The 57671-nt window shown below is 51.4% G+C and carries 50 protein-coding genes and 1 CRISPR repeat array (2 of these 51 only partly in view); of the genes, 31 read left to right on the plus strand and 19 right to left on the minus strand.

Annotated elements, in window-relative coordinates; genetic code table 11:
* The 14 genes from ACR02O_RS23590 to ACR02O_RS23655 all read left to right on the plus strand — a co-directional run.
* Positions 1-463: the 3' portion of a TraK domain-containing protein gene (locus ACR02O_RS23590; protein ID WP_319960994.1), read on the plus strand. The gene continues 422 nt to the left of window position 1, outside the view; only the last 463 of its 885 coding nucleotides appear in the window; its start codon lies off the left edge, out of view; its stop codon occupies positions 461-463.
* 9 nt (positions 464-472) lie between these two features.
* The gene (locus ACR02O_RS23595) at positions 473-1801 is read left to right on the plus strand and encodes a TraB/VirB10 family protein (RefSeq protein ID WP_444512396.1); all 1329 of its coding nucleotides are present in this window, start codon (positions 473-475) and stop codon (positions 1799-1801) included.
* Between the two features lie 18 nt (positions 1802-1819).
* The gene (locus tag ACR02O_RS23600; protein ID WP_444512397.1) at positions 1820-2584 is read left to right on the plus strand and encodes a DsbC family protein; all 765 of its coding nucleotides are present in this window, start codon (positions 1820-1822) and stop codon (positions 2582-2584) included.
* 10 nt (positions 2585-2594) lie between these two features.
* The gene (locus ACR02O_RS23605) at positions 2595-3149 is read left to right on the plus strand and encodes a TraV family lipoprotein (RefSeq protein ID WP_444512398.1); all 555 of its coding nucleotides are present in this window, start codon (positions 2595-2597) and stop codon (positions 3147-3149) included.
* A 113-nt stretch (positions 3150-3262) separates the two neighbouring features.
* Positions 3263-3574, plus strand: coding sequence for a TraA family conjugative transfer protein (traA, locus tag ACR02O_RS23610; RefSeq protein WP_444512399.1), 312 nt, complete (start codon positions 3263-3265; stop codon positions 3572-3574).
* A 126-nt stretch (positions 3575-3700) separates the two neighbouring features.
* Positions 3701-3889 carry an RRXRR domain-containing protein gene (locus ACR02O_RS23615; RefSeq protein ID WP_444512400.1) on the plus strand — a complete coding sequence of 63 codons (189 nt, stop codon included), beginning with the start codon at positions 3701-3703 and terminating at the stop codon, positions 3887-3889.
* Positions 3882-6281 (plus strand): type IV secretion system protein TraC, encoded by a 2400-nt coding sequence (gene traC / locus ACR02O_RS23620; protein WP_444512401.1) that lies wholly within the window; start codon positions 3882-3884, stop codon positions 6279-6281. Before ACR02O_RS23615 ends, traC begins: the two co-directional genes overlap by 8 nt.
* Complete coding sequence (locus ACR02O_RS23625) at positions 6271-6576, plus strand: hypothetical protein (protein WP_444512402.1); 306 nt, start codon at positions 6271-6273, stop codon at positions 6574-6576. Before traC ends, ACR02O_RS23625 begins: the two co-directional genes overlap by 11 nt.
* Positions 6563-7090, plus strand: a complete 528-nt coding sequence (locus ACR02O_RS23630) for a S26 family signal peptidase (protein WP_444512403.1) — start codon at positions 6563-6565, stop codon at positions 7088-7090. The genes ACR02O_RS23625 and ACR02O_RS23630 overlap by 14 nt, the downstream gene beginning before the upstream one ends.
* Positions 7074-8240 (plus strand): TrbC family F-type conjugative pilus assembly protein, encoded by a 1167-nt coding sequence (locus tag ACR02O_RS23635; protein WP_444512404.1) that lies wholly within the window; start codon positions 7074-7076, stop codon positions 8238-8240. Before ACR02O_RS23630 ends, ACR02O_RS23635 begins: the two co-directional genes overlap by 17 nt.
* Positions 8233-9297, plus strand: coding sequence for a TraU family protein (locus ACR02O_RS23640; RefSeq protein ID WP_064023749.1), 1065 nt, complete (start codon positions 8233-8235; stop codon positions 9295-9297). The genes ACR02O_RS23635 and ACR02O_RS23640 overlap by 8 nt, the downstream gene beginning before the upstream one ends.
* 1 nt (position 9298) lies before the next feature.
* On the plus strand, positions 9299-12097 hold the full coding sequence (traN, locus tag ACR02O_RS23645) for a conjugal transfer mating pair stabilization protein TraN (RefSeq protein ID WP_444512406.1): 2799 nt from the start codon (positions 9299-9301) through the stop codon (positions 12095-12097).
* A gap of 11 nt (positions 12098-12108) precedes the next feature.
* Positions 12109-13128: a hypothetical protein gene (locus tag ACR02O_RS23650; RefSeq protein WP_444512407.1), complete on the plus strand. Its 1020-nt coding sequence runs from the start codon at positions 12109-12111 to the stop codon at positions 13126-13128.
* Between the two features lie 5 nt (positions 13129-13133).
* Positions 13134-14084 (plus strand): S49 family peptidase, encoded by a 951-nt coding sequence (locus ACR02O_RS23655; RefSeq protein WP_256612726.1) that lies wholly within the window; start codon positions 13134-13136, stop codon positions 14082-14084.
* Positions 14085-14217: 133 nt separating this feature from the next.
* Here ACR02O_RS23655 and ACR02O_RS23660 read toward each other — a convergent pair whose 3' ends face one another.
* Positions 14218-14745 carry a hypothetical protein gene (locus tag ACR02O_RS23660; protein WP_256612727.1) on the minus strand — a complete coding sequence of 176 codons (528 nt, stop codon included), beginning with the start codon at positions 14743-14745 and terminating at the stop codon, positions 14218-14220.
* Between the two features lie 129 nt (positions 14746-14874).
* Here ACR02O_RS23660 and traF point away from each other — a divergent pair, with 129 nt between their 5' ends.
* Genes traF through ACR02O_RS23675 form a run of 3 tightly spaced genes read left to right on the plus strand, consistent with a single transcriptional unit; the run spans position 14875 to position 20927 of the window.
* Complete coding sequence (traF, locus tag ACR02O_RS23665; RefSeq protein ID WP_494523517.1) at positions 14875-15801, plus strand: conjugal transfer protein TraF; 927 nt, start codon at positions 14875-14877, stop codon at positions 15799-15801.
* A gap of 33 nt (positions 15802-15834) precedes the next feature.
* A complete protein-coding gene (locus ACR02O_RS23670; protein WP_444512409.1) occupies positions 15835-17283 on the plus strand; it encodes a conjugal transfer protein TraH in 1449 nt (482 codons plus the stop codon).
* Positions 17280-20927 carry a conjugal transfer protein TraG N-terminal domain-containing protein gene (locus tag ACR02O_RS23675; protein WP_444512410.1) on the plus strand — a complete coding sequence of 1216 codons (3648 nt, stop codon included), beginning with the start codon at positions 17280-17282 and terminating at the stop codon, positions 20925-20927. The genes ACR02O_RS23670 and ACR02O_RS23675 overlap by 4 nt, the downstream gene beginning before the upstream one ends.
* 553 nt (positions 20928-21480) lie before the next feature.
* A CRISPR array of direct repeats spans positions 21481-23129; the repeat unit is 28 nt; unit sequence TTTCTAAGCCGCCTGTGCGGCGGCGGAC.
* A gap of 131 nt (positions 23130-23260) precedes the next feature.
* Here the strand turns inward: ACR02O_RS23675 and cas6f are convergent.
* From cas6f to csy1, 4 genes are read right to left on the minus strand one after another with little or no spacing between them, the layout of a single operon-like run.
* Positions 23261-23899 (minus strand): type I-F CRISPR-associated endoribonuclease Cas6/Csy4, encoded by a 639-nt coding sequence (gene cas6f, locus ACR02O_RS23680; protein ID WP_444512411.1) that lies wholly within the window; start codon positions 23897-23899, stop codon positions 23261-23263.
* Positions 23900-23902: 3 nt separating this feature from the next.
* A complete protein-coding gene (gene csy3 / locus ACR02O_RS23685; protein WP_444512412.1) occupies positions 23903-24940 on the minus strand; it encodes a type I-F CRISPR-associated protein Csy3 in 1038 nt (345 codons plus the stop codon).
* Positions 24941-24957: 17 nt separating this feature from the next.
* Positions 24958-25836 carry a type I-F CRISPR-associated protein Csy2 gene (gene csy2, locus ACR02O_RS23690; protein ID WP_444512413.1) on the minus strand — a complete coding sequence of 293 codons (879 nt, stop codon included), beginning with the start codon at positions 25834-25836 and terminating at the stop codon, positions 24958-24960.
* Complete coding sequence (csy1, locus tag ACR02O_RS23695; protein ID WP_444512414.1) at positions 25833-27038, minus strand: type I-F CRISPR-associated protein Csy1; 1206 nt, start codon at positions 27036-27038, stop codon at positions 25833-25835. Before csy1 ends, csy2 begins: the two co-directional genes overlap by 4 nt.
* Before the next feature lie 121 nt (positions 27039-27159).
* Between csy1 and ACR02O_RS23700 the strand changes: the two genes are divergently transcribed.
* Together ACR02O_RS23700 and ACR02O_RS23705 are read left to right on the plus strand one after the other, a co-directional pair.
* The gene (locus ACR02O_RS23700) at positions 27160-27447 is read left to right on the plus strand and encodes a type II toxin-antitoxin system TacA family antitoxin (RefSeq protein ID WP_054759603.1); all 288 of its coding nucleotides are present in this window, start codon (positions 27160-27162) and stop codon (positions 27445-27447) included.
* Complete coding sequence (locus ACR02O_RS23705) at positions 27437-27922, plus strand: GNAT family N-acetyltransferase (RefSeq protein WP_054759605.1); 486 nt, start codon at positions 27437-27439, stop codon at positions 27920-27922. Before ACR02O_RS23700 ends, ACR02O_RS23705 begins: the two co-directional genes overlap by 11 nt.
* Here ACR02O_RS23705 and cas3f read toward each other — a convergent pair.
* From cas3f to ACR02O_RS23740, 7 genes are all read right to left on the minus strand, one after another.
* Entirely contained in the window at positions 27919-31203 is a 3285-nt protein-coding gene (gene cas3f / locus ACR02O_RS23710) for a type I-F CRISPR-associated helicase Cas3f (protein ID WP_444512415.1), read from the minus strand. The genes ACR02O_RS23705 and cas3f overlap by 4 nt on opposite strands.
* Entirely contained in the window at positions 31200-32216 is a 1017-nt protein-coding gene (gene cas1f, locus ACR02O_RS23715; protein WP_444512416.1) for a type I-F CRISPR-associated endonuclease Cas1f, read from the minus strand. The genes cas3f and cas1f overlap by 4 nt, the downstream gene beginning before the upstream one ends.
* A gap of 519 nt (positions 32217-32735) precedes the next feature.
* Entirely contained in the window at positions 32736-33239 is a 504-nt protein-coding gene (locus ACR02O_RS23720; RefSeq protein ID WP_082409681.1) for a FlhC family transcriptional regulator, read from the minus strand.
* Positions 33240-33245: 6 nt separating this feature from the next.
* A complete protein-coding gene (locus ACR02O_RS23725) occupies positions 33246-33524 on the minus strand; it encodes a flagellar transcriptional regulator FlhD (RefSeq protein ID WP_444512417.1) in 279 nt (92 codons plus the stop codon).
* A gap of 2 nt (positions 33525-33526) precedes the next feature.
* The gene (locus ACR02O_RS23730; RefSeq protein ID WP_444512418.1) at positions 33527-34078 is read right to left on the minus strand and encodes a transglycosylase SLT domain-containing protein; all 552 of its coding nucleotides are present in this window, start codon (positions 34076-34078) and stop codon (positions 33527-33529) included.
* 58 nt (positions 34079-34136) lie between these two features.
* A complete protein-coding gene (locus tag ACR02O_RS23735) occupies positions 34137-34370 on the minus strand; it encodes a hypothetical protein (RefSeq protein WP_494523518.1) in 234 nt (77 codons plus the stop codon).
* Positions 34371-34372: 2 nt separating this feature from the next.
* Positions 34373-35341, minus strand: a complete 969-nt coding sequence (locus tag ACR02O_RS23740) for a ParM/StbA family protein (RefSeq protein ID WP_054759623.1) — start codon at positions 35339-35341, stop codon at positions 34373-34375.
* Positions 35342-35488: 147 nt separating this feature from the next.
* On the opposite strand from ACR02O_RS23740, the gene mobI reads away from it, so the two are divergent.
* The 6 genes from mobI (at position 35489) to ACR02O_RS23770 (ending at position 43294) form a co-directional block, all read left to right on the plus strand.
* Entirely contained in the window at positions 35489-36496 is a 1008-nt protein-coding gene (gene mobI, locus ACR02O_RS23745; protein WP_494523519.1) for a conjugative transfer protein MobI(A/C), read from the plus strand.
* A 280-nt stretch (positions 36497-36776) separates the two neighbouring features.
* Complete coding sequence (locus ACR02O_RS23750) at positions 36777-38588, plus strand: tetratricopeptide repeat protein (RefSeq protein WP_444512420.1); 1812 nt, start codon at positions 36777-36779, stop codon at positions 38586-38588.
* Entirely contained in the window at positions 38585-40954 is a 2370-nt protein-coding gene (locus ACR02O_RS23755) for a tetratricopeptide repeat protein (protein ID WP_494523520.1), read from the plus strand. The genes ACR02O_RS23750 and ACR02O_RS23755 overlap by 4 nt, the downstream gene beginning before the upstream one ends.
* A gap of 92 nt (positions 40955-41046) precedes the next feature.
* Complete coding sequence (locus tag ACR02O_RS23760; protein ID WP_444512287.1) at positions 41047-42201, plus strand: DUF4240 domain-containing protein; 1155 nt, start codon at positions 41047-41049, stop codon at positions 42199-42201.
* A 47-nt stretch (positions 42202-42248) separates the two neighbouring features.
* Positions 42249-42812: a YfbM family protein gene (locus ACR02O_RS23765; RefSeq protein ID WP_444512288.1), complete on the plus strand. Its 564-nt coding sequence runs from the start codon at positions 42249-42251 to the stop codon at positions 42810-42812.
* Positions 42813-42829: 17 nt separating this feature from the next.
* The gene (locus tag ACR02O_RS23770; protein WP_444512289.1) at positions 42830-43294 is read left to right on the plus strand and encodes a hypothetical protein; all 465 of its coding nucleotides are present in this window, start codon (positions 42830-42832) and stop codon (positions 43292-43294) included.
* An 825-nt stretch (positions 43295-44119) separates the two neighbouring features.
* Here ACR02O_RS23770 and ACR02O_RS23775 read toward each other — a convergent pair.
* The 5 genes from ACR02O_RS23775 to ACR02O_RS23795 all read right to left on the minus strand — a co-directional run bounded on the left by ACR02O_RS23775 (position 44120) and on the right by ACR02O_RS23795 (position 47374).
* A complete protein-coding gene (locus ACR02O_RS23775; protein ID WP_444512290.1) occupies positions 44120-44737 on the minus strand; it encodes a class I SAM-dependent methyltransferase in 618 nt (205 codons plus the stop codon).
* 74 nt (positions 44738-44811) lie between these two features.
* The gene (locus tag ACR02O_RS23780) at positions 44812-45165 is read right to left on the minus strand and encodes a hypothetical protein (RefSeq protein WP_444512291.1); all 354 of its coding nucleotides are present in this window, start codon (positions 45163-45165) and stop codon (positions 44812-44814) included.
* A gap of 129 nt (positions 45166-45294) precedes the next feature.
* Positions 45295-45576 carry a hypothetical protein gene (locus ACR02O_RS23785; RefSeq protein ID WP_444512292.1) on the minus strand — a complete coding sequence of 94 codons (282 nt, stop codon included), beginning with the start codon at positions 45574-45576 and terminating at the stop codon, positions 45295-45297.
* Between the two features lie 671 nt (positions 45577-46247).
* The gene (locus ACR02O_RS23790) at positions 46248-46718 is read right to left on the minus strand and encodes a hypothetical protein (protein ID WP_444512294.1); all 471 of its coding nucleotides are present in this window, start codon (positions 46716-46718) and stop codon (positions 46248-46250) included.
* Positions 46719-46813: 95 nt separating this feature from the next.
* The gene (locus ACR02O_RS23795) at positions 46814-47374 is read right to left on the minus strand and encodes a hypothetical protein (protein WP_482804843.1); all 561 of its coding nucleotides are present in this window, start codon (positions 47372-47374) and stop codon (positions 46814-46816) included.
* A gap of 695 nt (positions 47375-48069) precedes the next feature.
* On the opposite strand from ACR02O_RS23795, the gene ACR02O_RS23800 reads away from it, so the two are divergent.
* Together ACR02O_RS23800 and ACR02O_RS23805 are read left to right on the plus strand one after the other, a co-directional pair.
* Positions 48070-48207, plus strand: a complete 138-nt coding sequence (locus tag ACR02O_RS23800) for a hypothetical protein (protein WP_494523497.1) — start codon at positions 48070-48072, stop codon at positions 48205-48207.
* A gap of 304 nt (positions 48208-48511) precedes the next feature.
* The gene (locus ACR02O_RS23805) at positions 48512-49459 is read left to right on the plus strand and encodes an integron integrase (RefSeq protein WP_494523498.1); all 948 of its coding nucleotides are present in this window, start codon (positions 48512-48514) and stop codon (positions 49457-49459) included.
* Between the two features lie 161 nt (positions 49460-49620).
* Here ACR02O_RS23805 and ACR02O_RS23810 read toward each other — a convergent pair whose 3' ends face one another.
* Together ACR02O_RS23810 and ACR02O_RS23815 are read right to left on the minus strand one after the other, a co-directional pair.
* Positions 49621-50022, minus strand: coding sequence for an HNH endonuclease (locus ACR02O_RS23810; RefSeq protein WP_444512298.1), 402 nt, complete (start codon positions 50020-50022; stop codon positions 49621-49623).
* Between the two features lie 93 nt (positions 50023-50115).
* Positions 50116-50859 (minus strand): TraB/GumN family protein, encoded by a 744-nt coding sequence (locus ACR02O_RS23815; RefSeq protein ID WP_444512299.1) that lies wholly within the window; start codon positions 50857-50859, stop codon positions 50116-50118.
* Between the two features lie 852 nt (positions 50860-51711).
* Between ACR02O_RS23815 and ACR02O_RS23820 the strand changes: the two genes are divergently transcribed.
* The 4 genes from ACR02O_RS23820 to traD form a co-directional block, all read left to right on the plus strand.
* Positions 51712-52413 (plus strand): hypothetical protein, encoded by a 702-nt coding sequence (locus ACR02O_RS23820; protein WP_444512300.1) that lies wholly within the window; start codon positions 51712-51714, stop codon positions 52411-52413.
* Positions 52414-53612: 1199 nt separating this feature from the next.
* The gene (locus ACR02O_RS23825; RefSeq protein ID WP_444512301.1) at positions 53613-54062 is read left to right on the plus strand and encodes a hypothetical protein; all 450 of its coding nucleotides are present in this window, start codon (positions 53613-53615) and stop codon (positions 54060-54062) included.
* 15 nt (positions 54063-54077) lie between these two features.
* Positions 54078-56162: a MobH family relaxase gene (gene mobH, locus ACR02O_RS23830; RefSeq protein WP_444512302.1), complete on the plus strand. Its 2085-nt coding sequence runs from the start codon at positions 54078-54080 to the stop codon at positions 56160-56162.
* Positions 56162-57671 carry the 5' portion of a conjugative transfer system coupling protein TraD gene (traD, locus tag ACR02O_RS23835; protein WP_444512303.1) on the plus strand. Its footprint extends 335 nt past the window's final position, so the window shows 1510 of its 1845 coding nt (coding positions 1-1510); it begins with the start codon at positions 56162-56164; its stop codon lies beyond the right edge, outside the window. The genes mobH and traD overlap by 1 nt, the downstream gene beginning before the upstream one ends.

Below are 57671 nucleotides of genomic sequence, written 5' to 3' on the forward strand. Positions count from 1 at the left end.
TGAACTCGCCGGCGTCGAATATTCTCGCCTGACTCAGACGCAACCGGCAGCCAAAAAAAGCGGTAACGTCGACGATACGGTTCAACAAGAGCATGTCGCGCAACTGAAAGCCACCCTGAGAGAACTGGCGTTAATGCAAAGCCCCAATGGATTCAGTGGCCGCCCGGTATCGGCGAACGAAACCGTGTATTGCGACCAGCAGGGCATTCAAACTACCGTCGGCCAAGCCTTTGATGGACGCAATACGACGATCTTAATTGCAAAAACGGTCAATACCACCCCTCAGCGCATCGAACTCGACGAGCGTTCTTGTATTGGTCAGGGAACCGGGCTTAGCGACATTGTGGCGGTGGCGGCCTGGCCGGATGTGTGGCTGGAACCCGGACAATCGACCGAGTTGTTTGTGGTAGTGAAGCAACGAGGTCTAGCCGAAGAACAGATCAGACCGTCGGTCTTGCGATAAGGGCGGATTATGAAGAACACGCTACTTGAAAAATGGGACGCGCTCAATCCTACGTATCAACGAGTAATTGTCGTCACTACGATTGTTGCGACGCTGATGGTGGCAATCAGTTTGATGTTGGGCGATGCCCCGCCGCCGGTACAAAATGCCTCCAAAAAGGACGTTGCCCGGCATATCTTCACCGATGCAGATCCCAGGTCTTTAGGAATCGACGGTCTTGGGGCGCAAATTCGCAAACTCCAGGAGGATCAACATGCAATACGCTCTCTGCTGGACGGCGTAGTCGCCCAAAATAATCAATATCAAGCGTCCGATCAGCAACGGATCAAACAATTGGCCGATCAAACTGGTCAAACCGCTCAAACGCAAATCGAAGCGCTGAAAGCGGAAATTGATCGCTTGAAAACCGAAAACAAAGCCGAACCCTCGGGGGCTCAGACAGTGTTGCCTCCCGATGCCGGCGCAAAGTCCCACTCAGCCAAGGAGCGCGTCACCAGCGCCGACAATTTGTTTAATCCGCGGGCCTATCAAGACCCGGCGGCGATGCCTGTTGATCCGATTGCATCGAACCCGGCGCGGGACTCGGAGCGAAATGCTCTGCAAATCAGAGTGATCAAGCAAACGACCAGTACCGATCCTGAAACCAAGAAAAAGGTCGAAGTCGCGGAGACCAAAAAAGCCGAACAAGAAAGCGTCCTCATCCCGGCAGGCAGTATTTTATCGGGCAACCTGTTGAACGGTATGGATGCCCCAACCTCCAGTAGCGCACAGAAAAACCCATTTCCGGTGTTAGTGCGCTTGAAAGCCGACGCGATTCTACCGAACCGGTATACGGCCGACGTCAAAGAGTGTTTCGTGGTTAGCTCCGGATTCGGCGACTTGAGTTCGGAACGTGCCTACATTCGGGCGGAATCCATTTCCTGTGTACGCCAGGATGGCGGTGTTATCGAAGTGCCCTTGGATGCGTATGCGGTAGGCGAAGACGGCAAGGTTGGTATTCGCGGCCGCTTCGTCAGCAAGCAAGGCGCTTTACTGCGCAATGCGCTGTTGGCCGGCTTTCTGCGCGGATTCTCGGATATGTTTGGTCGGACGCAAACCCAGGTGCTGGCGTTAGCCGGACCCGCTGGCGTGGCCACAACCCCGTTTCAACGCTCCTTTAGCCAGGATTCGATAGAGGGAGGGGCCTTACGGGGAACCGGGTACGCCATGGAGCGCTTGGCAAATTATTACATCGACTATGCGGAGAACCTGTTCCCGGTGATCGAGATCGATGTGACCCGCAAAATCAATTTAGTCGTGCAACGCGGCACCAAGTTGCGGTTGCTTGAAAAAAGTTAATCAATGAATGGAGACCCCATGAAATTACTCCCTGCAATTTTCCTCTTAGTGGTGTCCAGTCTGGCTGTCGCCGGTCAACCACCCGTGGCAATTCCTGAAGTCTCGACACCGACCGAGGCCGCATTGTTTGCGAAAGGGGCCATTAACGCGATGAAGGCCTTGCCGATCGATGGCTTCAATATGGTAGAGGCGGGCGGCGAGACCTACTTCATATCCCGCAACGGCCGATTTGCCTTCAAGGGCCAATTAATGGATACCTGGTCGAAAACACCGATTACCCGGATCGAACAAGTCGATTCCGTGATGAATCGGATACCGCTAGCCGACATGAAACTCAACATCGACGAGCTCGGCCCGGTGCTGGTGGGCAAGGGCAAAACCCCGGTTGTGGTATTCGTCGATCCGCAATGCCGCTACTGCAAAAAGTTGCAACAGCAGCTGCCGGCACTCGCCGATCGTTACACCTTCAAGATTATCCCGATCGCGGTATTGGGACCGGAGTCGACGATTCTGGTCAACAAAATCGAATGTCTGCTCCAAACCAAGGACAAGGAAAAGGCGACTACCGCACTACTCAATCAGGACTACGCCGGGTTGCCGGAACAGCTTCCAGGCAGCTGCGACAAGGAGCCCATGCAGAAAGCGGTGATTACTTCCGCCATCTTGGGATTGACCGCGGTGCCGTTTGTTATTGCCCAGGACGGTCGTACCCACAAAGGCGCCCCGGACGATTTAGCCGGTTGGCTGAATAGCACTCAAAGCGTCTCAACTGCAAAACAATAAGGGGAAACGCATGTTCAGATCGGTTTTGTTGATCGTGTTGGTACCGCTATTCGGTGCTTGTACGCTGATTCCGGATTCGTATGGTTGTAAAGGGATGCCGGATGATCCGATTTGTATGTCCACCGTACACGCCTATCAAGCGACCGATAATGCGTTGCCTTCCGGTGAGGGAACTGCACCCAGCGAAGCGACCAAGCCGCAACCGGTGACCCTGATCGGCAGTGGCCGGGAACAATCGCCAGTGCCGCATATCGAGGATCCCACCCCGATACGCACGCCATCCGAAGTCATGAGAATCTGGATCGCGCCCTGGGAGGACAAAGACGGCGACTTGAACGTATCCGGTTATGTGTTTACCGAGATAGAGCCGAGACGTTGGATGATCGGCAAGAAATCCGTAACGCAAAATCCGCAATTGCGCGCCCTGCAAGTGGAACAACGTGAACCGCCCAAAAGGGATAAATTCGATCTGGATGGACTGGGGGACGGTAAAAAAATGGGGGTAGGGGGCGGCAAAATGCCGGAAGGATTCGAGTCGCTGTTAAAAGCAAAATCGCCGTTTTAGCAATCGAATAAACCACCAGGCGGTGAGTTAGGCGTTAGGTCGCCAACCGGGCGTTGCCGCGCCCGAGATTTGGGTTTAACGCCTATTTACTCACTTTTCTGAAAGGTATAACCATGAAACAAATGAAAAATCTGGTAAAGATCAAATTGTTGGTCGCCCTTGTCGCCGTGGCGGGAATGTTTCTGTTTTCCTCCGAATCGTTTGCCGGTACCGGTAGTACCGAATTCAACGCCGTGTACACCTTGTTGACCAACTGGATGCAAGGATCGTTGGGCAAATTGATTGCGGCGGCGTTTATCGTCGTCGGGTTGATCGCTGGCGTACTACGCAACTCCTTGATGGGTTTTGCGGTCGGTGTCGCCGCCGGTCTGGGTTTGTTCACCGCCCCTGGCATCATCAACGCCGTCGTTACCGCGACGTTGTAATCCTATCGATTCCGTAATCGATAGACCGTGATCTGGGTTTGGAATTGCAATTCTTTAAGTGATTGTGATCACACCTTGGATAACGAGGTCCGGCGGGAAACCGCCATCTGACTTTCAGGATGGGTCATGAAAGTGAGTCCTCGGAATAACCAGAATGGCCGGTTAAAGGTCCAGGTTTTTAGCAGCGATGGTACCGAGCTGGTGCCGTGTAATGCGGCAAGAGCCAGAAGGCTTGTCAAAAACAAGAAAGCGAAGGTTCGTACCGTTAACCCTTTCTCGATAGAGTTAAACAGAAGCGTAAACCCCGATGCCTAAACAGAGTTACCACAGAATCGACAATTTATTCTCCGTGTTGGCGTTCGATCCCGATACCAATCTGTTCTTGGGAGAAGACGCCAGCTTGGGATTCGGTTTTTTGTGCGAGCCGCTTTTCGGAAACGATCCGTCGATCGCCGATCGCATCAACGTTTTGTTGAACCAGGAATGGCCGATCGACACCTTGCTTCAGGTTGGCCTATGGGCGTCTCCCGATATCGACACAGTGATGGCCACTTTGAAGACGCGCCGAATGGAGCAACAAAATCCGTTGTATCAAGCCTTGGTGGCGTCCAATGTGGACTATCTGCGTGGAGCCACTCAGCATCCGATCGATAAAGCCTTGCCGACACGAGTTAGGCGGTTTCATGTGCTGGTGACTGCGAAGATACCGTTGTCGGGGGCAAAACCTACTCAGAAAGAATTGAGACATGCGTCGGAATTGCGCTTGGCCGCGTTTCAAGCGTTAGCGACGAGTGGATTAAGGCCAAAGACATTGACGGCCGACGTGTATGTGCGTCTGTTGAACACGATGTTGAATTGGCACCCCGAAGCCAGCTGGCACGATCTAGTGGTGCCCGAGTGCGATCCGCGTAAATTGATCCGCGAACAATTATTCGATTTCGATAACGAACTGGCGGTCGATCAGACCGGCGTGACTCTTGGCAGCAAACGGGTAAAAACCTTATCGGTCAAACGGCTGCCGGATCAAGTGTATTTTGGCTCGGCCCTGAGCTATTTGGGGGATCTACTGAGCGGAGCCCGTGGTATTCGCGACAATGTGTTGATCTCCGTCACACTGCATTACCCGGATTCTGAAGCCACACGGATGAAATTGGAGACCAAACGTCAATTCACCGCCAATCAGGCGGTGGGACCGCTATTAAATATCGTCCCGCAGTTAGCGATCCGAAAACACAATTTCGACTTACTCTTCGACGCGCTGAACGATGGTGATCGCCCCATCCGCACTTATTTCGGCATGGTGTTGTTCTGCGATCCTCATGAAGAATCCCAAGCCGTGTCCAATGCGCGCACCTATTACCGGGAGCTGGGTTTTCAGCTGCTCGAAGACCGGTATTTTAGTTTGCCATATTTTCTGAATTGCCTGCCATTGGGCGCGGAACTCAGCCAAGTGCAAGTGAGTAACCGCTATATCACGATGGCAACCCGTCACGCGATTCCGCTGTTGCCGATGTTTGCCGATTGGTCTGGGACTGGTTCGCCGGTACTTAACTTTATTTCGCGCTCAGGACAACTGGTCAATGTCTCGTTATTTGATTCCGGATCGAATTTCAATTGTTGCATCGCCGCGCAATCGGGGTCCGGTAAATCTTTTCTGACCAATGAAATCATCGTCAATTATCTCACCGAAGGGGCGCAGATCTGGGTAATTGACGTCGGCCGCTCCTATCAGAATCTGGCTGACACACTGGACGGCGAATTCATGGAATTTACGGCGGACAAACAGATTTGCCTGAATCCATTCGAGTTGGTGCAAAACTGGGAAGACGAAGCCGATGTGGTGGCGGGATTGGTTACCGCGATGGCGGCGCCCACCGAAAAACTCAGCGACTTTCAGACCGCCGGATTAAAGCGGATCTTAAAAGGGCTATGGGATGAAATGGCGCAAAAGATGACCGTCGACGATATCGCTCAGCGGTTGCGGGCGGAATCCGACCAAAGACTGAAGGATGTCGGCGAACAGCTTTTTCCCTTCACGTCGACCGGCGAATATGGCCGGTTCTTCAACGGCGTCAACAATGTTCGGTTTCAGAATAGTTTTACCGTGTTGGAATTGGAGGAATTAAAGGGGCGAAAACACTTACAACAAGTCGTGTTGCTGCAATTGATCTATCAGATCCAACAGGAAATGTATCTCGGAGAGCGCGATCGGCGCAAGATCGTGATCATCGACGAATCCTGGGATTTATTGAGTATGGGGGACGCAGCAACCTTCATTGAACATGGTTATCGACGGTTCCGAAAATACGGCGGTGCCGCGGTGACGATTACCCAGTCGGTCAACGATTTGTATCGCTCGCCGACCGGCCGAGCCATCGTCGAGAACTCGGCCAATATGTATCTGTTAGGTCAAAAACCGGAAGCGATCGACACCATTAAAAACGAGAATCGTCTGCCGCTCTCCGATGGCGGAATCCAATTGCTCAAATCGGTTCACACTATCCCCGGCGTCTACTCGGAAATTTTCTTTATCACCGAATACGGTCAAGGCATCGCCAGGCTGGTGGTCGATCCCTACAAACGCTTGCTGTATTCGACCAAGGCCGAACACGTCAACGCGATCAAAAATCTGAAACGGCAAGGCTATTCGACCGATGCCGCCATCCGCCATTTATTGCTACAACAGGAAACACGCCATGTCGCTTAAATCATTGATTGCCGTTGTTTTGGCCACCATTGCCGTCAGTGTGTCGTCCAGCTATTGGCTGGTAAGGCATTCGCTATCGACCGAGTTGGAAAAACTGAACTTATTGACGCCGGTGTTCGTGATAGACCGGACCGGGTGGACCCGAAATCTGTCGAAAGACGCCAGTCAAGATACCATCACGCAGGCCATGAATGAATGGCAGGCAAAAATCTCGCATTTGGCGGATTCCGGTTTCGTGGTGGTCGATGCGAACATGGTGGTCGGTGCGCCGGAGGATGTCTATGTCGGTGAGTAACCCCCTCGATCAAAAGGTATTTTGGTTTAAAAAAGCCCTCCCGACGCTGATCGCGATTGTGATTTGCGGTGCTTATCTAGAAAATCGGTTTCGCATTGGTATCGACGATCAGAAAGATCGGTGTTTGCCCGGCAATCACCGCTGGTTCGTGGTCGACACCTACGCCAAAGACATTCGCCGAGACGATCTGGTGGCGTTTGCCGCGGATCAACGCATGGCCATGGCGCCCTGGTTTTCGTTTACCCACATTGTGATCAAGATCGCGACCGGTGTGGGTGGCGACACCGTAACGGTCGATACTCAAACCGCGCGAGTGAACGGTAGCGTGGTCTCCGAAGGGTTGGCGTTGGCGGGTAAATTAAAGCAACCGGCCGCCGCGTTTATTCGGACCGAGATTGTCACAGACGGCGAATTGTGGGTGACAGGCACAACCGAGAATAGCTTCGACTCCCGCTATTGGGGCGTGGTGCATCCCCATCAGATTATAGGCAAAGTCTATGCGTTGCCATTTTAAGCCCATAGCGGTGGCGGCGGTATTGATCGGTGGGTCGGTACCAATGGCCGGTGCCGATACCGATTGGTTAGAGCGTTCGAAGGCGTTGATGCAGCACGCTCAAAAAGGACCGCGTCCGGCCTGGTTGGATGCCAATCCGCACGCCGCGAATGCCAAGGCGCTGGCCTTGGAAACCTTAAAGCATGCGCCTTCACCGCAACCCTTCGCCAAGCCGAAGCGTGATCAACGCCGGCATTATGTCCTGTACGCTTCGACGTCCTTGGGTCGGACCGGCCTGCTCAATCTATTCGAAGCGGCCGCCGGCCGAGACGATGTGTTAGTGGTTTTCAGGGGCATACGCGACGGTCAGCGGGTGCAGGAATTTATTCGCGAAATTCATGGTTTGGCGCAAACGCTGGATGCTCAGAGGGTTCCGTCTATCGAACTGGATCCGACCCGTTTTCAGAATGCCCATATTCAGGTGGTGCCGAGTTTGACGGTGGAGGAGGGCGACCGTGTTCTGGCCAAGGTGGAAGGGGTTACCGATATCGCCTGGTTGGAGGCACAGTTAAAATCGCGTCAGGCGCCGGATGATCGAGTCGTGGATCTGGGCGTACACGGCGATACTCAGGCTATCGCCGAGCTGGATTTGATCGAGGTGATGAAGACGCGAATGGCCGGCATCGATTGGGCAGCTAAGAAACGCGAAGCACAGGCACATTTCTGGCAAAAAGCCGAACTATTATCGCTCGTGACGGCACGACAAGATCGCGAGCGGTTGATTGATATCACCGTGACGGCGCCAAGAGACGTCGTCACCCCGGCAGGACAGATCATCGTCCGACAAGGGCAGCGCATCAATCCGCTGAGTCAACTGCCTTTTACCCAGCGTCTGGTGGTCTTCGATGCCACGCAACCCGATCAAGTCGCGGCAGCTGAGCGCGAGGGAAAGGCGGTAACAGGCCGTCCGGTGACGTATTTGATTACCGGGTTGGAACGGGACCAAGGATGGCAGGCGTTCAATGCGCTCGAAGAACGGTTGGGACAATCGGTGTTCTTACTCACCGCCGACGTGCGGCAACGTTTTAATCTCGAAGCGGTTCCCAGCGTTGTCGAACAAGACGGCATGCACATCAAAGTTAGAGAAATCGCGGTGGCAGGCCATGACTAAACCAGCGACGTGGTTGCAACTTGTATTGCTGTGTGCGTGTTTGTGTTCTGGCCAGTCACGTGCTGCGGACGCCCTATGTCCGGACGCGGAACTCTGGTCAGGGAAATTGATTACCGATATCTGCTGGGGATGTTTGTTTCCGATTCGGCTGGCCGGCGGTGTGCTGGATTTTCGCGCGCCGCAATCAAAAGGTAGCGGCGATTCATCCGTGGGCGACGATTTGGTTCCGTCGTCCGCCGCCAGTAATGTCTACTGCGTTTGCGACGGCAAAGAGCTTATCCCGGAAGTGGGTATGACCATGGGCTATTGGGGTCCGGCCAGGGTCGTGGAGTTGGTGCCGAATCCTTGGTGCGCGCCGACGCTCGGCGGCACAAAAATCAATCAGTCGAATGTGCGATTGTGGGGTGGTTCGTCGCCTGTTGTATACGACACTGATGAAATAGTCTTCCTCAATTATCACTATTACGCATTCCCGATATACGTCATGCTCGATCTATTCTGGGAAGATCGGTGCTTTGCCGACGGATACAAAGATTTCGATTTGCTGTATGTCTCGGAACTGGATCCGACCTGGAACAATGATGAATTGGCATTCTTCACCAATCCTGAGGTCGTATTATTTGCCAATCCAGTGGCATTGGCGGCGTGTTCGTTCGATGCTATTGCGGCGTCCGCCGGCCGGCCGATTGACGAAATGTTCTGGTGCGCCGGGGCCTGGGGTGGCATCTATCCGTTGTCCGGTCACGCCCATCCCGGTGAAGGCATTGCGCCGCGTCAAAGCAGTTTGTTGATGACACGAGCTACGGCCGCACTGCATCGGCGCGGCCTGGCCCATAGAACCGTTGGCGATGATCACGTCTGCGGCGGGACGATTTCCCCGTTTATTCCGAAATCCCAATACGCTACCACCATGTTTTACCCAGTGGCCGATACCCAGAGCAAACATGCGATTGGCGAAAGTGATTTGCTATGGGGAGCAGGCCATTCTTATCCCGGTTCCGGCGAATACCACGTCTACATATTGTGGCGATGGACTGACTGTTGCATAGGATTTTAAGATGGCTATCGAATTTTCCGAGCGCACATCTACCCGAGCCATTTGCCATTTCTTGATGGTGTTGTTGATTTGGGTGCCGACCCATGCGGTGGTCGCTGACACTATGAGCGAATCAGCCAAAATTGGACAACAGACCGGTGAAAGCGCCGTCAGCGGGTTTGTAATGCCGACACTCAGCGCCGATCAAAAAAGCTTGGTCCTTTTTCCCAATACCGGTAAGGACGTATCGGTCCCGATCAGCGAATTGTATCCGGATTCAGAAACGGGTAACGCCACGACATTCACCCAGTTATACGGCAAAAACGCAGCGACCATCAAAGCCGGCAACGACATGCAAACGAGCATGGAAAGCCAAACTAGCCATACCGGCGAAGCGTACCGGACTCTAATCAAGTCGGCGAATCGGGCGCATCCCAATCTATTCGATGATCCCATCTGGGGAACGACGGATTATGTCATGCAGAACCATGATCTGTTCTCGCAATATTTCACCGACTGTAATAAGGAGGTCAAGGCGACACTCACCCCCGGTAAAGGCACGCAACCGGACTACAAAACCTGTCGGCGTAACCCTCCCATTACCAATACCTGCGTCGCCAGTCACGATGTGCTGCTAGAGCCGGTCATTCTACCGGCCCAAGGCGAAACCAAAATTGCATCCTGTGGGGACGGATGCGTGGATCTTTGGGTGGGCATCGTGGGTGACAACTACTGGTGCGACGGCGGCTGCGCCCATCCCACTGTGTCCAGCCAATACATCGTGAAGCATCCGGAAGCGATCATTTCCGCGACCATCCTGTATGCCCAATGGGATGACTATATGCGGGTTCATATCAATGACCAGCTGGTCTGGACGGGTTACAACGGCTGGGCACCGTCGCCCAAGTGCGAAATGTCGACCAGTTGGCAGGCCTATCCCAACATCAATGTGACAGAACCTTTTGTCAACGCCCGGAAGAATTCCATCCTGAAATTCAATGCGGAGGCGTTGGTCTCAGGATGCGGCGAAGCCTTTGCGCAAATCCGACTGAAATACGATCCGCTGAAAATTATTATTCGGGACGAATGGACCATGAACGACAAGTCCTGCCAGAACCTAATTAAGGCGGCGGACGACGGAATTTGCAAAAACGTGAAAACCACATGTGATATCAACGCCGGGATCAAGATCGGAGACAAATATTGCATGGCCATCACCACTTCGGTGGGGCAAATGTGGGTGTGCGAACCGAATTTCAAAGACGCACCTTTCAAAAATATTCCGGAAACCTGCACCAAAGCGACCATGACCGCGACGTGCAATTCCAACGATATTCCGTGTTGGACAAAGCCGGACGGAACTAAACAGTGCGTCAGCGATATTGAAGCTCAGGTGCCGGAGACCTGCGCAACCCTGGAAGCGCGCGGCTGCGCCTTCGTCCGATCCGAGTGCGTCGACGGGACGATTGGCGCTAGCGGAAAGTGCTGGCTGTATCAGGATACCTATGATTGCGGAAAGGAATTCGGCGTGATAAAGGCGACGGCGTCCGTGAAACCGGACTGCGGCGAAACGGTACGCTGTATGGGCGAAGATTGTGTTGATATTACCCGCACACAAAGCAAGGATTTTACCAATGCCTTGGCCGCGTTGAATTCGGCACAACAAGCGGCGATGGATAAAACCTGTAGCGATCCGAAAGATGTGACCACCTGCAAGGTCTTCGAGGGCAAGGGAGGGTCATGCAAAGTAGTCAATCTGACCAGTGAAATCGATTGCTGTAAATCGCCGACCTCCATCGGCATCGGCGAGTACATCGATCTGATGTACAAGGTCAGTAAAACCCACAACATTATCATGCGGTTGGATGATACCAACCCGATCCGCGGGGCATGGCAAAAATTAAGTGACCCTTTGATCGATGCCGGTGAGGCGGTTTATACCCCCATTAAAACGGCCTGGGACAACGTATTGGCCGAACTCGATTCCGTTGTCGACAACATTGGCTCCGAGTGCACGGCCAGCTTTACCAAAACCGCGTATTTGGATGTGGTCAGTTCATTGCGGAATATGGCTATGGAAAAAATGGTTTCCTGGACTGCTGATATTTTTGGTCCACAAGCAGCGAATGCGCTATTTAGTGTGGCAGGTAGTCAAGGGGCTTCCTCCGCAGTAGATGCGGCCGGTAATTTACAAGGTACCGGTGCTGAACTCCAGTTGGGGGGAGGGGCGGCTTATATCGGGACGATGCTCAACGTCATCATGATTGCCTACGCCATCTATCAAATTCTGAACATGGTCGTGCAAATGATCTACAAGTGCGAGCAGAAAGAATACGAATTGATGGCCAAAAACGCCGTGAAAGCCTGTAGTTTTGTCGGACAGTACTGCGGCTCCAAGATACTGGGGATGTGCGTTCAACAGAACTACGCCTATTGTTGTTTCAACTCGCCGTTGGCCAGAATACTGCAGGAACAAATCCGGCCGCAATTAGGCAAGGACTTCGGACCGCCTAAGTCGCCCCAGTGCGAAGGCATTGCAATCAGCGAACTGCAAAAAGTCGATTGGAGCAAGGTTCATCTGGACGAATGGATTGGTATTCTCACCAGTACCGGGCGCTTACCGACGGCGCAAACCCCGGAAAAACTCAATTTGGACGTGTTGACCGGCGCCAGTTCCGATTTGAATTATAAGGGCGACCGTCGCAATACGGCGGACCGCAATGTTCTACGGTTGCAAGGCATCGACATGAATCAGACCCGGCAAGACGCGGAGGAGCAAGGCTGGTCCATGGGTCCAGGTCTCGCTCCATCTAAACCTTAAGGAAAACTGCCATGACATCAACCATCGTTCGCTCGCTAGCCGCCACCATCGTGTTGTCCTTGACGGCGTGCGCTCCGGCCTCCCGACCCATTGTGATTTCGGAGGCGCACCGTAAAGTGCTGCCGACTGAGGAAGCGCATCAAATTTCGTTTCTAATTCGCGACGTACTCGGCAGTCGGAGTGAGCGGCTCAATGTGCAGAATTCGATGTATAGAGAATTCAGTGTGAAGCAGTTTAAGACCCGCAAAGAGGCAATGGCTGCGATACCAGCCGGTGGGTCCAATCCGATACGGAATGTGGCCGAAGACGCCAGTTTCGTCGGGGCGGTGGCCACTGGCGCACCGTTGTCCCCGGCCGGAATGGACGTCAGCACTGGCATCGGAATGGCGGGATTGGCACTGAGCCTGTTAACACCCTCTGCAAAGCCGGCCGACTTGTACAAAGTGTATGGCCGCTTGTATATGGACGAGAGCTATGCCAATTCACTCAGCATCCCGGTCACTGCTCGCTTGGATATGATTCGCCGCTTCGAAACCGCTGTGCGGCAAGCCGGATTGACGGCGACGTGCCAGGATAACTGCGGCGATGACAAAAACGTACGCTGGCGGGTGTATAGCCTGACGGGTGGCGGCGAACCGTTGTGGGCAGTATTGCGTCTCGCCGATATGGAACCGGCGCCCCGCGATCCCGCGCGCGACGAAATTTTAGGTTACCCGGTAATTTTGCAAAGTGCCACGGACAAAGACGATAGCGTGGCCACCGCCCACAGCCTGGTAATCCGCCGGGCGCCACCGGTACCGGCCACCTTCGATCCCGCGAATCAGTTTCAGGATGCGGGACAAACCGCGTGGGATAACCCGAAAGCTCGTCAAGTCTTGCGCGGCATGACGGCCGACGGCCATTGGTTATTCGCTTGGTGTCTCAGTGAAGGACAACACCTCGCAGCCTGGAAAGGGCGATTATTCGCGATATCGCAGCCGAGCTATTGGGTGGATATCCGAAATTCCATTGACTATGAAATTCTGGAGTGAAAACAATGACCGAAAACTCGACTACCGTAAACGCCTTGCTAGAAATCGTCAAAAGCAACGCGGATGTCATGCGCAAAACCCAGCGCATCAATACCGCATTTAGAACGCTATCGCTATTGGCAGTATTGAGTTTTTTAGGACTGTCCGTCTACTCCAATTGGTCGTCTCTGACTAACCGGAATCAACCCCATGTCGCGATGGTGCGTATTAGCGGCGAAATCGCCCCGGACGGCCAAACCAATGCCGATAGCGTGATTGCCAGCTTGCGCACCGCCTTCGAGCAGAATCAGGCGAAAGCTGTGATGCTGGAAATTAATAGTCCCGGCGGGACGCCGGTACAAGCCGGCATGATCTTCGATGAAGTGCTACGCCTGAAAACAAAATTTCCGGATAAGAAAGTAGTGTCCGTGATCAGCGACCTTGGCGCTTCCGGCGGATACTACGTAGCAGTGGCCGGCGATGAAATCTATGCCAATCGGGCCAGTATGGTCGGATCGATCGGCGTGCGAATGGACTCGTTCGGATTTACCGGCATCATGCAAAAACTGGGCGTTGAGCGCCGATTGTATACGGCTGGAAAATTCAAGGGCGTCGGCGATATGTTCTCCGACCCGGAACCCGAAGCCGTCGAACAGCTGCAAACCATGTTGTCTCACGTACACCACCAATTCATCGAGGTGGTGAAAACGCACCGCGGGAATCGGTTGAAAGACGATCCGAATCTCTTTACGGGAATGGTCTGGAGCGGAGAAGACGCGTTAGGACTTGGCTTGGTCGACGGTATGGGCGATCGCCGCAGCGTGGCGGAACAAATCCTGAAGTTCCAGAAAATCGTCGATTACACTCAGCCGGCCGATGTGTTCAGTAAATTGAGCCAGATTCAGGCCACCGCGACTTCGGCGATATCCACCGTGATGGGTCTGGTCTCAATGCTTGCCGCTATGCCGATGACCTAGGGGATGACAGAGAGATTGCCCAAATATTACACAGTTTTATAACTGGTTGAATTGTGGGGGCGTTTGCCGATGATTGACTGATTTGTCACAAGCTTGTCCACAGATTTTGTGGATAAGTCGGTGATTGCCGCGCTTAATTGATGTCGGATCGGCCTTTTGGGCTCACCACGTCGAATGCCGTCGGAGCGCGTAACTCTAAGCGGCTGAGGCCGTTCCGGAGCAATTCGTTACGCCATTCGAGGAGTTTTTCGGCCAGCTTGAACAGGCGCATTTCATCCAATTCGGTTTGTCCGGGTGAGCTTTGGGGTTGAGCAGGAATCGCGCCTAATTCGGCGTCGACGTCTCTTACCGCCAGAGCATGGGCGAGTTTCAACCAGAATTGATCCTCATTTAACGACTCGCTGAAGATTTTGTAAATGAGTTTTGATTCTAAGGAGTCGGACACCATTCGGTGTGGGAGTCCGGGGATATCGACGACCAAATCGGCACATTGGAACCGTTCGGCGTAGCTCAAGATTTTTTCGATCAGCGCGCGATAAGGCTCGGTGGACTTGAGGTTCTTCCGTTCTGCACTGAGCACGCACCTGTCAGCCAAGAACAAAAACTCCAGTAATAACCTGTATTCATCTTTCGAAATAGAAATTTCCATGTTATCGATCATCAAGGTACTCGTTGAAAAGGGATTGAAACAGCCAGGGGGCCTGAGTAGGTGAATTTCAGAGGCATTTAGCCAGCGGGTTTGAATTTTTAAAAACGAGATAATGAAACCATGAATCCATGTCTGCTCCTATTGCTGTGCCTGCTGCTCCCGTTGACGGCTCGATCCGATGGGGGAGAGCCGTCTTTTTTTCTGGACAAACAGCGGGGATGGTTTTGGCGTGAAACAACTCCTGACACTAGTATAGAGCAAACTCCCAGTCCGCCTCAGACAGAGGAAAAGATTTCATCAAATCCAAATCCTCCCTCTGAACCCCCTCGGCCGCCCGAATACCTCTCTGCTGAATGGTTTAGAAAAAATCTCGAACACTACAAGGACGCCGCCGTCGATAACCCCACTGAAAAGAACGTGGCGGCTTACTACTACTTGCAACGGGTAATGATGGATAAAGCCCAGAAGTTTGCCACTGTGGCGCAACGAGTAGTTATGAGCGATCCGCGGCTGGACGAGAATAACCGGCGGCCGCTGGCCACGTTTGCATCCAATGCCGCCAATCAAATGGCGACACAGGCGAATGAACAGGCCATGTCGACGATATCCAAACAAGCTGGCCTTTTGTTTTTTTTTCGTTCGGATTGCCATTTTTGCGAAGCGCAAGCGCCCTTGTTAACGGTGTTGGAGCAGCGTTTCGGTTTCAAAATTTATCCGGTGTCTTTGGATGGCAAGCCGATGCCGTCGGGATTCTATAAGCAATTCAGATCGGATACTGGACAGGCAAAGGCGTTAGGCGTGATGTCTACTCCGGCTTTGTTCTTAATGAAGCCCCCAAACGAAATCTTGCCGATTGCCCAAGGCGTTGTGTCGCTGGACGATTTGACCTCTAGGGTATTGCTGTCGGCCAAGAATGCCGGGTGGATATCGGACCGGCTGTTTAGCACGGCGCGCGGGGTGACAGATTCAACTTTTATGATTCCGGAGGCGGGGACATTGACCGAGCCGGTAATGAACGATCCTGGCCGATTGGTTGAGGCATTGCGCGCGCAACCCGTGCTGCCTTAACCGTTTCTATTCATTAGCCTACTAGGAGCTGTTATGGGGCACTTGCGTATTACTCGAATCATCGTTCTGGCGTGGATGCTAGTGCTGCCGGCCAGTGGGTTTGCTGACTTGCAACAGGAAATGGACGCGATGTTCGGCACGATGACCAACGTCACGACGCCAACCGCACACCTAGGCCAGAGGCGAGGGGTCATTACAGGTGGATCCGTAGTCTCCCGTAATAAGATTGTGGAAACTAACTTGGTTTCCTTTCAACCCCCTTCGTTTAGCGCCGGATGCGGGGGTATCGATTTATTCGGTGGCAGCTTTTCTTTCATTAATAAGGACCAGTTCATTACCTTGATGCGCTCTGTCGCTGCCAACGCAACGGGATACGCCTTTCAATTGGCTATCGACGCGATGTGTAATCAGTGCGGAGTTCTTATGTCCGGCCTGCAAAAACGGATCCAGGACCTTAATCAAATGTTCTCGAATTCCTGTCAATTGGCTCAAGGCATTGTGAACGATGCCACCAGCTTGTTACCGGCATCGGTCACCGAGAATATGAAGAAATCGAAAATCTCCTTTTCCAAGGGGGTTACCGATGTCTTCGGGGCGCTGACCAACACTTCGACACAAGGCGACCCGACTAAACAAGTCTCCAACAACGCGCCTACCGAAATGAAGAAGATTATTCAGGGGAACCTGGTGTGGCGAGCTTTAAACGAGAAAAACGCGAAAAACTGGTTCCAATTTGGCGGTTTGGATTTACTCGAAGCGATGATGAGCATCAGCGGCACGGTCATTGTTAATGAGCCCACGGCGGCCAGCGATGGACAGGGAGATACCAATCCTGTCGTTGTGTTAAACGGCATTATCGGGATGAAAGAGCTGTTAAACGGTTCGGGTAGCGGCAGTTATAGCAAAGTCAAAATCTACGATTGCGATACGACCGAAATCGACGGTTGTTTGAATCCGGTCATTAAAGACGTGACCTTAGTCGGGCTGCGTAAACGAGTGTCCGACTTGTTGATTGGTAATAGCGTCAAACCGGGTTTGGTTTACAAATTCGGCACCAATACCGGCGACTTAACTCCGGATGAAATGGCATTTATGGAGTTGGTACCAGGGGCCGTCGCCGCGATGATCCGGAACATGGCCAGACAGGATTACGGTATGGCCAGATTGTTTGCGGAAGATGCGGCGCCAGCAATCGCGCTGGAGTTAGCACAAGCGATGGTCCAGAACTTATACGATGCCGCCCGCTATGCTTCCTCACTTGAAGATAGCGCGTACGCCGCGAAATTGGCCGATACCTTAAGCGTGGCTAGGCAACAAATCGAAGACGATTCCACTGAATTGGCGATGCGATACGGCAATATCAAAGCCGTGGTCGATTTTTATTCGAACATCATGAAAGCCACTCCAACCCGTAACTACGCAGCATTCGATCAAACCGGCGCTAGCGCCGCCAATTATCCCACTCAGGAGGAAACCAAGTGATTTACGAAATATTTTCGATTGGAGACTCCCAGTTCCTCGCAGCGATACTGAATGCGATCGCCATGATTTCTTTAACCGACGATTACAAAGGGGCTGCTGCAGTCGGCGCATCACTGGGAGTGACGATGGTGATGCTGCGAGGTTTGACCCAATTCAATGCGAGTGGCATTCGCTATCAGGATGTCTTTGCTTCTATGCTGATTTATACCGCGCTCTTTGCGCCGGGTGTAGTCGTCAAGGTTGAAGACGCCTATTCTGGTAACGTGGTTGTGGTCAACAATGTGCCGTTTGGGCCGGCGGTAGCGGGTTCCATCCTGTCCAATATGGGTTACCGCTTGACGCGTTTGTTCGAGCAAGGATTTTCGGTACCGAGCATGACTGAACACGGGTTCGCGGATCCGCTCAATACCTTAATTGCTGTCCGAAAAAACCTGTTATCACGGATAACTCTGGGAAAAGCCAATTCACCGAGTGCCAAGGTCGATCTGGAAGCTTCGTTCGTCAATTACGTAAAAGAATGTACGTTAACCGGGGTCGATTTAAATCAGACCACGTTAGACGCGATCATGCGTACGGCGAGCGTGATGACGGCGATACGTTTCAATTCCAAAATCTACACCACAGAAGTCTACTTGGGCGCCGGTCCGACTGTCTTGACCTGTACCGATGCCTATGCGGCGCTGGATGATTACATTACCAAGTATGGCATTACCGGTTTAGAAGACTTACTGCAGCAAACTTTGAATCTCGCAAGGTCGGAGGACGTGTCCACGCGGATCAGCGATGCGTTAACGGCCTTGTCCAATAGCACTATCAGTGCGAACGATTACATGCTGGCGAGCCTGATCGTGCCAATGTTCGAAAAAGGTATCGTCGGGCGCTACGAAGATGGCTTGAAGTGGAACAAAGCGGCCATGGTCCATCAATCCATCCAGCAACGCAACATGCAATGGGCCGCAGAACAGACGCTGTTTACCCGGATCGTCCGGCCGATGATGACCTGGATAGAGGGTCTCAGTTACGCCATTACCCCGCTCATGGTCTTCGCCGTCATGCTGGGGTCTGCCGGGATTTCGATGGTTGGCCAGTACTTCAAAATGCTGTTATGGATCCAACTGTGGATGCCGATCATGGCGGTCATCAATTTGTACATCACCATGTCGGCTCTCGGAAAAATGGACGCCCTGGATGCGCAAGGCTTCAATATTCCCTCGATCGAAGGGATTTACCAAATGGATATGGTGTTGCAAGATTGGGTGGCAATCGGCGGCATGCTGGCGTCTTCGACGCCGGCGATCGCCTTGATGCTGGTCTACGGCGGCTCGGTCACCGCCACGCATTTCATGGGCCGCATGCAGAGCGGAGATTATATCGACGAGCGCGCAGGATCGCCTGCCGTGTTGGCGACGGCCCCGGTGTTTGCCAATCAGTCGGCCTATCAACACTCTCCGCTGAAAGGCACCCACCGAACCGGCGCGGAAAATGTGCTGCCGACCTTCAATGTGTCTCGCGAGGCTTCCGAAGCCGTCTCGTCGTCATCGAACTATATGCGCCAGGCCGGTGCTCAATTTATGAGTTCACTGGCGAATTCGGCGGGCAACAGTTTTGCCTCGAATCGCGACGCCTCGACAGGACAATCATTTTCTCGCCGGCTAAACAGCAGTTCGTCGGAAACCGACAAGCTGATGCGCAGCGAAGGGTCATCATACGCACAGCGCTATAGCGATACCGATATGACCTCGGATCAAATGGCTTCCGTCTTGTCAGGCGCCGTGGCTCTGGGCAGCGGACTGGAAAGAAAAGAGGTTGATGGAAAAGATGGCGATGGAACCCAGAGTAATTCTAACGGTGGCTCCAGGAAGGACATGCTACAAGCCAATATCAGTGATCGACTCCAAAGCCAATTCGGCTTAAACAGCCAACGTTCGAACGAAATCGCCCACGATATGGCCACGCGCTTGACCGAAGATGCGGGATTTCAAACTGACTTAGCTCGCAGCGTGGCAACCGATGCGCAGTCCGGTACCCGCGAAGTTGTGTCGCTGGGTCTTAACAACCAAACACTACAAAGTTTGCAATCGTCTGCCAATGATGTGTTGTCCGCTTCGGAAGCCTATAGCGCCACGGCGTCGATGCAAAGCCGCCTCGGCACGAACGCCCAATTCGGCGCATTGGAATCCGGACAGGCGATCAGTACAAAACCCGGTTTAATGAGCCGCCTGAATAATGAGTTAACGCGGTTTGGGTTAAGCGGCGATGCACAGACACTCGCCAGTGACTGGAGATCCTCTGGTTTAATTACCGATAAAAACCAGGCCTACGCGGCGGCCGGCATGTCGTTGTTGACAGGACATTCGCCGGCGAGATTCAGATCTATGAATCCAAGCGAATCGCAACAGGCAAAAACGGCAGGGTTCGAATTGCTGCGCGACTCGTTCGCAGCGAAAACCGGCGAGATAGCCGACCCGAACAAGAACGCGGGTCTTCGAGCCGATGCGCCCAAGCACGGCCAGGCACGTGCGGAATTTGATCGCGCCAGCGTGGTTGACCCACGCGCGGCGGCCGGCAATTTGCCGGATCAGGTGAATGCACGGATAAGCGAAATCGGGAATGAAGTGCACAACGGCGACGAAAGCGTCGACCGGTTTCACGACAAAGAAACAAGCGAACTCAATGCCGGTACCCGATCTGAATTTTCAGAAATGGCGGGGGCTAAGGCTGAATACTTTGCCAAAGAGATTGCGCATCTCGCCAGAGGCGAAAAATCGGTTGGTGAGATGAATTACGATGGAGTAGCTGGGACTCTTTATAGTGCTAGAAATTACGTTGAAAAAGTCGGTAGTTCGGCCTACGTAGGTGCGAATTCATTCTTTGAAAGCATGTCGGCGTACATAAATCAAGGCGATAGCTATTGGAATGCTGCTGAAAAGGCTTTCAATGAATCAGGCGAAGCGGGTGCTCAAGCGGTGGAAGCCTGGCGGGATATGAAGGGTAACGAGATTGCCCATCAGCTTACACCGAGCCAGCTCGAGTACTACAAAGCTGCTTTGACAGAAACATTCAGCGGCATACAAACAGCGGATTACGGCCTGAGCGACGGTTTCGGGACAACAGCCGCGCGAGAAAAATTAGTTGCTGAACATGGCCAGATAGTTGGTGATGACATCGCTAAATTGCTCAATCGCGCTGCGACACAGAATAGACCGGATCTCGCTCACTCGATTGGTAATTACAACGACGCCGTAAAAAAAAACAATAGTGCTGGATCAGTAGAGGTGCCGAAGCCGTTGCAGCCGATTTTCGATCAAGTGGAAAGCCGATACGGGCTGCCTGCCGGGATTTTAAGCAAGATGGCGTCCGCTGAGTCGGCGTTCGATAATGATGCACGGTCACGAAAGGGTGCGCAAGGCATCATGCAGTTGATGCCGGACACGGCGGGGCGGTTTGGCGTTAAAGATCCGAATAATCCAGAGCAAGCCATTGATGGCGCAGGGCAATATATGCGCTTTTTGCTTGACCGTTATGACGGCAATTTAGAACTAGCAGTAGCGGCGTATAACTCGGGGGAGGGCAATGTCGATAAACATAATGGTGTACCGCCATTTAAAGAGACGCAGAAATACGTGCGTGACGTGTTGGGCTAATATCCCGTAACTTTTGTCAGCCCTAAAACCGTGTAGAGGCTGGCGTTGTCGCGCTGGTACTATAGCGCTTAGCGTTTACCTGAGAATTTATACATGAGTCAAGGGCCACTAACCCAGTGAGAAAGAGCAATATACGTAAGAGGAGCCCTGGTAATGTCACCGATTTATGGACTTTGAAAACCTGAACAGTCCCTCCACACAACTTGCAGACTGAATGCATGGCCACGCCGTATGAAAAATACACATACGGCACAATTCTTCGATGGCAATGCGGGCAAGCAATGCGGCCGTCATCGATTTTACGTGTGCGAGTTCTTAGGGCAGCGGACTTATTCGTACTCAGTCTTAGCATATCAAATGAGTGAGGTTACGATAATTAAAATAGCTTTACTTAACGTCTTGCAGTATCAGCATACACCTTGGGCGGAGGTTAGCAAATATTGTCCGCCGACTATGCTCCCTGCCAGGTGTAACTATCTCTAACCGGGCCATTTTAAAAAGCCACCTGTAAGGCGGCGAACTCAATTATTTGGCCAGAGGAGAGAAATCAGTTTTTCTAAACCGCCTATACGGCGGCGGACTTCAACCGATGCCAGCGACGGCGGCGGTCATTGTTTCTAAGCCACCTGTGCGGCGGCGGACGGAGATTTCCAGCGCCGGCAGCTTCCCGATCTTTTCTAAGCCGCCTGTGCGGCGGCGGACTTACCTGGTCGAACGCCGCGCCGAAGAATCCTTTTCTAAGCCGCCTGTGCGGCGGCGGACAAATCGACCAGGCTTGCGGTTGCCAGATGTCTTTTCTAAGCCGCCTGTGCGGCGGCGGACGTCAGGCCGTCACTGCGCTCCCAGTTTCCGGTTTTCTAAGCCGCCTGTGCGGCGGCGGACTAGCCAGCGGGTTCTCGCGTGCTCCCTCACTTTTTCTAAGCCGCCTGTGCGGCGGCGGACCGACGTTCGATCCACACGTCGAATCGGAAAAATTTCTAAGCCGCCTGTGCGGCGGCGGACTTACCCCGAGCGCCGGCAACCGGGTGTATGTTTTTCTAAGCCGCCTGTGCGGCGGCGGACTAATCGCGTGTTCCTCCGCATTGGCTTGTGATTTTCTAAGCCGCCTGTGCGGCGGCGGACGCAACGGGGGCGGATCGAGTTCGAATGGCGATTTTCTAAGCCGCCTGTGCGGCGGCGGACTCCGCCCTTCTGGCCCTCGCGGCAAACACAAATTTCTAAGCCGCCTGTGCGGCGGCGGACTTAAACCGGCGCAAGTCCTCCGGTATGTGCCATTTCTAAGCCGCCTGTGCGGCGGCGGACTGCTGCCGGGTCAAGTACGCCAACATTTATCATTTCTAAGCCGCCTGTGCGGCGGCGGACTCAACCTGAGATATGGTCGCCCCGGTTATTTTTTTCTAAGCCGCCTGTGCGGCGGCGGACCCAGCCCGACAATGCCAAGCGGCTATACCTACTTTCTAAGCCGCCTGTGCGGCGGCGGACTCATTTTCTTGCTGGATGGGCTGATGCTGGTTTTTCTAAGCCGCCTGTGCGGCGGCGGACTTTGAAGCGCTAAAACCCAACGGCGAATACACTTTCTAAGCCGCCTGTGCGGCGGCGGACGATATCGTCAAAATCCGGTACAACTGGCCGATTTTCTAAGCCGCCTGTGCGGCGGCGGACGCGATAACAGCATCGACCCTGTTTTAGCAATATTTCTAAGCCGCCTGTGCGGCGGCGGACTAGTGAAGCGGGTGCGCAAGCCATCGACGTGTTTTCTAAGCCGCCTGTGCGGCGGCGGACCGGCCTCTTGGTGTCATTAGTGGGAACTATCATTTCTAAGCCGCCTGTGCGGCGGCGGACGGTTCCGGTATCTGTGGACATGGCGTCTTTACTTTCTAAGCCGCCTGTGCGGCGGCGGACATCTAGGGATAGTCCCGCGTCGATTACATCCTTTTCTAAGCCGCCTGTGCGGCGGCGGACGGCCTCTTCAATGTTCTCTAAAGGAATATCTATTTCTAAGCCGCCTGTGCGGCGGCGGACGACTAACCCAAAGCCCAACGGCAAGCTTTATTTTTCTAAGCCGCCTGTGCGGCGGCGGACGAGTAAAACGTTGCCGGAATATTCACGATCGCTTTCTAAGCCGCCTGTGCGGCGGCGGACGAAGCCCGCAACCGCTACGGCTATCTGTACAATTTCTAAGCCGCCTGTGCGGCGGCGGACTGATTATAAATAAACGGGAAGCCGGTTGCGGCAAGGGTTGCGAATGGATAAAGCCATTATCACCATCCGCAAGAGCCCCGGCCGTAACCGGCTGATTTAGTAAACATTGTTAAAGAGCAAAAAAAATTGGGTCAAAATTCCGGTATGGTGGCAACGCTGCTCAGGCCATAGGCACTAAAACTGCCTACCACCGGATCGGCGGTTGCGGTTTTGCTGATCCACAAACAAAAGGTTTGACCGCCGCTCAAGCTTTGCAAGCGAATGAAAGGCAAGGCCACAGAAGGCTTGAGCATGTCGCAATAGCGGAACGATAGCGGGTAAGCCGGGTTCCCGCCCGCCGCCCTCAGTTCCACCGTCATGTTCAACGCGGTCGCCAAATCGACGCCGTGACGCTTGGCGTAGCGCCGGGCCAGACGTTCGGGATTGGTTTTGGGCTGCACCCGCCGGTAAACCGCATACCCGAGCAGCTTGTCCGGCACCGGTCGGATGCCGGTGCAATGCACGTAGTCGCTCAGCCGCGCCAAACGCTGCGGCGCGGCGAAGCGTTCCAGCGTAGTTTCATCCTCGGCGAACAGGCGGCATTTGTCGCCCAACCCCAGGCGCTTACCATCCGCGCTGTGTTTGGGAAAACCGACACCAATAGCGCCGCGTTTATCCGCATCCAGCATCTCTACAAAGCCCAGATGGAGCTGCTGGAATACTTTGGACCACAGAAAATTCAGCCCGACTTCGGGATTGGGCAGCAAGGTGATTTCCAAATAAAAGCGCATGGCTCAATCCTTGCCGCTTTCGCCGAACACGCCGCCGCGCACCAATACCGCCATCACGTAATGCTGTTCGGTCTGGCTTAGCGAACCGCCTCGGGCGAAACTATCGAACAAGGTGTAAAAATCGACCTTGGCTTTGGGGGTTCTAAAAGCCTTGCCCAAGTTGGTGACCGCGCCGTAGGGTTCGATGGCGATTGGCCCGATGTAAGGGCTGTCTTCATCCACCGGATACCAGGTGTCGATGCTGCGCAAAGCGTTGCCGATTTTTTGCGAGTGCATGCCGGCGTGGCCGTCGATGTGATAGAGGATTTTGCTTTTTTTGGATTTGCTGTTGCTTTTGTCCAGCACCAGTTCTTCGCTGGGGTAAACATCTTGCGCCAAACCGACTTGGGCATAGGCCGTAACCGACAGCATCAAAAATTCGCGGCGGCCGCTCAACGCATCGGCGATCAGATCGGCAAGTTCCAACACGCCAGCCGGCAAGTTGTCGAAGTCGCGGACGCTGAAAGTTTTGGCATTGAAGGTCCAATCGCGCTGTTCGCCTTCGTTACAGACCCACACCCGTACTTCGATATTTTCCGCGCCAACCCGGTTACGCCATAGGAAGCGGCCGTTGGCGAGGTTGGCAGCGTAGCGCTTAGCCAGTTCTTTAAAACCTTCGGCTTGGATGTAAGCATCGGCGGCCTGCTTGTAGCTGGCGGCGAATTCCGCGCTGTTGCAGGCGGAAGGCTGTTGGACGCCACTCAGCACTTTCAGGGTAAAGCTGAGTTTCAACGTGTCTTGTTCGCTACCTAAAGCACAACTGTCCACGGTTTGCAGGTTGGGCTTTTCGATTTTTGCATTCAACTTGATAGGATCTTTGTCAGCTTCTTTCGTAATTCGGTTGGAAATGGTGCCGCGCACCGATTTTTCTTGCAGCTTGAGCACTGTCGCCGATTCATCGCGCTTATCCCACTGGGTGCCGTAAAGCCGTCCATCCGAGGGCACCAGTTTTTTCTCGAAGGCCAGTACCGAAGCGGTGGCTAATTTGTCTGTTTTTGCCATGGTGATTTTCCTTGCTATTAAGCGTTGCGGGAGTGTTGTTCGATGAGATACAGATAGTTGTCTGCATCGTAGCGGCTGCGCCAAAGCAGGTCGTCCAGGCGTTTCAGCCGATGCGGCATGACGAATTCGCCCAAAGTGACCAGGCTTTCGGCAAACCGATGCGGCGTAATTTGATCGCGCTGGTGTTCGGCGTGGCCCAATGCGCTGACGCCATGAAAACCGGCTGCAATCGGCACGATCCAGCCCTTGGCTTTACGCTCGGCCGTCCAGGACACATGGCCGTCATCGTCGGTGCGGCTTTGGTAGTGAACCGCCAGATAATCCAGCAACGCGTCGATGGCATCCTGGCCTTCGGCCATGGCTTGCGCCATCAGGTCGCGGCGCTGTTTCAACACGTAGCTCGGCATCAGTTTTCGGGTCAGATTGGCCAATTCACTGTCGCCGGCTAGTGCCAGCCACTGCGGCACTTTATAGCCGAGGCTGTCGCCGCCCGCCCATTTTAGTTTGGGTAGATGGCGGTTGACGGCGGCCAGGAATTCGTCTTCATGGGCTTTGCCTATGCCCTGAGTTTCTATCGCCAGACTGACGTCGAGGTGGCAGCGGGCTTCTTCTATGAACGACGGACGGTCGCCGCTTTTATCGAGCGGATTGCCGGTGCCGACGATGGAATACAGATAATCGCCGGCATGTTTGTAGGTCTGTAAATCGATGCGGTGGCAGGCAACCGCCGTGCGCGAAAAACTGAGCTGCGGCAAGCCGTCGGCATTAAGTTTGCGTTGCAAGGCATGCACGCCGCCCAACCAGGCCGTCAACGCCGGAAAACCGATGGTATACGGGCTGGACAAGGCATTGGCGTTGTGGATGCGCAAGCGCGGAATCAACAAAATGCGGTTCATCGCAAGACCTCCCGATGGTCGTCCAATAATTGCCGAAAATGTTTGAGCTCGGCATCTCCCAAGGCTTTGGCCTGGCGCTCGCCGATGGCGTGTTTATAGGTAATCGCCAACCAATCGGCCAAGGCGACGATTACGGCGTCCAGCCAATCGTCGGCTTGCTCGCGTTGTTCTGCATGGTCTTGATCCAGCCAGATTTTCTGCGTCGGAGGCAGTTGTCCGTGTTCCGACCAACCGCCAGGCAGTTCGCGCAACGCCCAAACGGTTTCCATCACCTGCTCGGCGATTTGCAACAACCAATAGTCGCGGCCTTCCCGCACGTGGATGTTGGCAGGTACGTTGTCTTGGAACAAGGCATGCAAGGCCTGAAACTTTTCCAGGAAATGCTTGGCGTATACGCTTTGGAGAAAAAAATCGGTCTTCGGTGGCTGCAGCTTGTTTAGCGTGAGCGGCGGCGGCAAAGACGGCAACAGATAGGCGGTTCCGCCGTTTTGGTTGTTCAGCACGCTGATGTTTTGCGGCTTGGTGCCGCCAAAGCCGATTTCGGTCAAGCCATAGAATTCCTGGTAACCCGTGTCGTGATGCTGTTGATTGCGTCGGGCTTCGCGAGCCTGCTTGGTGGTTTCGGCAAAGCGGATCGAGTTGATTCGTTCCTTGAGCTTAAACATCAGGCCGGACGGCGTCAGTAGCGATAGCAAATGGTAGCCGCCGTCCACCGGGAAATAGACTTGTTTGATCTTGTCCGAAGTGCTTGTCCTATCCGGTAATTGATTGATCTGCAATAGACCCTGCCGAATGTCCGTATAGGGTAGCGACGGCAGTTCGAGCTGTTGCTTGACCAGGTCGCTGTCGTTTTCGAGATGGGCCAAAATGGATAGGCCATCCGCCAATTTCAGACTCAAAAATTTCAAAATCGGAATGTTGGCGGCGGTATCGAACACCATGTCCGGCTCGACCGCGACATTGCCGCTGCGCAGAAAACCGTCTGGTTTGCGTTCGGCGCTTACACGAATTTCGCTGGTATTTTTGACGTCGGGATGGCTGAATTTGACGGGGTGGGTCACGCGAAACAGCTTATGGGTTTTAGTTACCGCCGTCGGTAACCAGTCATTCAGTTCTTGCTGTAATTCCGCTTCGTTTGGCGCAGATGAAGTTTTCTTCTTCAGCCGTTCGGATAAAAATTGTTGCAAAGCCGGGTCCATCATTTTTAATATCCTTGATGAGTTATGGCGCAGCAGAGTTTAAGCTAGAACCTATCAATATTCAATTTGTACCCTAAAGTTAATAAAATTGTGGGTACAATGAGTACTTTATCGGGAGAGGATTATGCCTATCGAAAACGGCAAACAAGACGTCCTAAAAGTTCGTATGGACTTGGCAACCCTGCAAATGCTGGAACAAGCGCGCCAATACGTTGGCCTGGACAAAAGCAAATTCATTCGGCAGAGCGTTCGGGAAAAGGCGGAAGCCATAATCGCCGAGCATCAACAAACCCGATTCAGCCAGGAGGACTGGCACATGTTTTTCGAGCTGTTGGACCACCCTCCGGAACCGACCGAGCGGATGAAAAAAGCGCTGCAAACCTATAACCGCATCGTCGGCGATGAAGTTTGAGTTATTGCAACCCAAGCTTCACGACCGGCAAAACTTCGATTGCGGCGACAGCGTTTTAAACCGCTATTTGCGCCAATTTGCGCAACAGGACCAAAGCCGCGACCTGAGCCGGGTCTATGTGTTGGCCGATACGCAACGCATCGTCGGCTATTACTCGATCAGCGCGTGTTCGGTGAACCGCGACGAATTGCCCGATGCAACCAGAGTTACGGCTTACCGGGAATTGCCGTTCATTTTGCTGGGCCGCCTGGCAGTAGATAAACAGTTTCAAGGCCAGGGGTATGGCGATGCACTGATCATGCATGCCTTTAAAACCACGAACGAGGCCGCCGAAAAAATCGGCATCTTCGGCATGATCGTCGACGCCAAACATGAACGCGCCGCCGAGTTTTACCAAAAGTTCGGTTTCAGACGCTTGAATGCCACGCCGAATCGTTTGGTGTTGCCGTTCTCGGCGATCAGAAAAGCAATTTAGTCGCCGCCATCCCGCCAAATCCCTAGTTGTTCGCAATAATTAAACTGCGTTTGCCGTTGCCGGTCGGTATCGCTGATCCGCACATTGATTTCGCCGTAATACAGCGCGGCATATTCACGACTCCAGCCGTGGCGTTCCGCCTGTTCCTCCAATAACTCGGAATAGTCATGCCATAGCCACCAACGCTGTTGCTCCAGTGAAGTTAGCGCAACGCGCTGGATTTTGTAACTATTCTCGATCGGATTGATACCACCTTGAGGAAGTTTTTCGACAAATCGAAACTCACCGTCTTGGTCCGGCACATCGAACAGGGTTTGTTGCGGGTCTTGCCGGCGAAACGGCTTCAGCCGTTGCGGCAAGGCCGTCAGCCACCAATGGCCGCTCAGCCAGCCTTGCAATGCTTCCGGCCCTGTCGCGGAATAATCGTTCAGCAATTGCCGGATGAAATGGTGTTCCAGATCGGCCAAATTGGCGGTTAGCTGTAATTCTTGGGATTGACGGATGCGCGGAATCGCGTTGATGGCCGCCAACTGCTCGGACGGAATCAGCCTGGATAAATCGTGGCTTTGCAGCATGTTTTCCGTGGATTCGAAGCCTGGCCGGCGAAACGCCGGCACATCGTCAGCCTGTTTCAGCGCCTTCAGGTTGTATTGCAACAAGCCAATATTCGGCGCATCCGGGAGCTGTTGGCGATGCCGCAATACTCGCCCGGCCAACTGGATGATGGAGCGGTAGGACGACGGCTCGACCACCGCCCAATCAAAGTCGTGATCGCGCCCGACTTCCTCGACCGGTGTGGCAACCAGGATGAAAATCAAATTTTCGGCTTGGCACGCGCCGACATGCCGACGTATCGCTGGGTTTTCGTAAACCGCTGCCGGTTCAACGCGTTTGAGGACTTGATCCAGATGCTTCTCCTGGCTGTGTCGCAACAGCAACACTTGCTGACTGTGGTAGGCCATGATGCGGATGTCCACATCGGCCGGCCAGTCGGTCGAATGCGCCAAGTAGCGTGTCAGCGCGATGCACGGTGGAATATTGGCCATCCGCACCACGCCGAACGAAACACGCTTGCCGTTGTGAGGGGCCGCCGAGGCGTGGCGCCGATGTTGGCGGATGACAGCAGCCTGAATGTTCGAAAAATAAGCCGTCTCAATATCGTTGGCTCCGGCCTCTGGCTTGGCGAGTCCAATCAGTTCGCCTATGCGTCTGGGCGGATTAAGTTTGGTGTTTTGTAAAAACGTACAACGCTTGGCGATGAAGGCTTGATGCTCGGCGCGGTAGGTTTCGATAGCATCAAGCGGAAACGCGGCAACCCGGTTGTCGTTCTCGTCGAACCAAGCGCAACCGATAGCCGGTTTGGCTTCGCGAGCCGCGGCGAACAAGCGCCAGCCGGCTTGATAGGCATTGAAATAGCCTTCGGCCAAAGCCGGGGTAATGGTGGCCGACGAGATCATCACTTTACAACCCAGCATGGCGGCCAAATGAATCAAGCGGCCAATTGCCACCAGGTCGTCGCTATCGAAATCGTCGATTTCGTCGATCACCAAATCCGACGACAATAAACGCAAACTCGGCAGGATGTGCCGGCCGCCGCGCGCGGTTTCGGTAGCGGCCATCAAATGATCGATGGTGCAGGCAATTACCGGTGCATACAACAGCTTTTGTTTTCGGCTATCGACCTGGCCGGCGCGATTGGTCCACAAGGTGCCGAGCACACTGAGCGCCTGCTCGGGAATATCGAAATCGATGTCGTTATCCTCGCCTACCGATGCAGCCGATTCGGAACCCAGTGACGAATCTTCTTGTGTTTGGCGGTGCAAATCGCGGACCGCTTGCGAGCCGATCATCACAGCCAATTCGCCGTTATCCAGCCCGATGCGTTCGCGGTATTCATCGCCGGTTTGCAGGGTTAACGTGCGTAATCCCAAGGCAAGCACGTAACGCAGGCTATCGCCGTCCGGCGATAACGCCCGCATGATTTTGGCGTTGGCCAAGGTTTTGCCGGAACCGGTGCTTGCCATATTGACCGCAAAAAAGCCGAAGCGCGGCGCGGTTTGGACGCACCCCGTTCGCCAACGCTGAATCGCTGCAACGGCTTGATCCTGCCAACGAAAGCGCGAATCGCTGCTTTTTTGCTGAAGCTTTTTTAAGTCGTAAGCGGATGGCGGTTCGCTTTCAAGACGCGGCAGGCGCCGCGCCAACGTGGCCGAGCATTGCGCGACCTTGACCAGATGTTCGTCCAACCATTGTTTGGGCTGGCCGTCGGCATCGGTATTGGCATACAACGCAACCGTTTGCCGCCATTGCGGATCGGTGGCTTGCGAAGAATATTGATGATCGCCCAACATCAAACTGAGCCGGGCAAAATGCAACACCCAACGATAGCCACCATTTTGCATGACCTGTTCCAGCAACGGCAGGCACTTCAACAGCTTGTTGGCGGCGGTTTGCAGTTGATCAAGCCAGGGTTGCGATTGTTTTAGCAAGCCTTGCGGGAATTGAAAGCATTGTTGCAACCGGTCCGCTTCGCTGTTGTTGCGATAACCCCAGTCGGCGGTGATGATGTCCAGGGCTTGTTGTAATGTCTCAACCGGCTCGCCCCGCCACTTTTTGGCTTCATCCCAAGTCAAATCCGGCAATTTGTGATGCGTGACGATCAGCCAAGCCAACAATCCAGCACCATCCGGTAGTTTTTGCAACGGCTTTTTTACGTTTTGGCCGGCCGCCGACATGAGTGGTGTTTCATCCCAAACACCCTCGGCCAGCCTCTGCAACCAAGTAATGTCATTGTCGGCATCTTGAATCAACGCCCGAAACAACAGTAGCGATACCCACTCGTGGCGCAATGGGTCGGGCGGCTGCTTGGATTGCAATTTGTGCTGGAAACACTGCGTCGCCTTACCCCAGTCATGCAGCAGCGCCGTCATGACCGCCAACGCCTTGATCAACGGCAAGTATATCCATTGGTGTTCCGGCTGGAACGCGGGCAAGGTCTTTTGGCTGCGATTCACCGGCACTATCCCTTCCGCATTAAAACACCGCCGATTCCCCACAATCCAAACCAATTCGCTCCGGCTCCGCGACCTGAGCCAATGGCAAGCCACGGCGGTGTTTTTAGTGGCGGTTTTGCGCAGCAGGGTTTTGACCGTGATCAGGCCTTCCTCGGTGATGACGGTTTGCCAGGTGTTGTCGCCGATGCGGTTAGCGAAGGCGTCGAGGACGCGACGGGTGCGGGCCAGGGCTTTTTTCTGGCATTGGCTGACGAAGGTGACCATCATAGTTGGGAACCCTCGGATTTATCGATGTTTTGTACTTTTCGTTCTCCCTCACCCCGGCCCTCTCCCTCAGGGAGAGGGTAATTAAGGGCTTGCTGTTTGACCTGTTCGAACATGAAGTCCAGGGACTTGTGGTCGGTAAATTTTTGCAGGATTTGCTGGCGAAACTCCTGTTCGCTCATCTTTTCCTTGGCGCAAACAAAAGCCCAGGGCAGGACGATGGCATCCTTGATCAAATCGGCGACGTCGAAAACCAAGGCGCCGCGTCGGGTTTTCCCGTGCATCACCGCGAAGCCGTGCGGGATGCCCAACACCCATAAAGTAGTCGCGGCCAATCCGTAAGCCAGATAGTTGCCGTGGTTTAGAAAGCCGTTGGCGAGGTCGCTGGCGTCGTGGTCACGGCTGAAGTAGTTGTGTTGAGTAGCCTTGGCGGCGTAGCGGTAGAGTTGTTTGGTCAATAGCGCTTCCCGTTGCAACAGGTCGCCGACTTTGCCGGCTTGCTCGATTTGCGTGCCGTAACCGTCCAGCGCCGCGGCTATGGCGCTGTCGTGGGCGAAGATGTTTTCGGCTTGCAGATCGCGGTCCTTGCTCCAGACCTTGCGGATATAGTCGATGCGAGCTTGCTGAAAGGTTTTGGCGACCGCCAAGCGTTGCGCGTCGTCGAACCAGAATTGCAGCCAGCCCTGCACGTATTCGGTGGGCCGGTATTCGCTTTGCGGCGTCAACCATTCGATTTCGCAGCCGCTAAACAAAGGTGTGCCTCCGCCGCCGCAAAAGCCGACCAACACGCCGGCACTGGCCAGCATGCGCATCGCCGCTTGGGTGATCGAGGTACCGGTGCCGAGCAGGATCACCGTGGTATTGGCAATCGGGATGTTCCAATACAGGTTCTCGTCTTTGGCCTCGGTTAGATACAACACCCGGCCATCTTTTTGCATGACCCGGCATTTTTCCAGGTAGTAGATGTTGGCGCGTTTAGAATGGAGGATTGTTTTTAATTCTGTAAGTTGCTGCATAGAAGGCTGGAGCAGGTTGGTGAAAAACCATATTTGAGACGCTAATTCTGCTCAATCGAACCAGTATTTAGTAGGAAAATAGCTTCATCGGCACTAAATATATAGTCATTCAACGCCAAAAAAGAGTTTTTCACCAACCTGGTAAGCGCCAAAATGATCGGGATTTGGGATATTACTGCTCTTAAAATATGAAATGTCACTTTTTGAAAAACTTAATCCATTTAATATCAGTGCCTTAAAATTTCACTTATTATGACATTGCATTCTAAAGGAGCAGTAATAAATTGCATTAGCTAGCCTTTGAGTAATTGGGCGCTTCATTTTATAGTGCTAATTAAATGAAAGATTTGAATTTAGATTATTCAGAAAACTTGATTTAAACACAGATTCCTTAGTGTTTTCAAAGTTCTTACAGCATGCCAACTAAAACACCAATAATTTATTCAAATTTAGCAACACCGTTAAGTACTATTCAGTTTTCAATTGTTTTGGCTATATTTTATTTAGTCGAGTTTATAATTAATTTGATGAATTGCAAAACGGGCATTTTTTCGCTAGTCGGCTGTCATCGCAGGCCAAATATTGCTGACTACATTTAGGACAGGTTTCAAAATAATTTGTCTCACATCGAAAGTCCCTTGTCAATGTCCACGCCTCATTGATCGATTTAGGATGTATATCGAGCTCATTATATTTTGGTACCAGCGTTTTAAAAATATCCCAGGAGTCGATCACAATCCGCACGTCCACAGAGTTTTTTTGTTGTCCATTCAATTCTGAGTATATTCGCATAAATAAGGTTGCGTAGAGCTGGTTCCTGCGATTGGACAGGACATAGGCTGATGATGACAGCAACCCAGAGCTTGGTGATTTCAAATGCAATTCTTTGTAAAGTCTTCGCAGCAACAGTTTTGATAATTGTGTATGAATAAATACGATAGACGTCCGAAAACCCGCTCTAATCATTGTGAGAGCTAATTCATGTCTGTTGAAAACCGTAATCGCCTTGTCGTTGTGGCTCATAAATAACTATCCATTTCTATTTATAATATCTATTAGTGTTTTTGGATCAGGCTCTTTTGATTCCAATATTTTTCTAAATCCGTCACAGTTTATTCGAGGAGAGAACAACAAAAATCCTGATTTAGATAAAGTAATTACTTCTCCAATACTGATACTGCGTATTAGCCTTGCTGTTTCATTGTCTAATCCAAGTAAAATCTTCAATTTGTTAGATTGATCATCAGTCATGGACTCTCTAATGAACAATAAAAGCTTTAGGTTGAACGCCTCGATTTCCTCCGTCATTTTTAGTCTCCAAAATACTTCCTAAGCCTATTGGCAATTAACGATATTCTTCTTCCATAGGCATATGCGCGTGCCAGTCGATCGGGCTCGTTGCCATAACCTGCATGATAACGACCTAATCCGAGAGTTTTGTTATGCGGTTCCGAGCGAATGGCTTCAGCTAGTATGTCGGCGCCGACCCGAAGGTTAACTTCTGGATCGAATAGATTTCTAATATCGCTGACACGATAGCCGTTCCATTTAATATTTATCTGCATCAATCCGACATCAATCGATGTAATTCCTTTTTCGAGTTCACGTGCTAAGGTATTTAAAGCATCCCCACGGTTTCGCGGAAAAATAGCCGTTCCCGCTGCGTTGATGGCCAATGGCCATGGTGTTATGGTGTTATTTGCACTGTATTTCGATGACTCCATTAATGATACGGCATACAATTCAAAGGGGTCTAGCCCTTTTTCTGCGGCAATTTTTCCCCAATTCGAGTTTATCAGTGCATTCGAGTAAGCATTAGCTGACAAAGAAACTAGGTACAAGATAAGTAACAATTTCCGCATATGTTTGGCTTACTTATTAAGAAATCACAAAAATATAAAAATGCAATAGCAAAAGTTTTCAATCTTCGGTGGCTAAGCTCGATTTGAGTTTTGTTAAGGTTGACTCAGACACTAAATCACTAGCTGATATATAAGAAACGGCGGACGAGTTTTGTAATCCGAGTTGTGAGATGACAACAGCCATGGTTGCTAGCGTCCGTACTCGTTCCGCCCGATCTCGGGAGTTTATTCTTTCGATATCGGCGTAAAGCTCTGGGTTGGCATTCGGATTGATTGTCACCAATACTTTCACCGTCACCCCCTCCCGAAATAGAAAAAGCCTAACGCGTTGGCAAGTGTTGGCTGCGATGGCGTAAAGATGGGGTTCAAGGGGAAAAATTCTTTAGTTGCGTTCTGATAAAGGGATGCGCCACCACCGGCCAGTAAGACGATATCAACAGAACCCTTCTCTCGGCGGAGAGATTGTTTCATGGCTTCTAATGCGATCATCGAGATCGATTGTGCAGCAGCGGCCAAATAATCCTGGAGAATGACCTCTTGGCCTAGCAAGAGCACATTGCTGCTTCCGGATCTTAAAGCATCCTCAATTTTTTCAGGGGTCAATTTGCCTCCATGGTCGTCGCAAATCAATTCACTTGTCTTGTCTAGCAACACTGACATAGCTTCTAAGCTGGTTCCGGACGACGCAGAAACAATTTCACCTTCGTTCAATAGCACCCAATCCACCGAAAAATAACCTGGGTCGATCACTAATACCCGGCCATCGCTTAAACGTCTGTCTTGCGTCGTAAATAGTTGTTCGACGAAGGCGCCGGTTGGCTGCGGAACGACGTGAACCTGTTCTACAGCGACTTGCCGTTTCGGGGTAATTTGGTGAACACCTTTGAGCTGATTGGCCAATGCTTGCCGCGCTGACCTGTCTTGCCATTGTGATACTGGGAGACCTGTAACCAAGACGTCGATAACAGAACGTTCGGATGATAGTAAGGCGGCATAAAACAGCGCTTTGTAAGAGGAGGTGTTTGTATAGTCCTGATGTAGAGCACGGTTCCAATTGCTCAGTTTGCTGACACTTATGCCAGCGCCCCACGCGACGCCGTCGAGCGTCACACGTAAAGTATCGCTCGCCCGATCGATTGCTTGGGGCAAGTGTTCAACGGGTGCAGCCCCGGCGGGAAATAATTTTGTGGTTGGTGGTGCAAGTTGATCACCGAATGCGAGCTTAACGTTCGAATAACCAATATCTAAACCGAGTACAAACATGAATATAGTCCTGATTACTTAATGGAAAGGTCTGGCGACTGATGATAGACGCGCGTCGATCTTACCAAGATCGATCAAAGGAACCCGCTGGCTAAATGCATCTGAAATGCACTTTGCCAACGGGTTTAGATTTTCAAATACGCTAGCATGGCAGTTTTCAACTCAGGCAAGGAAGGTGAGGCCATGGTCGAGACGGGATCCTGTAACTTGACCGGGACGGTTGCATACCATCATTATAAAACTCCGCCCGAAGTATGCGCGTGGATATTCAAGCAGCTTGACCAGTTGCGTGAACAGGCCAGTTTAATCATCGAACAATATACGGACAACTATTCTGGTTTGGTTAGAACAATTGTGGGCGTCGATCGTTATCCATTGGGTATTAAGCTAGAGTCAATGACAAACGATAGATTCGCTGTTACATGGGGTATCGGTAAGTGGGAACAAAAAAAATTCGTTCAAACGAGAAAATTCAATCTACAAAGTAATCGATTTCGTATTTATTATATAGATGATTATTTGGTCGAAGCACCCATAGAGTTAAAGAGCTTGGCGAATGAGACGGAAAATAAAATCGAGCGCATCAGAAAGCTGCAGCATTATTTGCTAAAAATTATTGCTCATATTGTTAGATATGAGTCAACCTCTTCTTATGGTAATGATGATATAACCCAGTCGATCTTAAAAGAGAGGGGGCAAGGTTCTGAAAATATATGCATGCCATTGAATCAAAGTGACAGGCAATCATGTAATGAAGTTAATAAATGGATTATCAATCAGAGAGCAATTCTTCATAAAGAGGCAGAATATTACGTGACTTATTATTGGAGCAACAATCGAAAGAGTGTCGCCTTAGAATATCCGTCAATTTCGCTTGGACTCAGGATAAAAATCAATCGCAGCAACTCAATCAGCATAGAGTGGTTTGAGGCCCAATTTGTTGGGAAAAAGGTATTTGAAAAAAAACGTTTCAAGAAGCCGCGAAACATTAACACTTACACAATTTTAGAAAAAATAATTATGTCTGAGCCGGAATGGTTTTCACAGCTTGTTCGGGACACAGAAGAAGAACTGGTTCGAATCAGGAAAATGATTTGTATTCTATCCAGCATAAAAGAAACATTATTGAATTACCAAAATATTGACTTCTCGTAAGCGATAGTTGATGCGTATTGGTGGGCGGTCGCCTGTCGACCCAAAAGGGACAGTCACCCCAAGGTTTCTAACGACAAAAAGGGTATCTAAAGCAGTCAGTCCATTTCTAAAAAAGAAACGAAGGGATTTTCGGGAATTTCGTAGCAATGTGCAATTGTGGCTCAATAGAAGACAACCTATTTTACGCGCTAGTCTTTTTAGCTTAATCTACTTAAAATAGCCGTTTGCTATTCAAGCATTCTTACTTTTACCCGCCGAATATTGACAACTTGGAGGTCGAATGAAAAAGATTGTCCTACTGCTTTGCGTAGGCGCTTATCTCTCGAAAGCAGCGGCAAAACCGCTTAATTCCGTCGAGATTTACGAGCAAACACAACGGTCAGTCACGGTTTTGGAAGAACTCGATGATACGGGTAAATCCTTGCAATCGTTAACAGGTATTGCCGTTGCAAGCGACCGCGTCGTTACGATGTGCGAAGCGATGAATGGTAAGCGGCAAATTAGGATCGTCACGAAAAGCAAATCTTTTCCGGCAACAATCTTAGCCAGAGATAGTCAACGGCACTTATGTTTGTTGTCGGTGCCTGGTGCTGAGTTAACTAAAATTGTTAGCGCTGACGTCAACCAAAGCGTTCAGTCGGGTGCACGGGTTTACGCTCTCTCCAACGCCTTGGGGTTGGGTATCGGCATTTCCGAAGGTGTGGTTTCAGGTATTCGCCCACAATTGGGTGTCGATTTTATTCAGTTTTCCGCGCCGGTTTCGCCAGGATCAGATGGCGGCGCATTAGTCGATGCCGAAGCGCATTTGTTGGGCATCATTACTTATAGGCACCGCGACGGGCAGAATGTGAATTTTGCCATTCCCGCCAAATGGCTGGCCGAGATTGAGCAGCATGACAAGTCCGACATAGCATACAAACAATTCCGGGAAACCTCTGAACAATTACAGCAACAGGAACAGTGGCAAAAGCTGACAGATCATGTCGAGCAATGGATCGCCGGGCATCAGGATGATGCCGACGCTTGGCGCTGGGCCGCAGTAGCGGCGCAAAAAATCGGCAATCTGGATAGCGAGGAAAATTCCTGGCGTAAACTGCATGAGCTGGACCCAGCATCCCCAATTGCGGCAGCCGGATTGGTCAGCGTAAAGCTGAAGCGTAATCAACGCGCCGAGGCGCTGCAATTGGCGCACGAACTGCTGTCGTTGCGTCAGGAGGATGCCGAAGTTTGGACTATCGTCGGCCAAACCGAGCAAGCGGCCGGTACCGCGACCAAAGCCGAAGAAGCCTATCGCAAGGCATTGTCTTTCAATCCTTGGCAACTGACAGCCTACCAGGGTTTGATCGGCATCGCCAAACGGCGCAACGATCTAGGCATGGTTACCCAATTATGGCGAAGTTTATCAGCACTATATCCTGCCGTATCGGACATTCAATTCAGTTTGGCCGATGCCTATATCCGCGAAGGGCGGCCAGCCCGCGCTTACTCCCTCTTGGAAAGGCTCACCGTACCCGACGCTCAAAAGGCCGATGCGAACTTTTGGAAAGGGCAAACATTGATTGCGCTCGGCAGACCGCTGGATGCCATCCAAGCCTTCGAAAAGAGTTTGCAGGGCAACCCTACAGCCAAAGCTTGGGTGTACGCGGCTTTGGGCAACAGTTATTTTCAACTACAGCGTTTTCCAGAATCGATCCAAGCCTACCGTGAAGCGGTTCGGCTGGAGCCCGGTAATCCCGAATGGCAATACGGTCTGGCTTTATCGCTAAAAGATGGTTTTCGTGGTCAAGAAGCCTTGGAAGTCGATGCTCAATTGCTCAAAAAATTTCCTAACGATCCTGCAGTTTGGCGACAAAAAGGCTTTAACGAAGGGATTCTAGGCCGCCATCAGGAGGGCATTAAGTCGATGGAAAAATCTCTGGAACTGGAGCCTAAGCAAGGCAAACTCTGGGTAGCCTTAATCGAGACTTACCGACAAGCCGGTCGGGATAAGGATGCTAAAAGCGCTTACGAAAAACTACGCGGAATCGACAGCGAATGGGCGGAGAAGGCTTACCGATCAGTCATTTTGCCATTCGAGGAGAGCCAGCCATGATTAGGGTTGAATTGATTCCTTTATGCTTATTCTGCCTGTTAACCGTGCCAGGCTGTGAATCCCGCGCCGAATATGATGCCGAAGGCTTGTTCAAACAGGTGTCGCCTTCTATCGTCACCGTTCAAACATTCGATGAAAAAGGCCGGCAACAAGGCCAGGGTAGCGGCGTGGTGGTCGACAAAGGCCGTATCGTCACTAACTGTCATGTGATACAGGAGGCCGATAGTCTGAAAATTTCCACCGATTCCCAGGAATATGCCGCAAGCTGGACGCTGACCGACCCGAGCCGGGATATCTGCGTACTTAGCGTTGACGGGATGGTAGCTCCACCCGTCGTTATTCGAAAAATGGGCGATGTGAAGATTGGGGAATCTGTTTTCGCGGTCGGCAATCCGTTGGGCTTTACTCTTTCAGTCAGTTCCGGCTTGGTTTCAAGTATCAGTCCCTATCGTGATGATCCGGTGATTGTGGCGAGCGTGCCTCTGTCACCAGGTTCCAGCGGTGGAGGTTTGTTCGATACCAGAGGCCGATTATTGGGCATCACCACTGCAATACTCACTGCGGGTCAAAGCCTGAACATTGTATTGCCGGCGGATTGGATTGCCGAATTAAGTAAACGTGGTATCGCACCGCCACCACCGTCCGTCATTCCCGGACCGGAGCCCCACTGGATGGAAGAAGCTCAAGCGCTGCAGGGTGCGGGAAATTTTCCTGAATTTGAAAAACACGTCCGCAAGTGGCGGGAAGCTCAACCGAATTCTGCACTAGCGGCCGCCTATTTGGGTGTGGCTTTATTTGAGAAAAACCCGACGGAAGCGGAAGCGGCGTTAAGGGAGGCCGTCAGGCTGGACGACAGAAATGAATTCGCTTGGTTTGTACTCGCCAAAGTGTTGTATCGGCTAGACCGGCGAGATGAGGCCAAACAACTCTTGCAAAAAACGCAATTGCTTAATCCCAATCACGGTAGCATCTATGCGACCAAGGCAGAATGGTTGCTGGCTGACAGCAAGCCAAAAGAAGCCTATGCCGCCGTTAAGGATGCAATCCGTGTAGAGCCCGGCGTTGGCGATCATTGGCGGTTGTTAGGCATCATTGCCGATAGACTAGATCGCGCCGGCGAATCAGCTAAAGCCTATCAAGCGGCACTTCGATTGAACCCAATAGACGCAAGCTCAAAACAGGCTTTGTCCAATGTGCTAGCCAGAAATGGCAAAGCCGATGCCGCGCGGTTAACACTGGGCAATGAAAACGACAATAATCCTTCCAGTGCCGGAACCTGGGTCTCGATGGGATTTACCGAATCCAATCGCAAACGCTATGGTGATGCGGAAAAAGCTTTTAGAAAGGCGATTGAGATTGCGCCGGAAACCACCAACGCCTGGACCGGTTTGGGTGTTGTATTAACCGAAACCAATCGTTTAAAAGAAGCCGAGCAGGCTTACGACAAGGCCTACGATTCAAAACCGAATAATCCAGGAGTTGTTGCCGAGATATTGACGAATCGTGGTAATGTCAAAAGCAAACTGGGCAACAAACGGGCAGCGTTAGCCGATATTGAGACGGCCGTTAAAATCGATCCAACTTATATCAATGCCTACCGATCTCTCGGTATTTTGAAGGTTGAGGTGCGCGACCATCGTGCGGTGGTTGATGCTTTCAGAAAAGTGGTTGCGTCCGATGTCGCTGGTGCAGATGATTGGGCGACATTAGGCGGCTCGCTAGAGGCCATTGGGGAAAAAAGAGCAGCACTTGAAGCCTTGGAAAAATCCGAGAAATTAAACCCGAATAACCCGAAAACGTTACAAGATCTCGCTGGATACTACGGCCGAAATGGCGATTTACAAAAAGCCTTGGACTATATCGAAAGAGCGTTAAAAATCGACTCGTCTGTCGCCGTTAACTGGAGCAATAAGGGATATGCGTTATTAAAGCTTGGCCGTTTGCCGGAAGCGGTTAGTGCGCTGGAAACCGCAACCAATCTTGATCCGCAATTCGCCAATGCCTGGATCAATTTGGGTGAGGCGCAGATGCGCAGCAACAACCTGGGCAAAGCGATTACGTCTTTGGAAAAAGCTGTTTCGTTGGCACCGGCCGCTCTCGATGCTCGTCTGTATTTGGCGCAATCCTACCTGAATTCTCGGCAAGCGGAAAAAGCCAGAACCCACGCCAATGTGCTGCTAAAAGCCCAGCCCGATTTGCCGCAAGCATTGGCGATCGTGACCTTGGCTGATTTGATGGACAACAACAGCGCTGCGGCTTTGACAAACTATCGAAAAATCCAGGCCAGAAGCCCTCAAATTGCCCAGTCAATCAAAGCGATGGCTGTTTCTAATGGGTTGTCTGGAGCGCAAGCTTTGCCTGATTAGATTTGCGCCACACTGTGCACTTTTTTTGCTGAGTTCACCCAGAAAGGTGCGAGCTTTCGAATCGAAAATGACGCTGAAAACGAGGACTTCGAATGGATGAACGGCAATTTTGGCTGATGGTGGAGCAAGCTCATGAGTTGTCGGGTGGCGATATGAAACTGAAATGCGAAACCCTGGCGGAGTTGGTTTCGAAATTGGCTAAAGACGATGCTGTGCGCTTTGTACATTATTTCGACGCCATGATGGATCGCGCTTATTCTTGGTCGTTATGGGGCGCAGCGTATGTCATTAACGGCGGCTGTGGTGACGATTGCTTCGCAGATTTTCGCGCGACGCTAATTTCCTACGGCCAGCAACTGTTCGAGTTGGTACTCGCCGATCCGGATAGGTTAGCGGACGATGATTTCGTGGAAATCGACTGGTTTTTCGAAGGCTTCCAGTATGCAGTGCATGACGGCGTAAAGGCTGCGACCGGCGGAACTGACTATCAGCGAGAAATGACTTGCCCGTTGCAACCGTCCGGTATGGCGTGGGCGGAAGATGATGTTTACGCGCTATTCCCGAAGCTGAGCAAAAAATTCGCCCCGCCATCATCGCTTACTAAATCAACCGTAAAGATACAGGGCGGAAAGGCTAAGCGTTACTTGGCCAGGCTGAAAATCTGGTTATTCATCATTGCTGTATTTGCCGGTTGCATAATCATTGCGCGCTATGTGGCCCCGCTGCTCGATGTGAATATCAAGGCAGCTTTGCTCTTCACTATGGTTGCGGTCTATTTGTTGCTGTCGATTGGCGTGGAGATTATTAGACACCGCTTACGTAAATCCGTGGAAAACCTACCGGAAACTGTGAGAATTGCCGCCGGACAGTACGATCCGGAAATACGTTATGCCGTTCCGACCACAGGTTCGGCATCGCCGCGCGTTACCGTTTTGATTGGTGCTGTTTTGATCAATGGTATGGTGATTCCGTTGATGATTGGCCCGATGGCCTTATTGCAGCAAGTTTTCCATATTCGTGAGCCTTTGCCCTCGGCGTTGAGCTTACTGTTGGGTTTTTGTTTGGCGTGGATATGGTGGTCCGTCGGTGTCACCATCTGGCGATGGTGGGCAACCAGCCATCAAGGTATGCCGGCAGACGAAGTACAGTGGCGTGGTGAAAACGCATCGTTGTTGTGGCCAAAAGGGCATTTTTTTGAAAAGACCGAGTTCGGAAAGGTGTTTGGCAAACTCAAGAATGAAAATTAAAAAGGTCCGAGTTGATACCTCGTTATAAATATATTCCAGGAAAGATCATGAGCATGTTGTTTACCTTACAACAGGTCAAACTTGAGCGGTTGGAGTCATTAATTGAAGACCCCTCCGATATATTCTTTTTTTTGCACGGGCCTGAAATTTATGTGCCCAAGAAAGGCTTCCTATCACGTCTGTTTGCAGCCAAGGAACCGCCTCCTCAAAGACCTTGGCAAGCGCCACCAGAGGACAGCTTGCTGGATTTAGATAAAAATTGGCATATTTTACATTATTTACTTGCCGATTGTCCTTGGGACGGGCCATTGCCTCAAGCAACATTATTATCGGGTGGTATCCAATTGGGCGACATAGATGTTGGCTACGGTCCTGCGCGCGCACTGCGTACCGCCGATATCGAAGCCTTTTTAAGCTTTTTGAACGACTTAAAAGCCGACGAATTTGGTGCAAATGTAAGCCAGAGCGATTTTGATCAAAACGAAATCTATTGTTCTGCCAACTGGCAAGTGGAAGATGGCAAATTACTCTGGACATACGTAGATGCTTTGAAAAACTTTCTTCGGGAAGCCGTTGAGAAAAGTAAGGGAATAATTCTTTATATTTACTGATGTGCAAGGGGTGTTGAATGAAGTGGTTTGAAATGGGCGCCCGCGGACATCATGGTTACCCTCAGCCAGAGGATGATTACCTTGAAACCACATACTCTGACGTGTGTCTGCGTTGTGGCATCCGAAGCCATCAACGGTCGCCTTTTCGAGCACGCCCGTTCCGCAAGGCTGCCAACTCGCACTTCTTGCAACTGAATTGGGAATTCGACGCCTTCTTCGTTACGCAGGAAGTTGTTGATGTCTTAAGTGCTTCCGGGTTAACTGGCTTCACGTTTGGTCCTGTGCTCCACTACAAATCCGGTTTAGCAATGGCCGAACGGCAACAGTTGATCATATCGGCGCGTATTGACTGCGTTGAAACCAGCATGCTGCCTACAGTAACTTGCCGAGCAAACAACGAGGAAGCGAAATATACGCTTCCTGGTCCCAAGAGATACCCTGTAGACGCACCATATTGGGGAACCGTAAGGATTCCTTCGTAAATGAGTAACATCATCAGGTATGCTGCATTTAATGGAATGCAGACCGATGTTTACGCCTGGCCGCCGGAGGCATCAAAACAAACGGGGGGTGCGCGCGGGCTTCAGGGCAATATATGCCCGCACGCGCACCCCCCAGCAATCCCGTAGCGCAGCGAAGGGGCAATCGCAGCGCGCAGGCTGTTAAACGGCTTGCGTGTCGAAACCGTAACAGGTAACGCTCCCAGCAGCGCCCTCTCGGCTCCCGTCCCTCAGGTCAACCCTGGGGGGGTTGCGGGGGCTTAAACCGCATAGCCCGGATTCCTTGCGTCAAGGGCGGCTCGTAGCGGAGCGAAGAGCCGGCGAAGCTTCCCTTGATGGAAGGTGGCGCGGTTTACGCTTTCGCGACCCCGCCAGGGCTGCACGCAGCGCAACGGCAGCAGCAGCGGCAACGGCGGCGGCAGCGATCCGCTTTCGGCTCGAATCCGTGGAACATTCCGGAAACCCGTCTTACCCGCACTTGCACCAAAAAGGTGCAGCCTGAGAAGTGCGAAGTGCTAGTGACACTCGCACTTTGGTATGGAATCCCATACTAAATTTTTACCAGTTGATAACCGTTCTTATTTGCACGAGTTAAAACCCGTGAAACATTTTTACTTTTCGGCGGCTTTTTGCGCCGCCTAAATTCCGTTACTTGTCACGCTTTATCTTGCCGGCATGAATGCCGGGTTTTGGGTTGGCAATGGCACACGTTGACCACCGCACTTAATCCCTGAACCCCGTGTTTTTTGCGGCCTCGCCTGCTGGTGCCTAACGTTCGACGTAAGGGGCGACCCCTTGACGGAGGGGTTAGGTTGCACGGTGGAGCACCATGCCACCTTTGAGCAGCAACTGCTCAACTACGGCGAAGCCAGCACCTGAAAGCGCGGCCCTTTGCTCAGCAGCTGACATGTACAACTGGTGATTGGACATACCTCCCTCGCCAAAATAATGATCACTGACGAGATAGCTGCCTCCGGCAACGAGGCAGGCTCTGACTTGTGCATGCAACGGTGGGGCATGGTGCTTGTGACGAAGCTCGTGAACCGCTTGATTGGTTACGACGTGATCGAACTTGCCAAGACCCTCTGACCAGTCCGGCTCCCTGAAACTCCGCTCGACGAACTGGACGCGCGCCGCCAGCGGGCCAAGCCGCTGCAAGGCGAGCTGATGCATTGGTGGAGAGAAGTCGAGGGCTACGAGGGTGACGAACGGTAAGGACTGGAGAAGATGCTCCGCCAGGAAGCCTGGACCGGAACCCAACTCAAGGACGCGACAAGGTTGGCCTTGGCTTGCAGCTTGGATTGCTGAGGCCATGGCCGAGAAGAACTCGGTGCGCCAAGGGCGCCTGACCATGGCCAGTTCCGACCACTGGCGAGCGTCTTCCTCCAGACGAAGGTCAATTGGACTTGGGACGTCTTCGATCATGATGCATGCAACCTAACGTTTGAAGTAAGGGGCTGGCGAAAACGGTGGCTCAACCCTCGTTATTGAAAATTGTATCATCGAAGAACGCTTTCGGCAGTCCCGCTTGACTGATGGGTTAGGCTTTGCCGAATAGCCGCAACCGTATTGAATGGCGGCACACCCTCAACTGCTACGACGTGTTCAAGTGCTTCTAATAGCTTGGAATGGTGGCTTTCGGTAGCTTTTACCAAATGGTATTTTCCATTTTGCACAGTGAACAACCCCCTTTTATTTGGAACGGTAAATTCTGGCTTTAGTGGTGCACCCGCCTCATTCCAAAATAGCCAAATTGTAGCCTCAACATCTAAACCTTCACAATACCCAACTGCTGCGTTTTCGTTCTCGAAAACATGCAATGTTTGTTCTTCAGTTTCGATAGCAAAAATCATAATGCCTAACGATAAGGGTAACTTGCCAGCAAAAGCGTAGCGACGATAGGAGCGTAGCTTTTGCCGGTCAAGTTGACCCGTTTGTTATGCCCTTGACATATTACGGCACCAAGATTCATAAAAATATTATTACCAAGGAGTTATAAATTGATAAAAATCGCCAAAACTCTGTATTGCTTTAGACGCCGACAGTTTGATTGATTTGCCTTTAAATAACCAAAAAGTAAAAATTGGAATAAACAGAGCAATAAAAATCAAGATTTCAATTACATAAAATCCAAAAAAATAGATACCAGTGTTTGCCCCGCCGAAATATCCTCCGACTAAGGCGAGGATGAAAACCATGACATTAACTATAAATAGGTATTTAAGTTTTAACTTTGCACTTAAAATTATTTCTTTGTCTTCCATTTATCACGACATCCTGTAACGTGCATAACGTCAGCGTTGAGCGGCGAGCCGCTTTTTGGCGAGTCCGAGCTCGAACGCGGGGTTAGGCCGAACAGCCATCTTACGTGCCCAAGTCGCAGTCTTTCATTGCACCGAACCAATCGAGGTTAAAGTTAACTGATACATATTTTCGCGCGTGCGGCACCGGGCATTTTGAGCAGTCCTGGTGAATTGAGTCGCCAAAGGTACCTTGCCTGCCGTGTTTCGACTCGACATTACAGTAACTGTACCTTTTCAGTCCATCACGTTCAGAGATGCCATCTGAATTAAAACGAAATAGTGGGCACGCGCAAAGGTAGCAGTTCAACTTTGCAATGTCATGGCATTCTTTACCTTGAGCGTAGAGAGGACAAAAATCAGGCTCCGCAGTGCACATATTTTCAAAGTCAAAGTAGTCAATTATCTCTTCCTTCGAGTAGCCCTGCTTCAGCAACCTGTCAACGATCGCTTTGTGCTTCTCTCCGTGATTTCTAAACCACAGTCTATAGCTCATTACGTACAGTCTCAATTTCGGTCTAACGTTGTAGCTAACCGGTCCCGCAACGGCAGGACGCCGCAGGGCCAGAATGAAATGAGGCCCGAAGGCGGCGTGCCGTTGCGGGTCCGGTTGAGCGAGTGGTTAGGCCGCGCGCTCATGGACTACTAAACATCCGGGCCAAGAAGCCCTTGCTCCAGTATGCAGCAAGCCTCTGCGCACTGAGAAATAGCCGCTCCGCCGCTCGAGGATGCTCGCTATCAATACCGGCCCACACAGAGCGCGGCGCTACGAATATCGAGTAGCTGTCGCCATCCATCGGCCTGAACTGTCGAAGTTCGTACTCCGGCGCAATGGCGTTGCAGATGTAAAAGAGAAGTTGCTCTTGTGTTGCCTTAGAAGAAAGCTCAGCCAGGATTGGCGGTTTGCCTTGCACGACTAGCTCGCAAGTGCGTTCCGTCAAAGGCCCGATCACAAGGTAGCCATCCGGCAGGAACGACGCAACGGCATCGACGATCTCTGGTGCCCCGTCGCGCCAATCGATCACGGCGCAGTGCTCCGAACCTCCGAATTGGGCTTCGGCTTCTGGGTCGCCATCGAGAACTCTTTGAAGAAGCGTCTGTTCCATCTTCGAGGCCTAACGGTAAGGGTAACTTGGCGGCGAAAGCGTAGCGACGATAGGAGCGTAGCTTTTGCCGGTCAAGTTTACCCGTTGGTTATGCTTCAATTTACTGGTCTTCTTATAACTTCATTAGGCTTCGGCTCATATTTGCCGGTATAACCATTTATTGAGTCGAGAAAGTTATAAAATAGTTTCCTCATTTCTTGGTCATAGCTCATTCTGTTTGTATTAAGCGTCGGCCAAGCTAATCTGGCAGCCACAACCACATTGGCCACTTTTTTAGTGGCATCAAGTATTGTGTAAGGTGTTTGCTCTTGCATTGCTCTTTGGCTATAAGTTTCCCAATCTTTATATTTCTGGTTTGTAGGATTTTCAAAACCGAAGCTTTTTCCAATTTTAGCTAGCGCCGACTGAGCCTTTGGAGAATTTAGAGTAAATAGACTTATTGATAAATTGGTCGAATCTTGGGTGCTTGCATCACCTTGGTTCGGTATTTGAAATGCCATTACGGCTACAGGCGGCTTTGTTTGAGACGCAATCACCGGCCATTGATCTTCCGCCGCAAACGAAACATATCCGCCTTCGGTAACTATTTTCAGTTCTATCGCATGGGTAGCACTAGTAATAGACGTTAGCAAAATAATTGGGATCAGTTTCTTCATGGCTTTTGTGGCATAACGTTCGAGGTAAGGGGCTTGCCGCAGGCAAGTCCCCTTGACCGAGGGGTTAGGCCGCACGATCAGCCGCGCCATGGGCCGGACCATTGCTTGAGCACCTTCAGTGGCTGCTGAACGCCCGGCCAGAGCATGATTCGGTATCGGTCGCTTCCATCAAGACCGTTATCGAGAATGCTCGCCAGGCCACTGAACAGTATTCGAGCCTCGTAGTGGCCTGGAGGCAGAGAAAGGTACAGACGCTCCGGGCCCGTGCACTCGTGCACTTGGAGATGACCCGTGGGCAGAAAAAGAGAGCAAGACAAAGCGTGATCGACTTCGGCTAGATCAATGTCTTGTGGCTCGCCGAAGACTTCCACTTCGACCGGGACATTCATATTGCGCGCGGGGGCAACCGCTACAACCTGACCAGTGGCCTTTGCCCCATTTGCGAGGTCTTCATCCGTCCAATCTTCCGGCGCAAGCCACTTCGTCTCCCCGTCCGCCAGGTAGAACTGGTGGTAGTCGGCAAAGACAACGAGAGAGGCGCGGTGGAGGACGGGGATTTGAGGCCTAACAAGTTATTAGATAGTTCTGTATATCTACCATAAAAGCTGCGCTGCTCCAATAAATTTGTGATTAGCAAGGATTTTTCCTTTCTGTATATCATTCACACTGTGTCCAAATCAGCTTTGGAGGTTGCCATGTTAGCCGTTCCCGCATCTCTTAGCCAGGCATTTGAAACACAACTCAATCAGCGCAATGTGCCCGACCGGCAACGGCGCGATTTTCATAAGTGGTTTCGGTTTTATCTGGGACTTTTGCAACAAGTACGGAGCTAATCCAAAGCTCACCGCAAGCTTTGCTCCATTTGACGAAAAGTTGCAAAGTAAAGGTCAGTCTGAAACACAACGACAACAAGCTCGCCGAGCCGTAGCCATCTATTACCGCATGGTCGGCGCGATTAAATCGCCAACAACACCCTCCAGCGATACGTCACCTGATCAGTCATTAACATCGAAGCGATTAGCTGAACCCTATCAGAGTCCTGTCAACCAGACCGTTACGACACCATCCGTACCAGAAACCCCGAAGCCTTCGCCTGTCGAAGAGTCGCCAAAGCTAACCGGTGCCAGTTGGGTGACGGTGTACGAACAACTGCAAGCCGCTATCAAGGTTCGTCATTATTCAAACAAAACTTGGCAAGCGTACCGTTACTGGTTGCAGCAATTTCAAACCTACACGAAAAGCAAAGATGCCCGTTTGTTGGACATGGATGATGTGAAAGCTTTTTTGAGCCATCTCGCCATGAATAAGCAGGTTGCCGCTTCCAGTCAGAATCAAGCTTTCAATGCGTTACTGTTCTTGTTCAAACATGTATTGCTAAAAGAATTCGGAAAAGTCGAGGGTGTGGTGCGGGCTAAGCGTCGTCCTTATATTCCTGTAGTGTTATCGCGCCCGGAAGTTGATCGAATTATCGGTTTGTTGGAACCGCCTTATGACTTGGTCGCCAAGTTGTTGTACGGTTGTGGCTTACGCCTGTTCGAGTGCCTGAAACTACGAGTGCAGGATTTAAATTTTGACCTGCAGGTATTGACAGTGCATGACGGAAAAGGCCAGAAAGACCGGACGCTACCAATGCCGGAGGTCTTAACAACTGAATTGGCTGCTCAAGTAGAGCGAGTCGCCGCCTTGCATGAACAAGATCTAGCAGCGAAGACTGCCGGTGTGTTCTTGCCTAAATCGCTGGATACAAAATATAAGAACGCCGCTAAAGAATTTGCCTGGCAATGGTTGTTTCCGGCGAAATCGCTCACGTTGGTTCCGGCCAGTCAGGAATATCGGCGTTGGCATTTGCACGAGTCCCATGTGCAACAGGCCATTAAATTGGCGGTGCGCAGAAGCCGAATTGCGAAACGTGCGTCGGCACATACGTTTCGCCACAGCTTTGCCAGTCATCTTTTACAAGCCAATGTCGATATTCGCACCATTCAAGAATTACTGGGCCACAGCGACCTGAGAACGACCATGATTTACACGCATACCGTGCCTAGTCGGACGATCAAGGAAGCGAAAAGCCCGCTGGATTTCTAAAGCTAAACCGTCGGCGGCAATGTGCCAGTATGCAGTCATTCCTCAATGATTGTTCTGTGGCCGCTTGTGGCCGTCTGCCGCCGATGGTCAGCGGCATATATTTCAGTTGCAAATAAGGAATCTGGTATTGTCCGGTTGTCCGATCAATACCAGAGCAATGTCTAGTTTAATCTTATGCTGTGCCACCCTCCCTGGCTCATACGAGCCTGAATTAAGTCTCTGTACTGTTCAGGTTCAGGTGGGTTTTTCCGTTGGTGTCGCTTGTGATTACAATACCAGCAAGCCGCAACGATATTAGTCGGCTTGGTTGAACCACCTTCATGATGAGCTTTAAGATGCTCACCTGTGCATCTTAAGAGTTTTGCCTGGTTAGGCGTTATTTTGTATTTGGCGGAAAATTCAATGAGATTCCCCGTCGCCATTGGTTGGTCGCAGTAGTAACAGCGGCCGCGTTGACGGGAAAAAGCGATAGAGCGGGGTTTTATAAGCGATTTGCGACGTTGTGCCATGAGAGTCTCCGAGTGAACAAAAGGTTGCCCCCTGTCGCTCACATGAGCATCCATGGGGAACCAGTCGAACGCTCCAACTGGCACAATAGGCACCCCAACGGGTAGTGCCCACAGAAAAATTATAGAGTTGACTAATCTGAAAAACAACTAGAGATTACATTCCCAAACCACAAAACCATCGATAACATCCTTCGTTGATCGATGACGCTTGGCGTTGATCAGCGACATGAGTGACTCATTCAGAATTGGTAATGCTTCCGGATCGAAGGCACTAACGTATCGGCTTGACCTGCCTTGCCCGTTCTCGCACCTCTCAGGTAGCCAACGTTGCGGGTAGGATTTAACTTGATAGCCATGGTCAACCAGAATCTCGGCAACAAATGGTCCTCCGCTTTTGACAGTCCACTTAACTTTTTTCAATGTGTGCAATCCACCCAGAAGGACCAGTATCGGCTCATCGCGTTGTAAATGTTCTAAGCGGTCAGCCATGTGTTCGTCGCGATCCTGATCCGCATCGATGGCCTCGATTCTCAAGCAGGGTGTTTTCGATTTTAGCTTGGCCAGATAATCAATTAGTTTTCGCATACCTGGATGATCGATGGCATACGGTATTTTAATCTCCGATACCCGTGTTTCGCCCTTCGTTACTGCATCGATGGCGGGTTGTTGATTGTGGTTAATTTCGAGCCCTACAGTCAGGCATTGATGTCTTTTAAGTGCTGAATCCACCAGAAGCGCAAACAGTTGTGCCGATTCCGGTTTCTGGTGGGTTTCACCGATGATGACAATGTTGCCGGGGTTGATATTGTCCTGTATGGTCGAGAACTCATCCGACCATACAGGACCGGATAACAGCACCAAATAAATACTAAAAAAGTATCTTTCCAACACCTAAAAGGCTCCTAAACTGTACAAAATGGCGTTATTTATAGCATCTCGTACTGTAGCTCCTGCGCTAATTTCTGCATTAAAATTCAGCTTTGAACGGCCCGCTAACCGGCTAACAATGTCTAATTGTAACGGCTTGCAATCGAAAATTGCGCAAACCAGCAATCAGCGCAATTATCGAACGGAATTAGCTGTAACTGACGGGCGCGCAAACCGAGATTATTTGCAAGTGAACCTGCAATCATTCGCGCCGACCTGCAATCATCCGCAGCAAACCAGGATTATTTGTAACTGACACCAGTTCCAGAAACTCAGCGTCAAGGAAACAATATTGACGTTGATTCATTGACGAGATAGTTGGAATATCAAGGTAAGATTCGGCGCGAAGCGCATTTTGGCAAGACGAAAGTCCAGAAAACGGACGTATTCTGGACTGTATTTTTTTTCGAAGTAGGTGTCAGCAGCGACTTGGCCGACAAAAACCGACCCGTTGCGGCCTATCGCCTAACATGATTCAATGGCGCCAAATGGATCATTACCAGTCCTTATTAACGGACACCAATGATATTCGGAAATGAAAGTTCTCTGCTAATCAATGAATTAGCATGCAACGTGGAATTTTAGCTATATATACATACTGTTAACAGCCAAATAACGTGTTGGGCGTCCTTATAATGGAAAGATCGTAATCCAGGTAGCATGTCCCTCGAGTTAAGGAGTCTCTGATTAATTCGCGTTCTTGAATTTCAGGTTCAATTAAATCAATGACTTGTACATCGATTTTTCTTGAAAATCCGTATTAATCAGAGGTTCCTTAATTTAACCTGATTAGCTGGATATATTAAAAAGGCGAGCATGAAAAACAACATCGATAACAATCCTAAATCTATAGTAGAGCGCTTAACTAAGTTTCGACTTATCTCTTACTTTGTCGCTCTCTCTACGGTTATGGGTGGGATCCTGTCTTTTTCAGAAACAACCAGTAAATTCATTGATTGGTCAAAAAGCATGCTTGCGATAGCACTACCTCCAAGTGAAAACGTGGAAACACGATCGTTCTGGATAATGCTAGACGGAGTAGAAGGCTACAAACTCGTCGATCGAACTGGGGTTGAAATATTCAAGGCTGAGGATTTAGGAAAAGGGGACCTAATAATCGTTCCACAAGAGCAGAGGCTACCAGTACCTTTCGCCGAGGCTATAGACGATCCACTTCCCCTTGAGACTAAAACAGACGACGGAAAGTCTGTAGTTAGAATCCGCCCCGCTATCGGCTCAACAGAGGTAATCAAAGAAGCACTTATTTGGCCTGGCAATTACCAAATCCTTGATGCTTATATTGTTACTGAGAAGCAGCGCGGCGGATACAGTTTTCAGCAGGGACGCTGCCCAACTGTAGTTTATTTTGACTCAAATTTGAAAGAAGTTGGTTACGAAGGAGCTCCTTATAGAAAGCACGTATGGGTCAGAATCGAACGAACGAAAACGAGCTATTCATTCAAAAGGATTGACCCACAAAATCCACCCGAATTTTGCAAAGACGGAATGAATGCATAAGTTTTGAGTGACAGCTTATTGTGTTGCAGCCGCCATACGTTGAAATCGATGAATGACTCAAAATGGCCGCTTGGTTGAGGTCCCCAGTGGCTGCTTTGAGCCCTTCCGTTACAAAAATCTGGACTGGGCCGGCTAACCGGTTTAGAGAAACGCGGCAGATAAAATGGGCCTGTGGCTGCTTTTGGTCGGAATGCCTAGATTGTCAAGTCTTTGTGGTTCAGTGAGTAGACTGGTGAGCAACGAATGATCGACAAGTTGCCTCGACAGCATATGAATTACGAAAATAGCGAACTCAGTCGATCATTTGTCGACATACAGGCGAAATGAGTCGTGTATTCTGTTTTATTAATCTTTCGATAGGAAGTAAGGGCATTAACAGGTTGGTGAAAAACTCATTTTTGACCCTAACTCAGCCTGTATTTAGTTGAAGCATGATACTGCAGACACTATATATTGATTAAGCTGGCCAAAATTAGCGTCTGAAATATGGTTTTTCACCAACCTGTTACGGTTACCTTGAGTCCGTCGGCCGGTTTACGCTAGGCATTAGCAAAGCGCATCACATGAAACGAGATATTCGTGCAAACGACTGCCGATTTCAGGATGACGTAGTACCCATTGCTCAGATAGAGCTTGTTAGACGGCTCTGTTTAACGTCATTGCGTATTGGGAAAAATACAATGTGGCATCGCCGCGAACCTATTGAATTGAAAGCTGAAAAAATGGAACGACGTAAAAAATCCGACGCGCGAAAAGTAATAATTAATCAACTGCGCTGCCACATTAATTGGTTCACAAGCGTGCACCATTAATAAATCTATCGATATATCAATTACTAAGCAAGAAATGACACCGTCTTTGTGCCAATAATCTGGTGTTCTCCAAGGCAGAACCATCGCAAATTTGATCTAAACCACCACGCTGCACCATTATAGTTTTCCACCATGAAGACCCATATTTATAAAATGGGGCAAGCGCGTTGAAAAAAACAATGTGTCAATACCGCGGACAAATTGATAATGTGTATAGCCGGCTGAATTATGCCGGCGAGAATGGACCGCAACAGAAAATGTGGGCGCACTCCGTGCAATGGGTAGCGAGAACACCCGCTGGCAAAGTGCATTTCAGATGCATTTAGCCAGCGGGTTCAAAATTCGGAATGCGATATGCTGACCTGACCCTAACCAGAGGACAGGCCAATGCGGACATCCATAATCTTACTTTTACCTTTCATGGCCGGTTGCGCCCAGGCGCCTATCGATCCAGCCACTTCGCAGCAAGTCATCACATCGATAACCGGCGCCGGACCTCGCCACGACTGGCAGCTTGGAATGGACGCTTTTGCCTCCGAGACTGGCGGGGCGGCGGTACGACAATCGTCGGTGGAGCATGTGGTCACCCGTAAACCAGATGCCCCAGCCGGCACGGTGGCAGATGCGAGTGGGTTCGTAACGCTGCCATTGGCCGAAGCGGACGCGGCCTCAGCCCAATCCGGTACTCAGTCGAGCGCAGACGAGATCGAAAGAGCTTGGCGAAAATACTGCCTGCATAAGCTGGACATGACTGATCGCGATCACGAGATTATTCGCACCACCACCATGCCGGCCAGACTGAAAGCGTCATGCAATCCAAAAAGCTTGAAGAAATAAACGGGTTTATCGGCGATGTTAGCGAAATTGCTCAATACGATATTGCGGATTACTGAACCTGATGAAGAGGTACCTCGATATCCACCATTCGCCAAAGGGCTTCCGGCCATCCCCGCAATTAAAATCCTAGAGTCTCAAGACGAATTAATTAAAAAAATCAAACACTATTTAGGTGTCACCGACCATGAATATCAAGGGCGGGTATACCCCTTAATATTCAATTACGCGCGATTTGTGCATTTGTTACCTGCGTCGGAAAAGCATCACCACCGGGGCGCCGGCGGGTTATTCCGTCATGGCCTAGAGGTCGGTTTTGAAGCTGTTTATAAATCCCATGGCGTGCTGTACGGCATGGATGAAAACCCAGGTAGACGAAAACAACTGACGCCACGCTGGCGATTGGCGATATTCATTGCCGGTATGTTGCATGATTTAGGCAAGCCGGTCACCGACGTTGAAATTAAATCCGAGGATGGCGCTCATACCTGCAATATAGTGGGGGACGATATTGAAACCTGGGCGAGGAAGCGCAAAATCCAACGGTATTATCTGAGCTGGCGAGTCAATCGGAATGGTGACCATGAAATTGTTTCACCGACTTTAATCAATAAGGTCATCACACCCGAAGTTCAGGAGTATTTAAATGAATACGGGCCGGCTATCTACAAAGAAATGCTGCTCACAATTGCCGGCACCTCGCACAACTCAAAGATGTACTCACTGGTAATGGATGCCGACTACCTCAGCGTAGAGAAAGACCTTAAAAATAACTGCATACCCATTGACCCCTCGATAGGCGCACCGATTGAATGGTTCATATTAGACGCCATGCGGCAACAGATTAAAAACGGAGCGTGGACCGATAATGCCAAAGGAGCGGTGGTTTGGCGTCTAAAAGAAGGCACCTTTATCCTGTGGGATGAAGCGGCCGAAGATATTAGCCGTTTGATCACGAAAAGCAATATTCCTGGAATACCAAAACACCCGGATACGCTAGCCGATATTCTGATCGATCGCCAGCTTGCCGTCCCATACCGTTTGAATCCGCAAACCGTCAGGCGCTACTGGACCATAAAGCCTAGCAGCATGGACCGGCCGCTTAGGGGGCTCAGGTTGACGGATCCGATGAACGTGTACACCGACTCACTGCCGTTGATCGTCGACGGACACGTGATTCACATCGAGAACGAGACTGACGGTCAATCCGATGCGGTAGCACAGCATGGTGAGGTGGCCGTAACCCCAACAAATCACGATAGCGCGAACTCAACAGACCCTGATCTGACGAACGCGGAATCTGAACCAGAAATACCGTCCGGAGGTGTCGAGGAAATAGAGACCCCGATAAAGGCTCAACCGGCAACACCGCCCTCGGCGCCAACAAATCATTCCCAACCGAGTCCGGCCAGTCCTGCGCCGAACGCAGAGGACAATAGCAAGGTCAATACCGCGGAGGCCAAAGCCGCCAGACAGTGGTTGGCCTCAAAACACGCGGCCGGCGCCTTGTTGATGCAAAGTCTTGACGCGATATCCGCGGAATATTTTCAAATTCAACCGAATGGTCGGGTCTTGATGTTGCATCTCAATATCGCAGCGGCATTGGACCAAAAGCCCATCAATATCATCACGACAATAGACGCTGCCGGCATGATCGAAGTCGATCCGCGCAAACCCATGGTCAAGGTTACCGAACTGGGCGGCGTCAAGGGCGTATTGCTGAACAAAGAAACCAGCCGATACCTAACGGTATTGATCCAAAACGCCGAAACGCCGCCTGCTCCCCCAGCACCGCCTCAACTCGCCGTCACCGCTCCGGATGCCAGCCGCCCAACACCAAGTCACGGACAATCCCAGGGAGCGCATACAGCGCAACGCAATGCGACCCATGAGATTGAGCAACTCATAAAAGCGATTAAAGCATTCGAACTGCCGCTTGCAGTCGATCAAACGGATGATAGCTTGATCGTCGATATGGTGTTACTGAGAGCATATATCGAGGAACGGCAGTTATTCGAAATTAAACAGTTATTGCGATATGCCTTCGACCGACCGGATATTTCGATCGATAGCACCAATAAAAAATTCATCGTTAAAAAGTAATGAAAGACGAATATGACTATCAATTACCCTGGCGGCCCAATTACGAAATTACGGCCATTGTGGTCTGGATCGCCTTTGGTCTTGTGGCGTATTTGATGTATCGGTTTTCGGGATTACCGAGCGAGCCTTTTACAGGTCTTATGTTGGCGTGCGTCTTCATGGCGGTCAAGCGCGTGCCGGCATCGGCCGGGGTGTGGTATCGAAAACACCGGCTGAATTACTTCAAATTTCAGCGGTTCAATGTCGCTAGTCTGGCCGGTATTGTTCGGCGCCACCCGGATCAATGGTGGTTGGGCTGGGGATTCGAGTGGAACCAAAAGCACGCCCAATTGGCTTACGACATCCAAAAGCGCGATTTAACCGGGTTAATCCCGGTCAATCATGATCGGATGGGGGCGACATGGATCCATGGGCTAGGGTTAACCGAGGATTACATTCGGCAAGCGATCTCGCACAGTGCCGGCCACACCTTGATCGTTGGTACCACTGGTGCCGGAAAGACCCGCTTGTTCGACATCTTGGTGACACAGGCGGTGCTGCGCAACGAAGCCGTGATTATCATCGATCCCAAAGGCGACAAAGATCTGAAATGGTGCGCCGAACGCGCGTGCCGACTTTCGCGGAACCCGGACCGGTTTGTCTATTTCCACCCGGCTTTTCCGGACGAAAGCGTCCGTATCGATCCGTTAAAGAATTTCAACCGCTCGTCCGAGTTGGCCAGCCGAATTGCCGCGGTCAGTCCTGGTGAATCCGGTTCGGATCCGTTCAAGGCCTTTGGGCAAAAAGCCTTGGATAACATCGTCCAAGGCCTGTTTGCGGCCGAAGAACAACCGTCCCTGGTGAAGTTACGGACTTACCTGGAAGGCGGTCCGGTGCCGTTGGTGATTAAGGCCTTGGTGCGATATTTCGACAAGGTGCTCCAATTCGATTGGCGCAGTAGTATCGGAATGAAAAGAATGGATCTGAACGATAAAACTGCGCAGTTGCTGGTCAAATTTTACCGGGAGCGAGTCCAGCAGGAACGGCAGAACACCGACCTGGAGGGGCTGATTTCCATGTTCGAACACGACCGCACGCATTTCAGCAAAATGATCGCCTCCTTATTGCCGCTGATGAATATGCTGACCTCCGGCAGCTTAGGCGCATTGCTGTCGCCGGACCAAAGCGACTCGAACGATACACGGGCAATTACCGACGCGGCCGAAATCATTAAAGGCGCTAAAGTCGCATACATCGGTCTGGATTCCTTATCGGACAGCATGGTCGGCAGTGCTATAGGCTCCATTCTGTTGGCCGATCTGGCGGCTGTCGCCGGCGACCGGTACAACCACGGCGTCGATAACCGGCCGGTCAATATTTTTGTCGATGAAGCGGCCGAAGTGATTAACGACCCGTGCATCCAGCTCTTGAATAAAGGCCGCGGCGCACAATTCCGGTTGTTTATTGCCACCCAAACCTTTGCGGACTTTTCGGCCCGACTGGGTTCCGAAGCCAAGGCCAGACAAATAC

Source organism: Methylomonas sp. PHL2-19 (assembly GCF_059331595.1).

Bases quoted from the DNA above. Each gene is read 5' to 3' on its own strand.
- ACR02O_RS23635 (WP_444512404.1), top strand. From the start codon at position 7,074: ATGCGTTGCCATTTTAAGCCCATAGCGGTGGCGGCGGTATTGATCGGT.
- ACR02O_RS23775 (WP_444512290.1), bottom strand. From the start codon at position 44,737: ATGATCGAAGACGTCCCAAGTCCAATTGACCTTCGTCTGGAGGAAGAC.
- ACR02O_RS23650 (WP_444512407.1), top strand. From the start codon at position 12,109: ATGACATCAACCATCGTTCGCTCGCTAGCCGCCACCATCGTGTTGTCC.
- ACR02O_RS23725 (WP_444512417.1), bottom strand. From the start codon at position 33,524: ATGACGGAGGAAATCGAGGCGTTCAACCTAAAGCTTTTATTGTTCATT.
- ACR02O_RS23600 (WP_444512397.1), top strand. From the start codon at position 1,820: ATGAAATTACTCCCTGCAATTTTCCTCTTAGTGGTGTCCAGTCTGGCT.
- csy1 (WP_444512414.1), bottom strand. From the start codon at position 27,038: ATGATGGACCCGGCTTTGCAACAATTTTTATCCGAACGGCTGAAGAAG.
- ACR02O_RS23625 (WP_444512402.1), top strand. From the start codon at position 6,271: ATGTCGCTTAAATCATTGATTGCCGTTGTTTTGGCCACCATTGCCGTC.
- traN (WP_444512406.1), top strand. From the start codon at position 9,299: ATGGCTATCGAATTTTCCGAGCGCACATCTACCCGAGCCATTTGCCAT.
- ACR02O_RS23705 (WP_054759605.1), top strand. From the start codon at position 27,437: ATGAAGTTTGAGTTATTGCAACCCAAGCTTCACGACCGGCAAAACTTC.
- ACR02O_RS23700 (WP_054759603.1), top strand. From the start codon at position 27,160: ATGCCTATCGAAAACGGCAAACAAGACGTCCTAAAAGTTCGTATGGAC.
- csy3 (WP_444512412.1), bottom strand. From the start codon at position 24,940: ATGGCAAAAACAGACAAATTAGCCACCGCTTCGGTACTGGCCTTCGAG.
- ACR02O_RS23730 (WP_444512418.1), bottom strand. From the start codon at position 34,078: ATGCGGAAATTGTTACTTATCTTGTACCTAGTTTCTTTGTCAGCTAAT.
- ACR02O_RS23780 (WP_444512291.1), bottom strand. From the start codon at position 45,165: ATGATTTTTGCTATCGAAACTGAAGAACAAACATTGCATGTTTTCGAG.
- ACR02O_RS23825 (WP_444512301.1), top strand. From the start codon at position 53,613: ATGCGGACATCCATAATCTTACTTTTACCTTTCATGGCCGGTTGCGCC.
- ACR02O_RS23785 (WP_444512292.1), bottom strand. From the start codon at position 45,576: ATGGAAGACAAAGAAATAATTTTAAGTGCAAAGTTAAAACTTAAATAC.
- cas3f (WP_444512415.1), bottom strand. From the start codon at position 31,203: ATGATGGTCACCTTCGTCAGCCAATGCCAGAAAAAAGCCCTGGCCCGC.
- ACR02O_RS23660 (WP_256612727.1), bottom strand. From the start codon at position 14,745: ATGATCGATAACATGGAAATTTCTATTTCGAAAGATGAATACAGGTTA.
- ACR02O_RS23755 (WP_494523520.1), top strand. From the start codon at position 38,585: ATGATTAGGGTTGAATTGATTCCTTTATGCTTATTCTGCCTGTTAACC.
- ACR02O_RS23770 (WP_444512289.1), top strand. From the start codon at position 42,830: ATGAAGTGGTTTGAAATGGGCGCCCGCGGACATCATGGTTACCCTCAG.
- ACR02O_RS23630 (WP_444512403.1), top strand. From the start codon at position 6,563: ATGTCGGTGAGTAACCCCCTCGATCAAAAGGTATTTTGGTTTAAAAAA.
- ACR02O_RS23790 (WP_444512294.1), bottom strand. From the start codon at position 46,718: ATGGAACAGACGCTTCTTCAAAGAGTTCTCGATGGCGACCCAGAAGCC.
- ACR02O_RS23795 (WP_482804843.1), bottom strand. From the start codon at position 47,374: ATGAAGAAACTGATCCCAATTATTTTGCTAACGTCTATTACTAGTGCT.
- ACR02O_RS23605 (WP_444512398.1), top strand. From the start codon at position 2,595: ATGTTCAGATCGGTTTTGTTGATCGTGTTGGTACCGCTATTCGGTGCT.
- cas6f (WP_444512411.1), bottom strand. From the start codon at position 23,899: ATGCGCTTTTATTTGGAAATCACCTTGCTGCCCAATCCCGAAGTCGGG.
- ACR02O_RS23615 (WP_444512400.1), top strand. From the start codon at position 3,701: ATGAAAGTGAGTCCTCGGAATAACCAGAATGGCCGGTTAAAGGTCCAG.
- csy2 (WP_444512413.1), bottom strand. From the start codon at position 25,836: ATGAACCGCATTTTGTTGATTCCGCGCTTGCGCATCCACAACGCCAAT.
- ACR02O_RS23760 (WP_444512287.1), top strand. From the start codon at position 41,047: ATGGATGAACGGCAATTTTGGCTGATGGTGGAGCAAGCTCATGAGTTG.
- ACR02O_RS23810 (WP_444512298.1), bottom strand. From the start codon at position 50,022: ATGGATGCTCATGTGAGCGACAGGGGGCAACCTTTTGTTCACTCGGAG.
- traA (WP_444512399.1), top strand. From the start codon at position 3,263: ATGAAACAAATGAAAAATCTGGTAAAGATCAAATTGTTGGTCGCCCTT.
- traC (WP_444512401.1), top strand. From the start codon at position 3,882: ATGCCTAAACAGAGTTACCACAGAATCGACAATTTATTCTCCGTGTTG.
- ACR02O_RS23750 (WP_444512420.1), top strand. From the start codon at position 36,777: ATGAAAAAGATTGTCCTACTGCTTTGCGTAGGCGCTTATCTCTCGAAA.
- ACR02O_RS23820 (WP_444512300.1), top strand. From the start codon at position 51,712: ATGAAAAACAACATCGATAACAATCCTAAATCTATAGTAGAGCGCTTA.
- ACR02O_RS23720 (WP_082409681.1), bottom strand. From the start codon at position 33,239: ATGAGCCACAACGACAAGGCGATTACGGTTTTCAACAGACATGAATTA.
- ACR02O_RS23670 (WP_444512409.1), top strand. From the start codon at position 15,835: ATGGGGCACTTGCGTATTACTCGAATCATCGTTCTGGCGTGGATGCTA.
- ACR02O_RS23740 (WP_054759623.1), bottom strand. From the start codon at position 35,341: ATGTTTGTACTCGGTTTAGATATTGGTTATTCGAACGTTAAGCTCGCA.
- cas1f (WP_444512416.1), bottom strand. From the start codon at position 32,216: ATGCAGCAACTTACAGAATTAAAAACAATCCTCCATTCTAAACGCGCC.
- ACR02O_RS23595 (WP_444512396.1), top strand. From the start codon at position 473: ATGAAGAACACGCTACTTGAAAAATGGGACGCGCTCAATCCTACGTAT.
- ACR02O_RS23640 (WP_064023749.1), top strand. From the start codon at position 8,233: ATGACTAAACCAGCGACGTGGTTGCAACTTGTATTGCTGTGTGCGTGT.
- ACR02O_RS23800 (WP_494523497.1), top strand. From the start codon at position 48,070: ATGTTAGCCGTTCCCGCATCTCTTAGCCAGGCATTTGAAACACAACTC.
- mobH (WP_444512302.1), top strand. From the start codon at position 54,078: ATGTTAGCGAAATTGCTCAATACGATATTGCGGATTACTGAACCTGAT.
- ACR02O_RS23765 (WP_444512288.1), top strand. From the start codon at position 42,249: ATGAGCATGTTGTTTACCTTACAACAGGTCAAACTTGAGCGGTTGGAG.
- mobI (WP_494523519.1), top strand. From the start codon at position 35,489: ATGGCAGTTTTCAACTCAGGCAAGGAAGGTGAGGCCATGGTCGAGACG.
- ACR02O_RS23655 (WP_256612726.1), top strand. From the start codon at position 13,134: ATGACCGAAAACTCGACTACCGTAAACGCCTTGCTAGAAATCGTCAAA.